This window comes from Flavimobilis sp. BM9, assembly GCF_058313055.1.
In genome coordinates, this window is record NZ_JBZEMO010000004.1 from 1 (window position 1) to 57671 (window position 57671).

Annotated in this window: 45 protein-coding genes, 1 tRNA gene and 1 riboswitch (1 of these 47 running past the window's edge); of the genes, 27 read left to right on the plus strand and 19 right to left on the minus strand. The window is 71.2% G+C overall.

The features are described from left to right. Positions 1-110 precede the first annotated feature (110 nt). The 3 genes from AC4F3Q_RS07875 to AC4F3Q_RS07885 all read left to right on the plus strand — a co-directional run bounded on the left by AC4F3Q_RS07875 (position 111) and on the right by AC4F3Q_RS07885 (position 6096). Complete coding sequence (locus tag AC4F3Q_RS07875) at positions 111-2120, plus strand: bifunctional copper resistance protein CopD/cytochrome c oxidase assembly protein (protein ID WP_491039480.1); 2010 nt, start codon at positions 111-113, stop codon at positions 2118-2120. Positions 2121-2668: 548 nt separating this feature from the next. Continuing rightward, positions 2669-4351: a carboxypeptidase regulatory-like domain-containing protein gene (locus tag AC4F3Q_RS07880; protein ID WP_491039481.1), complete on the plus strand. Its 1683-nt coding sequence runs from the start codon at positions 2669-2671 to the stop codon at positions 4349-4351. Positions 4352-4431: 80 nt separating this feature from the next. Further along, the gene (locus tag AC4F3Q_RS07885; RefSeq protein ID WP_491039482.1) at positions 4432-6096 is read left to right on the plus strand and encodes an MSCRAMM family protein; all 1665 of its coding nucleotides are present in this window, start codon (positions 4432-4434) and stop codon (positions 6094-6096) included. Between the two features lie 74 nt (positions 6097-6170). On the opposite strand, the gene AC4F3Q_RS07890 is transcribed toward AC4F3Q_RS07885, so the two are convergent. From AC4F3Q_RS07890 to AC4F3Q_RS07910, 5 genes are all read right to left on the minus strand, one after another. Then, complete coding sequence (locus AC4F3Q_RS07890; RefSeq protein ID WP_491039771.1) at positions 6171-6923, minus strand: heme ABC transporter ATP-binding protein; 753 nt, start codon at positions 6921-6923, stop codon at positions 6171-6173. 95 nt (positions 6924-7018) lie between these two features. After that, positions 7019-8140, minus strand: a complete 1122-nt coding sequence (locus tag AC4F3Q_RS07895; protein ID WP_491039483.1) for a FecCD family ABC transporter permease — start codon at positions 8138-8140, stop codon at positions 7019-7021. Continuing rightward, a complete protein-coding gene (locus AC4F3Q_RS07900; protein WP_491039484.1) occupies positions 8137-9171 on the minus strand; it encodes a heme/hemin ABC transporter substrate-binding protein in 1035 nt (344 codons plus the stop codon). Before AC4F3Q_RS07900 ends, AC4F3Q_RS07895 begins: the two co-directional genes overlap by 4 nt. Beyond that, the gene (locus tag AC4F3Q_RS07905; protein ID WP_491039485.1) at positions 9164-10009 is read right to left on the minus strand and encodes a hypothetical protein; all 846 of its coding nucleotides are present in this window, start codon (positions 10007-10009) and stop codon (positions 9164-9166) included. Before AC4F3Q_RS07905 ends, AC4F3Q_RS07900 begins: the two co-directional genes overlap by 8 nt. An 86-nt stretch (positions 10010-10095) precedes the next feature. Next, a complete protein-coding gene (locus tag AC4F3Q_RS07910; RefSeq protein WP_491039486.1) occupies positions 10096-10776 on the minus strand; it encodes a biliverdin-producing heme oxygenase in 681 nt (226 codons plus the stop codon). Positions 10777-10943: 167 nt separating this feature from the next. Here AC4F3Q_RS07910 and AC4F3Q_RS07915 point away from each other — a divergent pair, with 167 nt between their 5' ends. After that, a complete protein-coding gene (locus tag AC4F3Q_RS07915) occupies positions 10944-11516 on the plus strand; it encodes a DinB family protein (RefSeq protein ID WP_491039487.1) in 573 nt (190 codons plus the stop codon). A gap of 54 nt (positions 11517-11570) precedes the next feature. On the opposite strand, the gene AC4F3Q_RS07920 is transcribed toward AC4F3Q_RS07915, so the two are convergent. Next, positions 11571-12266, minus strand: coding sequence for a TetR/AcrR family transcriptional regulator (locus AC4F3Q_RS07920; protein ID WP_491039488.1), 696 nt, complete (start codon positions 12264-12266; stop codon positions 11571-11573). 523 nt (positions 12267-12789) lie between these two features. Here AC4F3Q_RS07920 and AC4F3Q_RS07925 point away from each other — a divergent pair. Together AC4F3Q_RS07925 and AC4F3Q_RS07930 are read left to right on the plus strand one after the other, a co-directional pair. Further along, a complete protein-coding gene (locus tag AC4F3Q_RS07925) occupies positions 12790-13905 on the plus strand; it encodes a pirin family protein (RefSeq protein ID WP_491039489.1) in 1116 nt (371 codons plus the stop codon). A gap of 103 nt (positions 13906-14008) precedes the next feature. Beyond that, the gene (locus tag AC4F3Q_RS07930; protein WP_491039490.1) at positions 14009-15142 is read left to right on the plus strand and encodes an acyltransferase family protein; all 1134 of its coding nucleotides are present in this window, start codon (positions 14009-14011) and stop codon (positions 15140-15142) included. Here AC4F3Q_RS07930 and AC4F3Q_RS07935 read toward each other — a convergent pair. Next, on the minus strand, positions 15121-15612 hold the full coding sequence (locus AC4F3Q_RS07935; RefSeq protein ID WP_491039491.1) for a DUF4395 domain-containing protein: 492 nt from the start codon (positions 15610-15612) through the stop codon (positions 15121-15123). The two genes, AC4F3Q_RS07930 and AC4F3Q_RS07935, sit on opposite strands and share 22 nt — an antisense overlap. A 133-nt stretch (positions 15613-15745) precedes the next feature. Between AC4F3Q_RS07935 and AC4F3Q_RS07940 the strand changes: the two genes are divergently transcribed. Then, on the plus strand, positions 15746-16357 hold the full coding sequence (locus tag AC4F3Q_RS07940; protein WP_491039492.1) for a class I SAM-dependent methyltransferase: 612 nt from the start codon (positions 15746-15748) through the stop codon (positions 16355-16357). Here the strand turns inward: AC4F3Q_RS07940 and AC4F3Q_RS07945 are convergent. Then, the gene (locus tag AC4F3Q_RS07945) at positions 16309-17346 is read right to left on the minus strand and encodes a LacI family DNA-binding transcriptional regulator (RefSeq protein WP_491039493.1); all 1038 of its coding nucleotides are present in this window, start codon (positions 17344-17346) and stop codon (positions 16309-16311) included. The genes AC4F3Q_RS07940 and AC4F3Q_RS07945 overlap by 49 nt on opposite strands. 138 nt (positions 17347-17484) lie before the next feature. Here AC4F3Q_RS07945 and AC4F3Q_RS07950 point away from each other — a divergent pair, with 138 nt between their 5' ends. From AC4F3Q_RS07950 to AC4F3Q_RS07970, 5 genes are all read left to right on the plus strand, one after another. Further along, complete coding sequence (locus AC4F3Q_RS07950) at positions 17485-18795, plus strand: extracellular solute-binding protein (RefSeq protein ID WP_491039494.1); 1311 nt, start codon at positions 17485-17487, stop codon at positions 18793-18795. A gap of 9 nt (positions 18796-18804) precedes the next feature. Further along, positions 18805-19824 (plus strand): carbohydrate ABC transporter permease, encoded by a 1020-nt coding sequence (locus tag AC4F3Q_RS07955; RefSeq protein WP_168448204.1) that lies wholly within the window; start codon positions 18805-18807, stop codon positions 19822-19824. Next, entirely contained in the window at positions 19824-20717 is an 894-nt protein-coding gene (locus AC4F3Q_RS07960) for a carbohydrate ABC transporter permease (protein WP_491039495.1), read from the plus strand. The genes AC4F3Q_RS07955 and AC4F3Q_RS07960 overlap by 1 nt, the downstream gene beginning before the upstream one ends. Before the next feature lie 146 nt (positions 20718-20863). After that, on the plus strand, positions 20864-23236 hold the full coding sequence (locus AC4F3Q_RS07965; RefSeq protein ID WP_491039772.1) for a beta-xylosidase/alpha-l-arabinosidase: 2373 nt from the start codon (positions 20864-20866) through the stop codon (positions 23234-23236). After that, positions 23233-24801 carry a glycoside hydrolase family 43 protein gene (locus tag AC4F3Q_RS07970; protein ID WP_491039496.1) on the plus strand — a complete coding sequence of 523 codons (1569 nt, stop codon included), beginning with the start codon at positions 23233-23235 and terminating at the stop codon, positions 24799-24801. Before AC4F3Q_RS07965 ends, AC4F3Q_RS07970 begins: the two co-directional genes overlap by 4 nt. A gap of 101 nt (positions 24802-24902) precedes the next feature. On the opposite strand, the gene AC4F3Q_RS07975 is transcribed toward AC4F3Q_RS07970, so the two are convergent. After that, positions 24903-24973: transfer RNA gene (locus AC4F3Q_RS07975), tRNA-Gly, on the minus strand. A 178-nt stretch (positions 24974-25151) separates the two neighbouring features. Between AC4F3Q_RS07975 and AC4F3Q_RS07980 the strand changes: the two genes are divergently transcribed. Then, positions 25152-25496 (plus strand): TM2 domain-containing protein, encoded by a 345-nt coding sequence (locus AC4F3Q_RS07980; RefSeq protein ID WP_168448219.1) that lies wholly within the window; start codon positions 25152-25154, stop codon positions 25494-25496. Between the two features lie 106 nt (positions 25497-25602). On the opposite strand, the gene AC4F3Q_RS07985 is transcribed toward AC4F3Q_RS07980, so the two are convergent. Continuing rightward, positions 25603-26607, minus strand: coding sequence for an aldose epimerase family protein (locus tag AC4F3Q_RS07985; RefSeq protein WP_491039497.1), 1005 nt, complete (start codon positions 26605-26607; stop codon positions 25603-25605). After that, a complete protein-coding gene (locus tag AC4F3Q_RS07990; RefSeq protein WP_491039498.1) occupies positions 26604-29072 on the minus strand; it encodes a glycoside hydrolase family 94 protein in 2469 nt (822 codons plus the stop codon). Before AC4F3Q_RS07990 ends, AC4F3Q_RS07985 begins: the two co-directional genes overlap by 4 nt. Positions 29073-29237: 165 nt before the next feature. Between AC4F3Q_RS07990 and dcd the strand changes: the two genes are divergently transcribed. The 8 genes from dcd (at position 29238) to mnhG (ending at position 37726) form a co-directional block, all read left to right on the plus strand. Then, positions 29238-29813, plus strand: coding sequence for a dCTP deaminase (gene dcd, locus AC4F3Q_RS07995; protein ID WP_491039499.1), 576 nt, complete (start codon positions 29238-29240; stop codon positions 29811-29813). Positions 29814-29816: 3 nt separating this feature from the next. Next, a complete protein-coding gene (locus AC4F3Q_RS08000; RefSeq protein WP_491039500.1) occupies positions 29817-30848 on the plus strand; it encodes a hypothetical protein in 1032 nt (343 codons plus the stop codon). A 208-nt stretch (positions 30849-31056) separates the two neighbouring features. Beyond that, positions 31057-34035, plus strand: coding sequence for a Na+/H+ antiporter subunit A (locus AC4F3Q_RS08005; RefSeq protein ID WP_491039773.1), 2979 nt, complete (start codon positions 31057-31059; stop codon positions 34033-34035). Continuing rightward, positions 34032-34544: a Na(+)/H(+) antiporter subunit C gene (locus AC4F3Q_RS08010; RefSeq protein ID WP_491039501.1), complete on the plus strand. Its 513-nt coding sequence runs from the start codon at positions 34032-34034 to the stop codon at positions 34542-34544. The genes AC4F3Q_RS08005 and AC4F3Q_RS08010 overlap by 4 nt, the downstream gene beginning before the upstream one ends. Then, on the plus strand, positions 34541-36109 hold the full coding sequence (locus AC4F3Q_RS08015) for a Na+/H+ antiporter subunit D (protein ID WP_491039502.1): 1569 nt from the start codon (positions 34541-34543) through the stop codon (positions 36107-36109). Before AC4F3Q_RS08010 ends, AC4F3Q_RS08015 begins: the two co-directional genes overlap by 4 nt. Beyond that, on the plus strand, positions 36106-36735 hold the full coding sequence (locus AC4F3Q_RS08020; RefSeq protein WP_491039503.1) for a Na+/H+ antiporter subunit E: 630 nt from the start codon (positions 36106-36108) through the stop codon (positions 36733-36735). The genes AC4F3Q_RS08015 and AC4F3Q_RS08020 overlap by 4 nt, the downstream gene beginning before the upstream one ends. Beyond that, positions 36732-37223 carry an MrpF/PhaF family protein gene (locus AC4F3Q_RS08025; protein ID WP_491039504.1) on the plus strand — a complete coding sequence of 164 codons (492 nt, stop codon included), beginning with the start codon at positions 36732-36734 and terminating at the stop codon, positions 37221-37223. The genes AC4F3Q_RS08020 and AC4F3Q_RS08025 overlap by 4 nt, the downstream gene beginning before the upstream one ends. After that, positions 37220-37726 carry a monovalent cation/H(+) antiporter subunit G gene (mnhG, locus tag AC4F3Q_RS08030; RefSeq protein WP_491039505.1) on the plus strand — a complete coding sequence of 169 codons (507 nt, stop codon included), beginning with the start codon at positions 37220-37222 and terminating at the stop codon, positions 37724-37726. Before AC4F3Q_RS08025 ends, mnhG begins: the two co-directional genes overlap by 4 nt. 25 nt (positions 37727-37751) lie before the next feature. Here mnhG and AC4F3Q_RS08035 read toward each other — a convergent pair whose 3' ends face one another. Beyond that, positions 37752-38720: an alpha/beta hydrolase gene (locus AC4F3Q_RS08035; protein ID WP_491039506.1), complete on the minus strand. Its 969-nt coding sequence runs from the start codon at positions 38718-38720 to the stop codon at positions 37752-37754. 147 nt (positions 38721-38867) lie between these two features. Between AC4F3Q_RS08035 and clpB the strand changes: the two genes are divergently transcribed. Next, on the plus strand, positions 38868-41492 hold the full coding sequence (clpB, locus tag AC4F3Q_RS08040; protein ID WP_491039507.1) for an ATP-dependent chaperone ClpB: 2625 nt from the start codon (positions 38868-38870) through the stop codon (positions 41490-41492). Between the two features lie 75 nt (positions 41493-41567). Here the strand turns inward: clpB and chrA are convergent, their stop codons facing one another. Together chrA and AC4F3Q_RS08050 are read right to left on the minus strand one after the other, a co-directional pair. Further along, positions 41568-42755 (minus strand): chromate efflux transporter, encoded by a 1188-nt coding sequence (gene chrA / locus AC4F3Q_RS08045; protein ID WP_491039508.1) that lies wholly within the window; start codon positions 42753-42755, stop codon positions 41568-41570. 170 nt (positions 42756-42925) lie between these two features. Beyond that, entirely contained in the window at positions 42926-43954 is a 1029-nt protein-coding gene (locus tag AC4F3Q_RS08050; protein ID WP_491039509.1) for a LacI family DNA-binding transcriptional regulator, read from the minus strand. A 152-nt stretch (positions 43955-44106) separates the two neighbouring features. Between AC4F3Q_RS08050 and AC4F3Q_RS08055 the strand changes: the two genes are divergently transcribed. From AC4F3Q_RS08055 to AC4F3Q_RS08075, 5 genes are all read left to right on the plus strand, one after another. Then, entirely contained in the window at positions 44107-46158 is a 2052-nt protein-coding gene (locus tag AC4F3Q_RS08055) for a beta-galactosidase (protein WP_491039510.1), read from the plus strand. Further along, positions 46155-47096, plus strand: a complete 942-nt coding sequence (locus tag AC4F3Q_RS08060; protein WP_168448232.1) for a carbohydrate ABC transporter permease — start codon at positions 46155-46157, stop codon at positions 47094-47096. Before AC4F3Q_RS08055 ends, AC4F3Q_RS08060 begins: the two co-directional genes overlap by 4 nt. Beyond that, a complete protein-coding gene (locus tag AC4F3Q_RS08065; RefSeq protein ID WP_491039511.1) occupies positions 47093-47980 on the plus strand; it encodes a carbohydrate ABC transporter permease in 888 nt (295 codons plus the stop codon). The genes AC4F3Q_RS08060 and AC4F3Q_RS08065 overlap by 4 nt, the downstream gene beginning before the upstream one ends. Positions 47981-48090: 110 nt before the next feature. Next, positions 48091-49437, plus strand: a complete 1347-nt coding sequence (locus AC4F3Q_RS08070; RefSeq protein WP_168448233.1) for an ABC transporter substrate-binding protein — start codon at positions 48091-48093, stop codon at positions 49435-49437. A 2-nt stretch (positions 49438-49439) separates the two neighbouring features. Next, positions 49440-51623 carry an alpha-galactosidase gene (locus tag AC4F3Q_RS08075; RefSeq protein ID WP_491039512.1) on the plus strand — a complete coding sequence of 728 codons (2184 nt, stop codon included), beginning with the start codon at positions 49440-49442 and terminating at the stop codon, positions 51621-51623. Positions 51624-51724: 101 nt separating this feature from the next. Here the strand turns inward: AC4F3Q_RS08075 and AC4F3Q_RS08080 are convergent, their stop codons facing one another. The 5 genes from AC4F3Q_RS08080 to AC4F3Q_RS08100 form a co-directional block, all read right to left on the minus strand. After that, positions 51725-52966 carry a phospholipase D-like domain-containing protein gene (locus AC4F3Q_RS08080; protein WP_491039513.1) on the minus strand — a complete coding sequence of 414 codons (1242 nt, stop codon included), beginning with the start codon at positions 52964-52966 and terminating at the stop codon, positions 51725-51727. 111 nt (positions 52967-53077) lie between these two features. Beyond that, entirely contained in the window at positions 53078-54967 is a 1890-nt protein-coding gene (locus tag AC4F3Q_RS08085) for a methyl-accepting chemotaxis protein (RefSeq protein WP_491039514.1), read from the minus strand. A 160-nt stretch (positions 54968-55127) separates the two neighbouring features. Beyond that, the gene (locus AC4F3Q_RS08090; RefSeq protein ID WP_491039515.1) at positions 55128-56006 is read right to left on the minus strand and encodes a C40 family peptidase; all 879 of its coding nucleotides are present in this window, start codon (positions 56004-56006) and stop codon (positions 55128-55130) included. Next, positions 56005-56189, minus strand: a riboswitch (cyclic di-AMP (ydaO/yuaA leader). Its footprint overlaps the gene before it by 2 nt. A 242-nt stretch (positions 56190-56431) precedes the next feature. Then, the gene (locus tag AC4F3Q_RS08095; RefSeq protein ID WP_491039516.1) at positions 56432-57181 is read right to left on the minus strand and encodes a hypothetical protein; all 750 of its coding nucleotides are present in this window, start codon (positions 57179-57181) and stop codon (positions 56432-56434) included. A 176-nt stretch (positions 57182-57357) separates the two neighbouring features. Then, positions 57358-57671: the 3' portion of an exodeoxyribonuclease III gene (locus AC4F3Q_RS08100; RefSeq protein WP_491039517.1), read on the minus strand. 493 nt of this gene lie beyond the right edge of the window; 314 of the gene's 807 nt are visible here — the last part of the coding sequence; its start codon lies off the right edge, out of view; it ends in the stop codon at positions 57358-57360.

Genomic DNA, 57671 nt, shown 5'->3' on the forward strand with positions numbered 1-57671 from the left:
GGAGACGGGGTGGGAGAGTAGGACGCCGCCGGACAACCATTCACCAAAGGCCCACCCCGATCGGGGTGGGCCTTTGGCGTACCCAGACAACCCCGGCCTAGGCTGAACAGGTGCAGCAGACACAAGCCCCCGCCCCCACGGCACACGAGCCACAGCGCACCCGCTACGCGATCAGCATCGGCGCCGCGGTCGCCACCGGGCTGCTGCTTGTCCTGCTCGCCGGAAGCACCACCGGAGTCTTCGACCCCGCGGTCATCGCCGACCCAGGCGCACTCGTCCGCTGGTCCCTTCCTCTCGTCAGCGTCACCGGGGAGCTCGCCGCCGCGCTCACCATCGGTGCCCTCGTCGCAGTCGTGTTCCTCCTCGGCGACGACGCCGACCGCAGCCGCGCACTCCTGGCCGCGGCCGCTGGCGGCAGCCTGTGGGCCCTCACCTCCGTCGCCGACACCCTCCTCACGTTCACCGACGTGCTAGGCGGACAACCTTCCGACGGGGCCTACGGGGCCCAGCTCGCATCCTTCCTCACCGGAGTGCCGCTCGGGCGCGTGCTCCTCGCGATCACCCTCATCGCCGGCGCCGTAGCCATTCTGGCGATCATCGTGCGCACCCCCACCGGGGCCGCATGGACGCTTGCCCTCGCCGCGACCGCCCTGGCGCTCCGGTCCCTCACCGGCCACTCCGCCGGCGCATCCGGTCACAACATCGCCGTGTCCGCGATGTTCCTCCACCTCGTGGGGGCCGCCACGTGGGTCGGTGTGATGCTCGCACTCGCCGCCGTACGCGCAGCAGGCGGCCTGCGCGGCCCCGCCCTGGCCGACGCGATCAGCCGGTTCTCACCGGTAGCCGCCTGGTGCCTCGTCATCGTCGGCTACTCCGGTGTCGCGAGCGCCGTCGTCCGCCTCGGCGGCTTCAGCGACCTCGGGACAAGCTATGGACGGCTCGTCATCGTCAAGGTCCTGCTGATCGCCGGGATCGGGGTCCTCGGTCTCCTGCACCGCAGGGCGCTGCTCGCCCGGAGTGTCGCAGGCACGCTCGCTCGCGAGGGCCTCACGTTCTGGCGGCTCGTGACGGTCGAGCTCGTGCTCATGGGCGCCGTCGTCGGCGTGGCCTCCGCGCTCGGATCCTCGAGCCCTCCCGTGCCCGACGAGCCCCGCGCAGGCCTCACGCCCGCCGAGGTCATCACCGGCGAACCGCTGCCGCCAGAGCAGACCTCCGCGACCTGGTTCACCCAGTGGCGCTGGGACGTGCTCATGACGCTGCTGATCGGCGCAGCGCTCGTCGTCTACATCCGGTGGGTCCTGCGCCTGCGCCGTCGCGGCGACCGCTGGCCCTGGGGGCGCACCGCTGCATGGTCGACCGGCATGGTCGTCATGCTCTGGGTGACCTCAGGCGGCGCGGCCGTCTACGGGCATGTCCTCTTCAGTGCGCACATGGTGCAGCACATGGTCATGGCCATGGTCGTCCCGTTGTTCCTCACCCTCTCCGCGCCCGTGACGCTGGCCCTTCGAGCGCTGCCCAAGCGGCACGACGGCTCCCGGGGCCCCCGCGAGTGGCTCCTCGTCCTCGTCCAGTCACGCTGGGGCGCGTTCTTTGCGAACCCCCTCGTCGCCGCGACCAACTTCGCCGGCTCGATGATCCTGTTCTACTTCACCGACCTGTTCGAGTGGTCGCTGACGACGCACGTCGGGCACATCGCGATGATCGTGCACTTCACGCTCGCCGGATACCTCTTCGCCAATGCGCTCATCGGCGTCGACCCAGGTCCCCAGCGTCCCGGATACCCGATGCGCCTGCTCCTGCTCTTCGCGACCATGGCGTTCCACGCGTTCTTCGGCGTCACGCTCGTGACGAGCGAGGTGCTGCTGGTGCCCGAGTGGTTCGGCCTGCTCGGCCGCACCTGGGGTGACTCGGCGATCGCGGACCAGCAGGTCGGTGGTTCGATCGCGTGGGGGATCGGGGAGATCCCCACGATGGTCCTCGCGGTCGTCGTCGCCGTGCGCTGGGCCAAGGATGACGAGCGCGCCGCCCGTCGGCGCGACCGTCGCATCGAGACACGCGGGGACGTGGAGCTCGACGACTACAACGCGATGCTCGCGAAGCTGGCCGAGCGAGACCGCTGAGCACCGGATCGCGGATGACGTCGTGAGCAGCACCCGCGATGCCACCGGATGGCCCAGGCAGGGCGGTCACCGGGTGGCGTGAGCGCGACTCATAGTGAGGCGCGACCTACTCAGGTACCGAGAGGATCCCCGAGACTACGCCAGTCAGGACGTCGAGGTCCGTCACGAACTCGCGTGCCAGAACGTCCTCCGCAGGCGACGCGCCCTCCGACGCTGGGGCCGTCGAGTCCATGGGTACCTCACTCTCATGATGGCGTCCCTGACGGGACCAGGGACGCGGGAGAGTCTCTCAAGGCGCACGGCGGAGTCCAAGGTGCCGTCACCCTGGGCGAGGCGGCGACCATCCTGGCGCTCACCCCAGCGAGTGCGAACCGTTCGCGCTCAGGCGCATCGGCGACACGCTGTTGGCCCGACGTCGAGCAACCCTCGACGTCTCGACGCACGGCGAGGGTAGGCGGGACCGGCACGCTCGGCTACCATCGCCATGGGGCAGGTGGTAGGGCGAGAACGGACTCGTGCGGGCGGCCCTCTGACAGGGGAGAGGCTCGATGAGACGGACAATTCTTGCAGGGGCTGCTGCGATCGCTGTGGCTGCAGCCGGTCTCGTGGCGGCACCCGCCGGTGCCGCGGACGTGACACCGCTCGAGGTCGTCGTGACCAACAGGGGCGGCGGTCCTCTGGATGGCGCCAAGGTCGCCGTCCGCCAAGGTGGGGCAGTCGTCGCCTCTGGGGAGTCCGACGCGCGTGGGCGGCTCACGACGAACCTCCCGACCGGCACGTACCAGGTCACGGTGACCTTCGCCGACGGGTGCGTAGCCATCGCGCCTGGTGTGTCCGACGTCGTGCTCACGGCAGGCTCGACGCAGCGCCTCAACCTCGCCCTCGACGGCCCCAGCGTGGTGTCCGGGCGTGTGACCTCCAAGCAGGTGCCCGCTCCCGGTGCTCCGATCTACATGGGGTCCTCCGACCAGTTCGAGGTGGCGAAGGCGGATGCGGACGGGTGGTATTCCTTCACCCTGTGCGACGACTCCGAGGAGTTCGACGGAGGCGTGCTGTCGGCCGACTGGGGCACGGGCTCGAACTCCCCGCTCACCTACAGCGGCCCGACCGGCCGCAGTGCAGACGCAACTCCGGTGAGTTACGAGCGCGACAGCTGGGCCGAGCGAGACTTCGAGCTGTACTCGTCGCTCGGCGAGATCAAGGGCAAGGTCGTCGACTCGAAGGGCAGGCCCGTCGCGGGCGTCTGGGTCGAGGCCAAGGCCACCGACCGGGATGCGTTCGGCGTCAGCACCGGGAAGACGGCGGCTGACGGCACCTACCGGATCCCCGGACTCCCGCACGGTAGCTACAAGGTCAAGTCGCGCAAGGGTGCAGCCGAGCGCTCCGTCGCGGTCAAGGTGACGACCGGCAGGACGGGCACCGCGAACATCAAGCTGCCTCCGGGCACCATCCCGGGGAAGATCAGCGCCAAGATCTCCGTCCCCAAGCAGATCGAGGAGCACGTTCAGACCGGTGTGACCGTGAAGGACTCGAAGGGGCGAACCGTCGGCGACTACGGACAGTTCCACAACGGCAAGACCACCGTGAGCTACCTCGCGCCAGGCCGCTACCGCGTCTACCTGGACGGAACCGGCATCTCCAAGCAGGTCAAGGTCACCAAGGGGAAGACGACTCGTATCTCGTTCAAACGACCCGTGGGCACCAAGATCACCGGCACGGTCCGCTGGGCCAACGGCAAGGCATTCGCGAAGCGCTCCCTCATCGCCTACGACTCCCGCGGCACAGTGCTCGCCACGGTGAAGACCAACGCGCGCGGCGAGTACACCATCCGTGGTGCGATGCCCGGCAAGTACCGGATCAGAGCCTGGCACGCCGAGAGCGACCTGGGTCGAGGCGCGACCGTCACGGTGAAGAAGGGCAAGAACGCGAAGGCGAGCTGGCGCTTCGTCAAGACCGGCACGATCACCGGCACGGTGCTCAACTCGCAAGGTTCGCCGGCGAGAGGTGTGGAGGTTGCCGCCTACGACTCTCGAGGCCACGAGGTCTCGATCAGCCTCGGACACACGGACGACCAGGGGCGCTACTCCCTCAAGGTGAAGCCGGGCAAGCTCACGCTGCGAACCGTCGACCCGACGGATGGCGGCATCGGCTACTTCCACGGCAAGGGCAAGGTCACCGCCAAGAAGGGCACAACGGTCGCGGCCCCGACGATCACGGTCAAGGGACCCTGATCCAGGACAAGGATGCTTGAGGCGTGTGAAGGGCGTGGAGCCACAGCTCCCCGCCTCGAAGGAAGACTAGGGGGAAGCTGATGAGACGGAAGATCCTGGCGGCTCTGGCCATCGTGGCCGTGGTACTGACCGGGGTGGCTGCCGCACCTGCAGGGGCGGCAGACGTGGCGCCTCTCGAGGTCGTCGTGACCAATCGTGGCGGCGGCCCGCTCAAGGGCGCCGAGGTGACGGTCACGCGCGGTCGTGAGGTTGTCGCCACAGAGGTCGCGGACGCTCACGGAAGCGTCAAGGTGCCCTTGGCCGCAGGCGACTACACAGTGAGGGCCACGTTCGACTCGGTGTGCGTCACGACCTCGCCGGCCGCGGCGAGCGTCCAGCACGTCGCGGGCGTCGCGAGCCGTGCTGCCCTGACGATCGACGGCGTCAGCGTGATCACCGGGCGCCTCACCGCAGACGGAGCTCCGGCCGTCGGTGCCCTGGTGAGCGCCTCAGGCGCTGGGAAGTATCGAGACCTCGGTGCGGTCGACTCGGACGGCCGGTTCGCCTTCGAGGCGTGCCCGGGCGAGCCGTACCAGGTGTGGGGGGAGAGGCCCGCCACGAGCGCCGGGTACTTCACGACCTACCTGGGCGGCGTGACCCGGGAAGCCGACGCGGCAACCGTCTCGGTCCCGGCCGACAGCGTCGCGACCGTGGACATCCCGATGTTCACCCAGGTCGGATCCATCAGCGTGAAGGTCGTCGACGCCAAGGGCACACCTCAGCCGGACACGCGGATCACGGTGCACGGGGTCGACCGGAACTTCTACCTCCGCAAGCGCACCGACAGGAACGGTAACGTCCGTCTCGACGGCATGCTGCGCGGGACCTACACGGTCGGCAGATACAAGACCGTCACGGTGACCCCGAAGAAGACCAGCAACGTCACGATCAACGTGGATGAGAAGTGGGGCACGGTCAAGGTCACGGTCAAGGCCCCCGCGAAGCTGTCCAAGAAGGTCAGCCTCGACGCCACGGTGAAAGACTCGAAGGGCGTGACGGTCGGTACGTACCACCCGTCGAAGCGGGGGACCACGAACATCTCCGACCTGCCTGCGGGCAAGTACCGCGTGATCCTCGGCGGCACGAACATCTCGAAGAAGATCACGGTCAAGCGCGGGAAGACGACGAGGGTCTCCTTCACTCGGCCTCTCGGGACCACGATCACGGGCACGGTCCGCAAGGCGAACGGAAAGCCCTTCAAGGGCAAGGTCCGCGTCTCCGACGGATATGGCACCTACCTCGGGGCCGTCACCACGACGTCGAAGGGCAGGTACACGCTCAAGGGGGCCGTCAAGGGGCGGTACGTCGTCAGCGCGACAGGCAAGGACCGCACGGGTAAGACCCGCGCTGTGACGGTCAAGAAGGGGAAGACAGCCAAGGTCGATCTCCGCTTCGCCAAGACCGTGACACTCGCGGGCAAGGTCGTCACCGACACCGGGATGCCTGCCGCAGAGGTCGGAGTCACGCTCGTCGACAGCTGGGGTCAGTGGTCGTGGAACGTCGCCACCACGGACGTGAACGGCCGCTACGAGATCAAGGTCGTCCCAGGGAAGTACACGATCCACCTCAAGGACGCGAGCGAGCAATGGGCGTGGGACGACGAGTGGCTCGGAGGTGGCTACTTCCACGCGACGTCGAAGTCGCCGGTGACCGTGAAGGCGGGCAAGACGACGGCTGCGCCGACAATCACGGTCAGAACGAGATGACCTCGGCCGGCCGGGCGTCGGCCCACTGACGTCGCGGAGGGCGGGGAGCCGCAGCTCCCCGCCCTCCCGTCATGTCAGCGACGCGGCAGGATGATCGGAGCGCCCCCGCGCGGGTGCTCGAGCACCTCGACCGGGTGCTCGTAGACCTCCGAGAGCAGCTCCGGCGTCAGGACCTCGCCCGGGATGCCGTCGCCGACGACCCGGCCGCCCGCGAGGATCGTCACCCGGTCGGCGTACGCCGCCGCGAGACCGATGTCGTGCACGACGACGACCACCGCGCCGCCAGCACGGGCGTGCGTGCGAGCGAGCGTGAGGACCAGCTCCTGGTGCCGCAGGTCGAGGGCCGCCGTCGGCTCGTCGAGCAGCAAGAGCTGCGTGCGCTGTGCGAGCACGCGAGCGAGCGCCGCACGCGCCCGCTCGCCCCCCGACAACGTCGTGAAGCTGCGCGTCGCGAGGTGCGCGACGTCCGTCGCCTCGAGCGACGCGGCGACGATCGCGTCGTCGTCCTCCTCGAGGGGGGTCGCGCGCCACGGTGAGCGACCCATCTCGACGACCTCGCGGACCGTGAAGGGGAAGGACACCGCCACGTCCTGCGTGAGGACGGCGCGCCGCAGGGCGAGGTCCGTCGTCGACCACGAGGAGAGGGGAACGCCGTGGACCATGACATGGCCCGACGACGGCCTGCGGTCGCCCGTCAGCACACCCAGCAACGTCGACTTGCCCGCGCCGTTCGGACCCACGAGCGCACGCACCTCGCCCGCCCGCACCGCCAGGCTCGCACCGTCGAGGATCGACGAGCCGCCCAGCGTCAGGTGAGCGTCGCGCACCTCGGCGAGAACCTCCCCGACCGGGAGACGCTCAGGCAGCCGCGGACGGCGCGGCCGCAGCCAGACGGTGTCGAGGAACGTCCCGACGACGCCGCTCACGCCCAGCCCCCCTGCGACGTACGCGTGCGACGCAGGAGCCAGAAGAAGAACGGACCCCCGACGAGCGACGTGAGCATGCCCAGCGGCAGCTCCGCGTGCGCGATCGCGGTCCGCGCCACCAGGTCCGCGACGACGAGGACGAGCGCGCCGCCGAGCGCCGAGCCCGGCACGAGAAAGCGGTGCCCAGGACCCGCGACCATCCGCACCACGTGCGGGACGACGAGTCCGACGAACGCGATGATGCCCGTGAACGCCACGCCCGCAGACGTCAGCAGAGCGACGATGAGGATCACGACCTGCCGCAGCCGCTCGACATCGACCCCAAGGTGACGGGCCGCGCGCTCACCGAGAGACAGCAGGTCCAGCTTGCGGCGCAGCATCATCGCCGCGACGAGCCCGATCGCCACCATGGGAGCGACGATCGCGACCGAGCGCCACGTCGCACCGTTGAGAGACCCCAGCTGCCAGAACACGATCTGCTCGCGCGCCGACGGCGACGCGATGAACACGAGGAACGCGAGCACCCCTGACGTGAACGCGTTGATCGCGACACCCGTCAGGACAAGGGTGACGACCTCTGTCCGCCCGTTCGCCCGCGCGAGCGCATACACGACGAGCGTCGTGACGAGCCCGCCGACGAACGCCGCCGCAGCAACAGCCAGCGACCCGGAGAGCGCACCGCCCGCCATCGGGAGCACGATCACCGTGCACGCACCGACCGCAGCACCCGACGAGATGCCGATGACGCCAGGCTCCGCGAGCGGGTTGCTGAACACGCCCTGCATGAGCGCGCCCGCGCAGCCGAGCGCTGCGCCGACGAGGACGCCGAGGGTGATCCGCGGGAACCGCGCGACCCACAAGGTGTTCTCGCCCTGCGGGTGCGCGGGGAGCGTCCCCAGGTCGAGACCGAGACGATGGAGCACCGAGCCGAGCACCTCGGCCGGAGTGACCGGCGTCTGGCCTGACACGGCAGAGACGAGGGCGGCCGCGACGAGCGCGACGACGAGGCCCACGAGGAGCACGATCCCGCGCGCAGGACGGGTCGGCTCGATCAGCGCTGCGGGAGCGTCGACGCCGGAGCCGGTCGTGTCTGCGGCGGGAGCCGGGCGGACGCTCATCGGTACAGCGCGTTCGCGAGGTGGGTGATCGTGCCCGCGGTCGACGGCCCGAAGGACAACAGCTGCGTGTCAGGCGCGTCGATCACGCGCCGGGTCGCGGCCGCGGGCGTCTGGCCGATGCCCGGGATCCCGAGCAGCGCGTCGACACCACCGACGGACTCGAGGCCCGCGCTCATGACGAGCAGGACGTCCGGTGCGGCGTTGATCATCCCCTCGCTCGTGATGGGCGTAAAGCTGCGGTCCAGGCCGATCGCCGTGCCAGCATCCTCCGCGCCGACCGCCTCGATCATCGCGTCGGCACCCGAGCCGGGCCCGCCCAGCAGGTAGACGCCTGCCGTGCCGCGCACGTAGAGGAACGCGACGCGCGGCCCCGACCCGTCCGCCGGGGCGAGCGCGCGTGCCTCGGCGATCTCGGCGTCGGTCCTCGCGATCAGCTCCTCGCCCGCGGCGGGGACGCCGAGCGCGGCCGCCACGGCGCGGATGTGGTCGTCGATGCCCGCAAGAGTGCGCTCCGGGTCGAGGAAGACCACCGGGATGCCGGCGGCCCGCAGCTGGTCGAAGACCTCGGGCGGGCCGATCGAGGTGTCGGTGAGCACCACGGTGGGGTCGAGCGCGAGAATCGACTCGACGTTCAGCGCGTGGCTCGAGCCCGTGACGACCGGCAGGTGCTCGGCCTCCTCGAAGCCGCTCGCGACGTCCCGCCCGATGACGTTGCCGCCCATGCCGAGGGAGAAGACGATCTCGGCGAACGTGCCGTACAGGTCGACGGCGAGGATGCGGCTCGCGTCGGTGACGGTGACCTCGACGCCGTCGGCAGACGTGACGGTCGCCGGGAGCGTGGGGGTCGGGGTCGCCAGCGGGCGCACCGGGTCGGCGAGCGCCTCGATCGTGCGTGGTCCCGTCGGGCCCGAGGTGGTACCTGTCTGCTCGCTCGCTGGGGTCGCGCCGGCGGCGCCGCAACCCGCGGCGAGCGCGCAGACCGCGATCGCGGCGAGGGCCGCGCGCAGCCGCGCCGTCGTGCGCTCACGCATCGCGGTCCCCGTCGTCCACGGGCGGTGCATCGCCGGGAGTCGCTGCGGTGCGCCGTCGCGCGAGGAGGAACGCGATGCCGCCGAGGACGACGACCGCGCCGACCCCGCCCCACACGAGCGGAGCACCGCCAGCGGCGCTGTCGGCGGACGTGGCGCTCGAGGTCGCGGGGACCGGGGACGCGGACGACACCGCGGGACCTTCGGTCGTCGGCGGTGCGGTCTCGGCGGCGTCGGCCGTCCCTGCCGGCGCCGTCGTCGCGTCGGTCGGCTCAGCGGCGCCGGGCGCGGCGAACGTCAGCGGGATGCGCACGTCGGCCGAGCGGTTGTCGATCCGCGTGTGGTCGGCGAAGGTCGCGAGGACGCAGCCGTCCGGCGCGGCCGCCTCGTCGAGGCAGTCGGTCAGGTTGTCCTGCGCGACGACCGTCGTCGTCAGCTCGAACGACCCTTCGGGGCCGAACGGCTGCGCGAGGTCCTTGCCGTACGACGGCGGGTTCGAGGAGAACCAGCCGCTCGATCCGGTCGTGCCCGCCATGTCGACGCCCCCGAGGCACGGCGTCGGCCGCTTCTCTGGGCCGTTGTCGACGCAGACGGCGACGTAGATGCCGATGGACTCGTCGAAGCCCTCGCCGGTGACGGTGACCTCGGCGCCGGTCGGGTCGAGGCCGGTCGCGCGGGTCACCGTGACATTCTGGCCCTCCGGTCCCTCGCCCGACACGGGGCCATCGGCGCCGTGGGCTCCCGGTGCGACGGCGAGGAGGCCGAGCGTCGCGACCGCGGTCACGAGGGCGCGGCGGAGCGGCAGCCGGAGGCCGGCTGCGGGCACGGGGGTGCTGAGCATCGAAGGGGTTTCCTCGTCGGCGCGGAGAGAGGCAGGTTGCGGCGAAGTAAGGATAGCCTTTGTCGCACGCCGACGGGGTGGCCGTCTCAGAGGTGAATGTCACCCAGCTGGGCGAAGAGCGCCTGGTTGAGACGGAACGCTTCCTGTGCCTCCGCGACGACCGCTGCGCGACCCTCGTCGTCGAACCGGATCGCGTCGAGCCGCTCGCGATAGACGTCCTTGAAGACCTTCGCCTTCTCGATGCCCTCGAAGCGGTAGAAGGAGACCCCTGCATCGCCGAGGCCGTAGTGGCGCTGCAACATCGTGCGGATGATCTGGCCGCCGGAGAGGTCACCGAGGTAGCGGGTGTAGGCGTGCGCGGCGTACCGGGGGAGGGAGTCGATCGCGTCGAGGCGGGCGACGTACTGCGCGGTCGCTGGCAGGACGGTGATCTTCTCGGTCCAGTCGGCACCGAAGAGGTGCTCGAGGTCCTGCTCGATCTGCGGTGTGCGCTCGAGCTCGGCGAACACGATCTCGGCTGCCGCACCCTCGGGGGTCGCGGCGATGCGGGCGCTCGCGGCTTCGAGGGCGCCGTAGATCGCGAGCTGTTGCGCTGCCAGGTCGGCGTAGGCGGCCTTGCCGCGCTCGCCGAAGCCGCCGGACATGAGGGTCTCGATGAAGCCCATCGTCTCGGCCTCGCGGTGGACTTGGCGGGTGCCCTCGCGCAGCAGGGCCGAGAGGGTGGCGCGGTCCGTCGCGGTCGTGACGGTGGGAGCGGTGGCGGTCACTGAGGGTCTCCAGTGCGGTCGTCGAGGCCGGCGCGGCCGTTCGGGTGTGCTGACGGAACGTCATGACACACTGACACCTCACCATACGTAGTTAGGTATGCCTACCCTTGTTCACACGGTGAGACGGACCCTGGCGCTCGCCCAGTCGCACGTGGTTACGCTCGACCATGGACACGACACCCGACACGCCCGCGGAGCCCTACGTCGCCGCAGTCGAACCCGACGTGAAGGACTGGACCTGGGTGCTGCGCGAGACGTGCCCCGAGTGCGGCTTCACCGCCGCAGACGTCGACCCGCGCACCGTGCCAGACCTCGTCCCCGCACAGATCGCGTTCTGGCGTCGAGTCCTCGTCGACCCGCGCGTCACCGAGCGGCCCGCGCCCGACGTGTGGTCACCCCTCGAGTACGCCTGCCACGTGCGCGACGTCTACGACATCTTCGGCACCCGCGTCGAGCTCATCCGCGACGAGGACGACCCGACGTTCCGCAACTGGGACCAGGACGAGGCCGCCATCGCCGGCCGCTACCGTGAGCAGCGCCCGCTCGTCGTCGCCGACGAGCTCACCGAGAGCGCCGCCGCCCTCGCCGCCATCGTTCAGTCGCTCCCCGAGGACGCGTGGGACCGGCGCGGCGAGCGGTCGAACGGCTCGCCCTTCACGACGGCGACGCTCCTGCAGTACTTCCTGCACGACGTCGTGCACCACGTCCACGACGTCCGGCAGCAGCTCGGGGACGTCTGACGGACGCAGCCCGGCCCCGGCTGTGCGGTCGGGGCCGTCTCGGCGAGAGCGCCGTCAGTGGTGGAAGGGGCAGCCGGCCGGGCCGGTCGGCGCAGGGCGCATGGTCGCCCCCGACAGGGCCGGCTCGTCGTCCACGGCGACCCCAGAGCTCGCAGACGCAGGCGGGACACCGATCGCGCGGAGCACGAACTCCTCCGTCGCGCGCGTCGCGACCGCACGGGACGCGTCGTCGTGCCCGAGCGTGCGGCCTGACAGGCAGGCGTTCACGAGCGCGACCGTGACGCTGAGGTCCTGCGGCGGGAACGCGCGACGCTCGATGCCGGTGCCGATGATCCGCTTGAGGATGCCCTCGACCATGTCGGCGTGCTCCCGGAGCTGGTGCTGCGTCCCGCGGGAGACGACCGTGCGCAGGTCCGGCCCGGGCGCGAGGTGGAACACGCGCTTGAGGCGCATCTGCGCGCGGACGTACGTGCGCAGCTGGTCGACAGGGTCGTCGACGTTCTCGAGCTCACGCTCGAGGCTCGCGACGTACTGCTCGGTCTCATGGTTGATGAACCCGACGAGCAGCGACTCCTTGTCGGGGAAGTGGTTGTAGACGGCCGTGCGCCCGATCTTGGCCGCCTGGGCGATCTGCGCGAGCGTGATCGAGTCGAAGCCGCGGTCGTCCATGAGGGTGGCAAGGGCGGTGAACAGCTTGTTGCGGGTCTGTTCGCGGTGCTCAGCGAGCGAGCCACCGATGATCTTGGGCATGGTGACATTCTGCCACCACTGTGTCATCACATGTGCCATCCGGGCTGTGGCGGTCCACACCCTCGGACGGGCATCCACAGTGTGAACACCTGGCGTCGAGTTATCCACAGATCTGCTCCACAGGGGTGTGCACCCCGCGAGATATCCAGGGTCCCGCCTGTGGACAGGGCTGTGGGTTGCGCACACCCCAAATGACAAGGGGATGAAGCCTTGCCGACGGCACCCGAGAGGAATAGGAAAGGAGAGAACTGCACCCCCAGGTCTTCCGGAAAACGGACGGGTCGGCGCGCCACGCGCCACGATCGACGACAGCCCACCCGAGCCCGGAAGGCCGACCGCAGCACCGGCACCGAAGGCGGACACGCCGCGGAGCCATGTGCACGACCACTCGTCGAACGGCCCCAGGCCGAGGTCGTGCGGTCCGACGGAGCCCCGCGAACCGCGGGGCTCCGTCCTTGCAGACGCGCGGCACGAGCGCCCACGATCCTCGCCACGACGCCCCCGCAGGCCTAGGCTCAGGCCCGTGAGCGACGTCGACCGCGGGCCCGGGAGCGAGGAACCCGCACCTGTGGCACCCGCTCCGCCCGTCCCGCGCCGCAGGTCGGCACGACCCGGCCTCACCGACGGAAGCCCGAGCCGCCCGGGCAGCCGCGCCGTGCGACCACCCGCACCCGAGCCGGTCACCGACCACGCCCCGCCCGAGCTGCTCACGCCTGCGGGAGCGGGCCGTGCGCGCACGCTCCCCGGACCGCGCAGGCGCGTCGGGCCCTGGTGCTTCGTCGAGCACCTCGCCGCCGAGGAGCGGACGGACCAGCGCCCGGCGCTCGACGTCCCGGTCCACCCCCACACCGGGCTCCAGCTCGTCACGTGGATCTTCTCCGGAGCGATCGAGCACCGGACCTCCGCGGCGCCGAACGCCGTCGTCCGGGCCGGCGAGCTGTCGCTCCTCACCGCAGGCCGCGGCGCCTCGCACGGGCTCGCCGACGCCCCCGACGACGCGAGCGGCGACGGCTCCCGAACCCCGCTCCGCGCCGCTCGCCTCGCGTCGCTCCTCCCGCCGGGCACCCTCGACATCCCCGCGCGCCTCGAGCACCACACCGACCTGCCGACGCTCGCCGAGGGCGGAGTCCGGCTCACCGTCGCGATCGGAACCGCCTGCGGGATCACCTCGCCCGCGACGACGCACCGGCCCCTCGTGTGCGCCCAGCTCGAGCTCGCCGCCGGCTCGCACATCGCCCTGCCCCTCGACCCCACCTTCGAGCACGGACTCCTCGTCGACGACGGCGCCGTCACGGTCGACGACGCGCACGCGACCGTCGCGGAGCTCGTCGTCCTGCCCGCAGGCCGCACCTACGTGCGCCTCACCGCAGGCGACGCGCCCACCCGGCTCCTCATCCTCGGCGGACCGCCCGCAGGCGACGAGACCGTGCTGTGGTGGGGGCTCGCCGCACCCGACCACGAGGGCATCGCGACCGCCCGCGCCGACTGGGCAGCGCAACGCACCCGCCGCGCCCACGGCGCGGACCCGACCGCGAGGTTCGGCCGGGTCGACGACGGCGCCGCGCCCGCCACCGCCCCCGACCTCGCAGGCATCCGCCTCCGGGTGCCCGGCCCGCGCGGCCCACGCCCCCGCGACTGAGACGCCCCAGGGCCCTGGCACCGGCCGCGCGCCCGAGGGACGGCCGTCCCCGGAGGCCGCGTAACGCCGGGACAACGCGGCCCCCCGCTGCCAGAGTGTCTCTGTGACCACCACTCCCGCGACGCGTGACCGGTTCGCCGACCTCATGCGCACCGCCGCTCTCGGCGCCGTCATCCTCGGGCACTGGACCATGGCGGCCGTCCGCCCCGACGACGACGAGGTGCTCCGCGTCGGCAACGTCCTGAGCGACGCCCCGTGGCTGTGGCCCGTGACGTGGGTGCTCGTCCTGATCCCCCTGTTCTTCTTCGTCGGCGGGTTCTCGAACGCGACGAGCCTCGCCCGGGCGCGTGCCCGCGGGCGCACCGACCGGGCCTGGGTCCGCGGACGTGTGGTCGGTCTGCTGCGTCCCGTCGCGCCGTTCGTGCTCGTCGTCCTCGCCGTCGTCGCGGCAGCCCTGGCCCTCGGTGCGCCGCGCACGCTCACGCTGACCGTCGCCGTCGTCGTGCTCATGCCCATGTGGTTCGTCGCGGTCTACACCGTCCTCGCCATGCTGACGCCGACGATGCTGCGGCTCGACGAGCGCTTCGGCATGCGCGTCCCGGTGGTGATGGCGCTCGGCGCGATCGCCGTCGATGCCGTGCGCATCCTCACCGACGTGCCGCTCACCGGGTACGCCAACTACGTGCTCGTGTGGGGCCTCGCTCAGCAGCTCGGCTTCGCGTACCGCGACGGGCGCCTGCTGCGGCTCCCGCGGCGCACCGTCGTCGTGTGGTTCGTCCTCGCGCTCGCGGCCATGGCCGCCGCTGCGGCCTCACCGTGGTGGGCCGAGTCGATGGTCGGGACCGCGGGGCAGCGGTCACCCATGAACCCGCCGAGCACCCTGGCGATGCTGCACGTCCTCGTGCAGGTGGCGGGCGTGCTCCTGCTGCGACCCGTCATCGTGGGGCGTCTCGATGGGCCGCGCCTCGCGCCCGTCCTCGACCGGGCTGCCGCGCTGTCGATGCGCGCGTTCCTGTGGCACCTGCCCGTCGTCGTCGTGCTCACGGGGGCGTGGGTCGCGGCCGGGCTGACGCTGCCAGAGCCCGGGAGCGCGACCTGGTGGTGGACGCGCCTGCCGTACCTCGCGGTGCTCGCGGCAGCGCTCTGGCTCGTCCTCGCCGCGGGTGACCGCCTCCGCGGCTCACGCGCGCGCGGCCGGGCCGCGGCACCCGAGGCTCAGGCGGCGGACGCCGGCTGACGCAGGCGGATGTCGTTGCACGCCTCGCACACCGACTCAGGGATGAGGCCGACCGACTGCAGGCGGCCGAAGATCCAGCACCCGAGGCAGAACGCGAGCGCGGACTCGAGCGTCGCGGCGACGACGACGAGGCCGACGAGCACCCAGGCGACCGTCGGGGCTCCCGACGCGTACGCGACGAGCGCACCGACCGTGAGCGTCGCGCCGATCCCCTGCGCGAAGCGCTTGGGCGGGCCGGGGACGAGGCGCGGGGCCCCGAGCCGGGGTGCGATCACGCGCTGCGCGAGCCACCCGAGGACCGACAGACGCGGTCCCGCGAGCACGCGGCCGAGGAACCCGGCCGCGAGGACCGCGAGCACGATCCACGACTGCGTCACGAGCGTCGTGACCGCAAGCACGACGACGCCGGCCGCGACGGTGCGCGCCGCGAGCTCGTTGACCGGGTTGGGGAAGGAGAAGAAGGACCGCATGGGGCGAAGTGTGCGGCCCGGACGCGGCTCTGGCAAAGCCGGAGGACCTGTGTCCCAGCGTTCGGGCGCCGCCCGTGCGACGCTGGCTGCGGACGCGCGCCGTCGAGCGGCGCGCACGGACGAGGAGGACCTAGTGAGCCAGCGGACCCCGAGCCGGTGGGAGCAGATCGTCGCGGCCAACCCGGACCACTCGGCGTGGTACGTCGAACGGTTCCGCGCGATGGCAGCGCGAGGCGACGACCTGCACGGCGAGTCGCGTCTCGTCGACGCGATGGTGCCGCGCGGCTCGCGCATCCTCGACGCCGGCTCCGGCCCCGGGCGCGTCGGCGGCGAGCTGGCACGTCGCGGGCACACGGTCGTCGGCGTCGACGTCGACCCGGTGCTGATCGAGGCCGCACGCGCGGACCACCCGGACGCGACCTGGGTGGTCGACGACATCTGCGAGATGGACCTCCCGGCGCACGGGATCGACGAGGGGTTCGACGTCGTCGTCTCGGCGGGCAACGTCATGACGTTCCTCGCGGAGGGCACGCACGCGGCCGCGCTCGAGCGGATGAGGGCGCACCTGCGCCCGCGCGGACGCGTCGTCGTCGGCTTCGGGGCTGGGCGGGGCTACGAGGTGCGGGAGCTGCTCGCGGACGCGCGCGTGGCCGGTCTCGTGCCGGACCTCATGCTCGCGACGTGGGACCTGCGCCCCTACGAGTCGGACAGCGACTTCGTCGTCGCGGTGCTGCGCGCCGACTGAGGTCCCGTCGTCCCGCGGAGCACGAGCGACGTGGGCATCCGGACGTGCGTCGAGTCGAGGGCGCGGCCGCGGATGAGATCGACGAGGAGGTTGACGGCCGTCGCGCCCATCTGCTGGATGGGTTGGCGGATCGTCGTCAGCGGCGGGTTGCTGCGCGCTGCCTCGGGGATGTCGTCGAAGCCGATGACGGACAGGTCCCCCGGGATGTCGAGGCCCAGGTCCCGCGCGACCTCCATCGCGGCGAGCGCCGAGAGGTCGTTGGCCGCGAAGATCGCGGTCGGACGGTCGGCGAGCGTGAGCAGCTCGCGGGCGGGGCCGCGCGACGTCTCGACCCGGTAGTCGCCGGAGCGCACGAGCGACGGGTCCACCGTGATGCCCGCAGCGGTGAGCGCCTGGCGGTAGCCCTCCTCGCGGAGGCGGGACGACTCGAGGTCGTCACGACCGCTGAGGAAAGCGATGCGTCGGTGGCCGAGGCTGATCAGGTGCTCGGTCGCGGTCGCGGCGCCCGCGAGGTTGTCCGAGTCGACGGTCGGGATGCCGCCGGGGCCCGTGTGCGGGTCGATCGCGACGACCGGGATCGCCGCGTCCGCGTTGAGGACGGTCGGGGTGACGAGGATCGCGCCGTCGATGAGCGTGCCGCTCAGGCGGCTGAGATAGCGCTGCTCCCAGCCGACGCCGCCGCTGTGCTGACCTCCCGTGTAGGCGAGCAGCTCGTAGCCGGTGCCGGCGAGGACGCTCGAGGCGCCCTTGAGGATCTCGGTGCTGAAGGGCTCGAACTCGGCGACGAGGATCCCGATCACGTTGGTCTTGTGCGATCGCAGGCTGCGCGCGACGAGGCTCGACTCGTACCCAAGGTCCTCGATGACCTCCTTGACGCGCGCGGTCGTGCTCTGGGCGACGCCGTACCTGCTGTTGATCACCTTCGAGACGGTCGCGACCGAGACGCCAGCCGTCCGGGCGACGTCGGTGATCGTGACCCGCTGTGCCATGGGGCGACAGTACCGTATGTAAAACGTTATCGATAACGATTGACGGGATCATTCCGGACGTGCAAGTCTCGTGTCGACGCCCGCGGCCAACGATGGTCGGAGCGGCGATCAGTGCAACTCGACGGAGAGGACGAACTGATGCGTGCACACAAGCTCTTGGGCGCAACGGCCGCGGTCGCCGCGCTCGCGCTCGGGCTCACTGCCTGCGGAGGCAGCGACAACCCGGACAGCACGACCGGCGGAGGCGGAAGCGGTGGCGGCGACGTCACGCTGACCTTCTGGCACAACTCGACCACCGGTCCCGGCAAGGAGTACTGGGACAAGATGGCCGCCGACTTCACGGCAGCCAACCCCGGCATCAAGGTCGAGGTCCAGGCGATCCAGAACGAGGACATGGACGGCAAGCTCCAGACCGCCCTCAACTCAGGCGACGCACCCGACGTCTTCATGGCGCGCGGTGGCGGCAAGCTCGCCGACATCGTCGAGGCGGGCCAGGTCCTCGACATCACCAGCCTGATCGACGAGAGCGTCAAGACCGGTGTGGGTCCGGCGTTCGACGCGTTCACCGTCGACGGCAAGGTCTACGGCATGCCGACCGCGATCCTGCCGGGTGGCATGTACTACAGCAAGGACCTGTTCGAGCAGGCTGGCATCTCTGCGACCCCCACGAACTTCACCGAGCTCGCGGCCGCAGACGAGAAGCTCAAGGCGATCGACGTCGCCCCGATCGCGCTCGGCGGCAAGGCTGCCTGGCCGGCGGCGCACTGGTACTACTTCTTCGCGCTGCGCTCCTGCTCCAAGGAGGTCATGGACAGCCTCCCGGCCACGAAGGACTTCAGCGACCCGTGCTGGCTCGCAGCTGCGACCGCACTGAACGACTTCGCCAAGACCCAGCCGTTCAACGAGGGCTTCCTCACCACCGAGGCGCAGGGCAGCGCCGGCTCCTCGGCCGGCATGATCGCCAACCACCTCGCGGGCATGGAGCTCATGGGCGCGTGGAACCCCGGCGTCATCGCCGACCTGACCCCCGACAAGAAGCCGCTCGCGGACCTGGGCTGGTTCCCGTTCCCGGCGGTCGACGGCGGCAAGGGTGACCCGGCCGCCATGATGGGTGGCGTCGACGGCTACAGCTGCTCCGCCAAGGCTCCGGCCGAGGCCTGCGGCAAGTTCCTCAACTTCTTCATGTCGAAGGAGAACCAGGAGGCGTACGCCACCGCGTTCGTGACGCTCCCGGCGAACCAGGAGGCGCAGGGCGTCATCACCGACCCGGCTCTGAAGGACGTCCTCGCGTCCTACAACAAGGCGCCGTACGTCACCGTCTGGCTCGACACCCTGCTCGGCCAGAACGTCGGCAACGCGCTCAACGCGGGTGTCGTCGAGATGCTCGCGGGCAGCGGTTCGCCCGAGGGCGTCATCAAGTCCGTGACCGACGCGCTGGCCAAGGAGTAGTCAACAACCATGAGTGACACCTTGGGCGACAACACGCTCACCACGTCACCGCCCGAGGGTCGCTCGGCGGGCGGGGACGGTGCCCCCAAGGCACCGTCCCCGGCCCGCAGGCGCCGGGCCGGAGGTGCGGACTGGGCCAAGCGGCTGGAGATCGCTCTCCTCGCCGGCCCCGCCATCATCATGTTCCTGGCGTTCGTCATCTTCCCCGTGCTGATGGCGGCGTACTACGGGTTCTTCAAGTGGAAGGGCTTCGGTCCGCCCACAGACTTCGTGGGCCTGCAGAACTACCTGACGATCTTCCAGGACGCGAAGTTCCAGGACGCCCTGATGCACAACGGCTTCATCCTCGTGATGTCGCTCGTGATCCAGGGCCCGGCTGCGATCGCCCTCGCGCTGCTGCTCAACCAGCGCATGCGGGGCCGCTCCCTCGTCCGCGTCCTGATCTTCGTGCCGTACGTGATCTCCGAGGTCATCGTCGGCACGGGCTGGGGCCTGATGCTCAAGACGACGGGCGCGGTGAACCACTTCCTCGAACGGATCGGTCTACCCGACTGGACGGTCGAGTGGCTATCCGATCCCAAGGTCGCCATCTGGACACTGATGGTGATCATCTCCTGGAAGTACATCGGCTTCGCCGTGATCCTCTTCCTCGCGGGCCTGCAGTCGATCCCCGAGGAGCTGTACGAGGCCGCCGCGATCGACGGCGCGTCCTACTGGAAGATGCAGCGGAGCATCACCCTGCCGCTGCTCGGCCCGACGATCCGCATCTGGGCGTTCTTGTCGATCATCGGCTCGCTCCAGCTCTTCGACCTCGTCTTCATCATCTGGGGCCAGTACGTGGCCACGACCGCTGGCACCTCGACGATGGCGACCTACATGGTCGGCGAGGGGCGCCTGGCCGGGAACTACGGCTACGGCAACGCGGTCGCGGTCGTCCTGTTCGTCATCTCGCTCACGATCGCCTTGATCTACCAGCGCTTCGTGCTCCGTCGTGACACCGCCGGTGCGCTCACGGAAGGGAAGAAGTGATGTCCGCCAGCGTCACCACCGCGCCCCCGCTCCCCGCGAGCCGGCCCGCGCGCACGAAGAAGCAGAAGGGCGCGCGCCTGCACCGCAGCGGCCCCATGACCTACCTGATCGCGTTCCTCTTCGTGATGATCTGCATCGGACCGGTCTTCTACATCATCATCGGTGGCTTCCGGTCCAACTCGGAGATCACGACCGACCCGTCGGGCTTCCCCACGAAGTGGCACTGGGAGAACTACTCCAGCGTCCTCGAGAACGAGATCTTCTGGCGGCAGATGGGCAACTCGACCATCTCCGCGGTGGCCACCACGATCGGCGTCGTGATCCTCGGCGTCATGGCGAGCTACGTCATCGCCCGCTACAAGTTCCGGGGCGCCACGGCGATGTACTCGCTGTTCGCGGCAGGCCTCATGTTCCCGATGACGGTCGCGATCACCCCGCTGTACATCCTCGTGCGCAGCCTCGGCCTGATGGACACCCTCGCGGGCATCATCCTGCCGCAGATCGCGTTCGCGCTCCCGACGACGATCATCATCCTGGTGCCGTTCCTCCGGGCGATCCCGAACGAGCTCGAGGAGGCCGCGGCGATCGACGGCGCAGGCCGGCTCGGGTTCTTCTTCCGGATGGTCGTCCCGCTGTCGCTGCCGGGAGTGGTCACGGTCGGCATCCTCGCGTTCGTCGCGGCCTGGAACAGCTACATGCTCCCGCTGTTCATCCTCAGCAACGAGATGTCGTACACGCTCCCGCTCGGGGTGCAGTCGTTCGCGTCGCAGTACGCGGTCGACACGGCGCGCGTGCTCGCGTTCACCTCGCTGTCGATGATCCCTGCGCTCATCTTCTTCTCCCTCTTCGAGCGCCGGATCGTCGGCGGGCTCACGGGAGCCGTGAAGGGCTGACCGGATCGTGATCGTCGTCGCGCCCGGCCGGGGGGCGGGCGCGACGGCCAGCAGTCTCCTGCTCCTCTGCGCGTAAGGAAGTACCACCAGTGTTCGACGTCGTCCCTGCCGTCCCGGCGCTCGGCTCTGCCGACCAGGACGTCCCGATGCCCACCGTGTCCGACCGGGTCGCCGCCCTCGCGGCGCAGATGACCCTCGAGGAGAAGCTGGCCCAGCTCGTGGGCTACTGGCTCGACCAGAACGGCACCGTCGCCCCGATGCAGTCCGAGATGACGGCCGGCCAGGCGGACGGGGGGCTCCTCCCGGAGATCACCAAGCACGGTCTGGGCCACTACACCCGCGTGTACGGCACCCGGCCGGTCGACCCGGTCGAGCGGGCACGATGGCTGTGGGACGAGCAGCGGCGGCTGCGTCGCGAGACGCGGCTCGGCATCCCGGCGATCGTCCACGAGGAGTGCCTGACCGGGCTCGCCGCGTGGCAGGCGGCGACCTACCCGACGCCGCTCGCGTGGGGTGCGTCGTTCGACGCCGAGCTCGTCGAGGAGATGGCGACGCAGATCGGCGGGTCGATGCGCACCCTCGGCGTCCACATGGGGCTCGCGCCCGTCCTCGACGTGATCCGCGACCCGCGCTGGGGCCGGGTCGACGAGTGCATCGGCGAGGACCCGTACCTCGTCGGCGTCGTCGGCACCGCGTTCGTCAAGGGGCTCGAGTCGACGGGCGTCATCGCGACGCTCAAGCACTTCGTCGGGTACTCGGCGTCGGAGGCGGGCCGCAACCACGGACCGGTGAGCATGGGGCCGCGCGAGATCGCGGACGTGTACCTGCCGCCGTTCGAGATGGCGGTGCGCGACGGCGGAGCGCGCGCGGTCATGAACTCGTACTCGACGATCGACGGCATCCCCGTCGCGGCCGACGGCAAGCTGCTCACGGAGCTGCTGCGTGACCGCTGGGGCTTCGACGGCACGGTCGTCGCGGACTACTTCGCGGTCGCGTTCCTCGAGGTCATGCAGAAGGTCGCGGAGGACCGCGGCGAGGCCGCCGCGCTCGCGCTCGAGGCCGGCATCGACGTCGAGCTGCCGACCGGTGACGCCTACCTCGAGCCGCTCGCCGAGCGCGTGCGCACGGGGCAGCTCGACGAGCGCTTCGTCGACCGCGCGCTCCTGCGCGTGCTCGCTCAGAAGGAAGACCTCGGCCTGCTCGAGCCGGACGCGTTCGAGGACGAGCCGCCCACCTCGGTCGATCTCGACCCGGCGGAGCACCGTGCGCTCGCGCGCAGGCTCGCGGTGGAGTCGCTCGTGCTCCTCACGAACGACGGCACCCTCCCGCTGCGGTCCGCCCCCGCGCGGATCGCGGTCGTCGGCCCGAACGCCGACCGGTCGGCGGCGCTCATGGGCTGCTACTCGTTCGTCAACCACGTGCTCGCGCACCACCCGGGCACGCCTGACGGGATCGAGCTGCCGACCGTCGCCGACGCGCTCGCGGAGGCGTTCCCGCAGGCCGACGTCGTGCGGGCGGAGGGCTGCCCGGTCGAGGGTGACGACCGCTCGGGCTTCGCGGCCGCCCGCGAGGCGGTGCAGGGAGCCGACGTGGCGGTCGTCGTCGTCGGTGACCAGGCCGGCCTGTTCGGCCGGGGCACTGTCGGCGAGGGCAACGACGCGCAGTCGCTCGCCCTCCCGGGCGTGCAGCGCGAGCTCGTCGAGGACCTCGTCGCGACGGGCACGCCGGTCGTCCTCGTGGTCATCACGGGCCGCCCCTACGAGCTCGGCTGGGCGCTCGACGGCGAGGGCCCGCGCCCTGCCGCGGTGCTGCAGGCCTTCTTCCCCGGGGAGGAGGGCGGCCGCGCGGTCGCCGACGTCCTCACGGGCGCGGCCACCCCGTCCGGGCGCCTGCCCGTGTCCCTGCCGCGCACCGCAGGGGCGCAGCCGTACCGCTACCTGCAGCCCGTGCTCGGCGGGCCGTCCGACGTGACGTCGACGGACCCGACGCCTGTGCGCCCGTTCGGGTTCGGCCTGTCCTACACGACGTTCGCGACGACGGACCTCGAGGTCGACGCCGAGGCGCCGACCGACGGCGTCATCACCGTGGGCGTCACGGTCGAGAACACCGGCGACGTCGCGGGTGCGACGGTCGTCCAGCTCTACGGGCACGACGTCGTGGCGTCCTTGCCGCGCCCGGTCGCGCAGCTCCTCGCGTTCACGCGCGTCGCGCTCGAGGCGGGGGAGCGCAGACGTGTCACGATGCGCGTGCCGGCTGCCCGCTTCGCGTTCACGGGCCGTGACATGCGTCGCGGCGTCGAGCCGGGGACCGTCGAGGTGTGGGTCGCCGACCATGCCGGGGCGTCCGCACCGAAGGCGCTCGAGGACACGACGGGCGGCGCGATCGTGTCGTCCGCCGTCAACCGCAGGCACGAGGTGCCGGGCTCCGCGACCGAGCGCGCGACCGTCCGGCTGACGGGCTCGTTCCACGAGCTCACCGCCGACGACGCCCGCATCGTCGACGTCGAGGTGACCCGATGACGGTCGTCCACAACCCCGTCCTGCCGGGCTGCTACCCGGACCCGTCGATCTGCCGCGTCGGTGAGGACTTCTACCTGGTCACATCGACGTTCGAGTACCTGCCCGGCCTGCCGGTCATGCGCAGCCGCGACCTGGTGCGCTGGGAGCAGGTCGGCGCCGCCGTGACCGACCAGATCGACTACTCGGACGTGCCGTCGTCGGGCGCGCTGTATGCGCCGACGATCCGCCACCACGACGGCGTGTTCTACGTCGTGTGCACGTTCGTCGACCCGACCGACGACGCGCGCGGCGGCAACTTCCTCGTCACCGCGACCGACCCGGCCGGGCCGTGGTCCGACCCGGTGTGGCTCGACGTGGGCGGCATCGACCCGTCGATCTTCTTCGACGACGACGGCCGCGTCTGGATGCACGGCACGCGTCTCGTCGAGAAGGACCCGGAGTGGTTCCACCAGACGGAGGTGTGGATCCGTGAGTACTCGTTGACCGAGCAGAGGCTCGTCGGGCCCGAGCACGTCGTGTGGAACGGCGCCGTGAAGGGCGTGGTGTGGGCCGAGGGCCCGCACCTGTACAAGAAGGACGGCACGTACTATCTCGTGGCTGCCGAGGGCGGCACCGAGTTCCACCACGCCGTGTCCGTCGCGCGCGCGGAGAGCGTCACGGGTCCGTACACCGGCAACAAGGGCAACCCGATCCTCACGCACCGGCACCTCGGCCGCGGGAGCGAGCTCGTCGGCGTCGGCCACGCCGACCTCGTCGAGGCCGCGGACGGCTCCTGGTGGGCCGTGTGCCTCGGCATGCGTACGTACGGCGGCTACCACTACAACCTCGGCCGCGAGTGCTTCCTCGTGCCCGTCGTCTGGGAGGACGGCTGGCCCGTCCTCGCGCCCGGGCAGGGCCGCGTCCCGGAGCAGGTCGAGGTGCCGTTCGCCTTGGAGGGCCCGCTCGGCGTCGTGCAGGGCACGACGTCAGGCGTCGTCGCCCCGGGCGACCCGCGCTGGTGCGGTGTCCGTGCCTTGCCGCAGGACGTCGCGGCGCCCGACGGCGACCGCTGGACCCTGCCCGTGCGGCCGGAGCCGTTGACCGGCACGGGTGTGCCCGCGTTCCTCGGCGTGCGCCAGCAGCACCGCGACGTCGACATCACCGTGCAGGTCCGCGCCGAGCTCCCCGAGGGGGAGGAGGTCGGGATCGCCGTGCGGCAGTCGGAGAACGACCACGTCCGGCTCGGCCTCACGCGTCGCGCCGTCGGCCCGTGGATCGCGACCGTCATGCACCGTCGCCAGGGGAGCGACGAGGTGCTCGGCAGCGTGGACGTCGACCTGGTCGACGGCGCTGAGGTGGGTCTCCGCCTGCGCGCGCGTGGGCAGGACTATGCGTTCGAGGTGACGCGGCCCGGGGCCGACGGCGAGGTCGCGACGCTGCCTGTCGCGGTCGCGGACGGCCGCACGCTCGACTCCGTGGCCACGGGGGGCTTCCTCGGGCTGTGGGTGGGTGTCTACGCGACGTCGGAGGGACGGGCGACGCAGTCGCAGGCGACGGTCGGCCCGCTGACGTACGAACCGCGGTAGACGCCCGTCGTCTCGCCGACCCTCCTCCTCGGCGAGACGAAGAATGCGCGGTATCGGTCGCTGCGAGCGACCGATACCGCGCATTCTTGGTGGTGCTACCGAGCGGATGACGGGAATCGAACCCGCGCTATCAGCTTGGGAAGCTGAAGTTCTACCATTGAACTACATCCGCGTGACCCGCTCGTTCGACCGGGTGCACAGACGATCATACCCGGTCTGCCGGCCCGTGTCTGATACGCCGCTGACATGGGCGTCCGCGACGCGCTACGTTGTCTCCGCGCGCCCGCACAGGAGGCGCACGCCCGGGCCGCACGTCGTGGCCGCGGCGCCACGAACGAGACGAGGTGGACATGTCCGAGCACACGCCCAACCCTGAGCAGCAGCAGCCCTACCAGCAGCAGCCGTATCAGCAGCAGCCGTACCAGCAGTACCCCCAGCAGCCCTACCAGCAGCCCTACTCCGACCCGAACGCGAAGTCGCGGATCGTCGCCGGCCTGCTCGGCATCTTCCTCGGCAGCATCGGCATCCACCGGTTCTACCTGGGCTACACGAAGATCGGCGTCATCCAGATCATCGCGAGCGTCCTGACCTTCGGTCTCGCGGGCATCTGGGGCTTCGTCGAGGGCATCCTCTACCTGGTCTCGAAGGAAGGCACGTACTCCGTCGACGCCGAGGGTCGCCCGCTCACGAGCTGACCCCGCGCACGCACGTACAGAGGCGCCCGTCCCCCCAAGGGGACGGGCGCCTCTGTACGTGCGTCGGGATGCGTGCGTCAGGCTGCGGCGTCGTGACGCCGCAGCGTCACACCGAGATCGAGAACGTGCCCGTGCGGGACTCGCCCGGCTCGAGGACGAACACGCCGCTGCCCGGCACGCCGCGGTCGGCGAGCGCGAAGCCGCCGTTCGCGTTGGTCGCGGGCTCGACCGCGAAGTACGTCCGGCGGACCGGGACGTAGACGACCCAGTGCGCGTAGACGTCGTCGGCGTGGATGCTCACCTCGACGTCGGACCCGTCAGCGCGAGCGCCCGGGTAGACGATGCGTGCGGGCGCGCCGTCGACGCGGCCCGTGAGGCAGTCGTCGACGAAACGGTCGCCGAGAGGTCGCAGCGTCCGGAAGTCCGCACGAGCCGGTATCTCGCCCGCCTCCTCGGTCGCGATCGCGTCGACCAGCCGGTAACCACGCGTCACCGGGACCTCGAGCAGCGCGTCCTCCCTGCCCGGGACGAGGTGCCGCACGAAGTACGGGTGATGCCCGAACCCCGCAGGGAACGGCTCCGCGTCGACGTTCTCGACCGTCGTCGTCACGCTCAGGCCCTGCTCGTCGAGCGCGTACGTGATCTCCGCGCAGAACGCCCACGGGAAGCCGACGCCGACCGCACGACGCGAGTCGAAGACCATCCGCACCGACACGTCCGTGCGCTCGACGACGTCGAACGCGAACGGCAGGACCGCGCCGTGCATCGCGGTGCCGTCGGGCGACGTGCGCGGCAGGCGCCACGTGCGCCCGCCCCATGTCAGCCGCGCCCCCGCGACGCGGTTGGACCACGGCACGAGCGGGAAGCTCGCGCACGACGTCGGGCTGTCCAGCTTGCTCGAGCCCGTCGGGCGCACGAGGTCCCGCCACACGCCGTCGACCAGGACCTGGGCGTACGCGAGAGACGCCGCAGCACCGGGGACGATCCCGGCCCGCCACGTCGCCGTCGCGAGCGGCACGACGCGCGGGTCGTCCGCGAGGACCGGGGCAGAGCCCTCAGCGCTCGCGGACGAACCCTCGACGGGACGCAGGGCCGCGTCCGTCACGCTCACAGGACGACGTCGACCTTCACGGTCGAGCCAGCCGGCGCGTACGGCACGTGGTTGCCCTCGACCGCCACGCCGTCGACCGTCAGGCGGCCGCGGGCGCCCGGGGCGCCCGAGTTCGTCACCGAGATCTCGTACGTCGCGCCGCGCGCGACACGCGTCACGGTGTACGACGGGACGTCCGGGCCGATCTGCGGGTCGACGACGAGACCGTCATAGTCGGGGCGCACACCGAGCAGGTACTGCGAGACCGCGACGAAGTTCCACGCCGCCGTGCCGGTCAGCCAGGAGTTCTTGGCCTCACCGTGACGCACGGCCTGCTTGCCCGCGATCATCTGCGCGTACACGTACGGCTCGAGGCGGTGCGTGTCGGAGATGTCCTCGCGGTACGCCGGGGTGATGCGCTTGTAGTAGTCGAACGCCTGAGCGCCGCGACCGAGGACCGTCTCGCCGATGATGACCCACGGGTTGTTGTGGCAGAAGATGCCACCGTTCTCCTTGTAGCCCGGCGGGTAGGTCGAGACCTCGCCCATGTTGACCTGGTAGGTCGTGTACGCGGGGAACTGCAGCACCATGCCGTGGTCGGTCGCGAGCATCTCGTTGACCGAGTCGAGCGCCTTGACCGCGGGAGCGTCCGTGTCGTCCGGGCCCGAGCCGACACCGATGCCGGCCATGACCGCGAAGCCCTGCGGCTCGATCCAGATCTTGCCCTCGGCGTGCTCGTCGGTGCCGATCTTGTCGCCGTAGTAGTCGTACGCGCGCAGGAACCACTGGCCGTCCCAGCCGTGCGTGAGCACCGCCTGGCGCATGTCCTCGACCGCCTTGCGGGCGTTCGCAGCGACGTCAGCGAGGCCGCGACGCTCCGCGAGCTCGGCGTACTCCTCGCCGTACAGGACGAACTGCGCAGCGATGAAGACGGACTCGGCGACGCCGCCCGCCTGGTTCTCCGTTGTCTGGAACGACTCGCCAGGCGTCGTGGAGAAGCAGTTGAGGTTGAGGCAGTCGTTCCAGTCCGCACGCCCGATGAGCGGCAGGCCGTGCGGGCCGAGGTTGTTCGTCGTGAAGTCGAACGAGCGCGTGAGGTGCTCGAACAGCGAGTCCGCGAGGGAGTCGTCGTTGTCGAACGGGACCTGCTCGTCGAGGATCGAGAAGTCGCCCGTCTCCTTGATGTACGCGGCCACGCCCGCGACGAGCCACATCGGGTCGTCGTTGAAGCCCGAGCCGATGTCGTTGTTCCCGCGCTTCGTCAGCGGCTGGTACTGGTGGTACGCCGAGCCGTCGGGGAACTGGGTCGCAGCGATGTCGAGGATGCGCTCGCGGGCACGCTCGGGGATCAGGTGGACGAAGCCCAGGAGGTCCTGGTTGGAGTCGCGGAAGCCCATGCCGCGGCCGATGCCCGTCTCGAAGAAGGACGCCGAGCGGGACATGTTGAACGTGACCATGCACTGGTACTGGTTCCAGATGTTGACCATCCGGTCGAGCTTCTCGTCGTCGCTCTTGACCGAGTAGGTCGACAGGAGGTTGGTCCAGTGCTCCTTGAGGGCGGCGAACGCGGCGTCGACCTGCTCGGTCGTCGCGAAGCGCGACAGGAGGGCGTGCGCGCGCTCCTTGTTGATGACCTGGTGGGCGTCGTCGGCCCACTTCTCCTCGTCGGGGTTCTCGATGTAGCCGAGGACGACGACGTAGGTGCGGGACTCGCCGGGCTCGAGCGTGACGTCGAGCTGGTGGGAGCCGATCGGGTACCAGCCCGACGCGACCGAGTCCGCCGACCGGCCGGCGCGCGGGACCGCGGCCTCGCCGAGACCGTTGTACGCGCCGACGAACGTGTCGCGGTCGGTGTCGAAGCCCGAGGCCTTCGCGTTCACGCCGAAGACGGCGTAGTGGTCGCGGCGCTCGCGGTACTCGGTGCGGTGGTAGATCGCGGAGCCGTTCGGGGCGTCCTGCTCGACCTCGACCTCACCGATGTTGAGGTTGCGCTGGTAGTTCGTCTGGTCGTCCTGCGCGTTCCAGAGGCAGAACTCGACGAAGGTGAACGCGGAGAAGCTCTTGGGGGCGTCCGAGGTGTTCGTGAACGTGATGCGCTGGACCTCGGCGTTCTCGCCGAGCGGCACGAACAGCAGGGTCTCGACGGAGAGGCCGTTCCGCTCGCCGGTGATGGACGTGTAGCCCATGCCGTGGCGCGTCTCGAAGTGGTCAAGGTCAGCCTTGACGGGGAGCCAGGACGGGGTCCAGACGTCGCCGCCGTCGTTCACGTAGAGGTAGCGGCCGCCTGCGTCGGCGGGGATGTTGTTGTAGCGGTAGCGCGTCAGGCGGCGCATCTTCGCGTCACGGTAGAACGAGTAGCCGCCTGCCTGGTGCGAGACCAGGGAGAAGAACTGCTCCGACCCGAGGTAGTTGATCCAGGGGTAGGGGGTGTGCGGCGTCGTGATGACGTACTCGCGGGCGGCATCGTCGAAGTGGCCGTAACGCATGGGACTGAGCCTCTCGGGGGGTGGGGGTCGCCGACCGGCAGCATTGCCGTGGGAGCGCTTCCATATGAGCTGTACCCCGATCGTAGCCGATTCGGGAGCGCTTGCGAAGAGGTCCGCGGAGACCCTCCGTGCGACCGCCCGGAGGCCTGGCGGTACGGTATCCACGTGCTGCTCTCCGACCGCGACATCCGTGCCGAGATCGACTCCGCGAGGGTCGTGCTCGACCCCTACGAACCGACCATGATCCAGCCGTCGAGCATCGACGTGCGGCTCGACCGGTTCTTCCGGCTCTTCGACAACCACAAGTACGCGGTCATCGACCCCGCCACCGACCAGCCCGACCTCACGCGGCTCGTCGAGGTCGACGCCGGTGAGCCGTTCGTGCTGCACCCGGGCGAGTTCGTCCTCGGCTCGACGTACGAGCAGGTCACGTTGCCCGACAACATCGCCGCGCGCCTCGAGGGCAAGTCCTCGCTCGGCCGCCTCGGCCTGCTCACGCACTCGACCGCAGGCTTCATCGACCCCGGCTTCTCGGGTCACGTCACGCTCGAGCTGTCGAACGTCGCGACGCTCCCGATCACCCTGTGGCCCGGCATGAAGATCGGTCAGCTCTGCTTCTTCCGCCTCTCCTCGCCCGCCGAGAACCCGTACGGCTCGCCCGTCTACGGGTCGCGCTACCAGGGGCAGCGAGGGCCGACGCCGTCCCGCTCGGCCCAGGGCTTCCACCGCACGCAGGTCTGACACGTGGCACGCGAGCAGTACCCGGACACCCCGCGCGAGGAGCTGCGCCCCGCGTCGGGCCGTCAGCGCTTCTCCCGCCACGCGCTCGTCGTCGGGCCCGAGGTCGACGTCGAGGAGATCGAGTGCCTCGCGCTCAGCCGCTTCCCCGGCGCGCGCTGGCTCGTCACGGCTGACGACGTCGCCGCCGGCGTGCTGCGCCTCAACCGTCACACGCACCTCGCCGGGCCGTACGCGCCCGGCGGCCCGCTGCGCGGCGAGGACCGCGCGGGCGTCTACGACGTCGCGTGCCCGCGCGAGCGCGGCGACGCCCCGCACGCCGAGCAGTCCGACCGTGACGGCCTCGCCCGTACCTTCCCGGACGGTCTGCCCGTGCGCGAGGAGGAACGCGTCGTGCAGTGGCTCGTCGCAGCCGCGCGACGGCTGCACGGCTCGGTCGTGGTCGACGTCGACGGCACGCAGCGCGTGCTCACCCCGGACCCCGGGGCGCGCATCGACCTGACCGTCTACTCCGACGTGTGGCTCGCACCCGAGGCAGCCCTCGCCGTCGTGCGCGACGTCGACCGCCGCGCGACGTGGGCGCCCGGCGGTGTCCCGTGGGCGGGGCCGCCCGCGAAGAGCATCGTGGCGACGCTGCCGCACGTCCCCCAGCTCGAGGACGATGTCCGCGAGTTCGTCCACCAGCGCGCGGAGGACGCCGACATCGAGGCGCTCACCTCGGACGAGGCGCCGACCGGTTATGCGATCCACCTCGACCTGCACGACGACGGGCTCGTTGCGATCGAGATCGGCGGCGAGGAGTCGTTGCCGACCTCGCTGCGCGGACTGCCCTGGGCCGACGGCGGCGCCGTCGCCTACCGCGTGCGCTGGTACCCGGTCGACGACGACCTCGAGGAGGAGCGGCCCCCGCTCGCCCACCGGGTCGCGCGCGGCCGGGCGACGCCGCGCCTCGGCGCGGTCACGGCGGCGCTGCACAGGGCGGTCGGCGGCGAGATCGTCGATGAAGCCGAGTTCCTGGTCGCACCCGAGGACCTCTGACCCGCGCGACGTGCTGATCGTCACGCTTCCGGCGGTCATGCCACGGTCAGGTCTTGGTAAGATCTAGAGCAATCCCGTGCACTTCCGAGGGGGTTCGGAAGGGCGTCGCGTGCCGTGAGGTGCGCTGTCCTCGCACGGGGCCGACCGACACCGCCCCGCCGACTGGACGGACCCGGACGTGCCGCAGCTTCTCGCCATCCATCTCGTGATGGCGATCGGCGCGCCCTTCCTCGTCCGGTTCCTCGGCCGCAAGGCGTTCCTCGCCCTCGCCCTCGCGCCGGCCACCGCCGTCGCCTACGCCCTCTCGCACACCGCAGGCGTCATGCGTGGCGAGCACCCGACCGTCGTCCACGAGTGGATCCCGGTCCTCGACATCGAGCTCGCGTTCCGCATGGACACGCTCGCCTGGCTCATGCTGCTCCTCGTCGGCGGCGTCGGCGCGCTCGTCCTCGTCTACTGCTCCGCGTACTTCTCCTCGAGCGCCCAGGGTCTCGGCCGTTTCTCCGGCGTGCTGACCGCCTTCGCGGGCGCGATGGTCGGGCTCGTCACGGCCGACGACATGCTCCTGCTGTTCATCTTCTGGGAGCTCACGACCGTCTTCTCCTACCTGCTCATCGGGCACTACGCGGACCGCAAGGCGTCGCGCCGTGCCGCGATGCAGGCGATCGTCGTCACGACGTTCGGCGGCCTGGCGATGCTCGGTGGGATCGTGGTCCTCGGCACCGCCGCCGGGACGTTCCGCCTCTCCGAGGTCGTCGCGAACCCGCCCGCCGGGACCGCTGTGACCGTCGCGATCGTGTGCGTCCTCGTGGGGGCCGCGACCAAGTCCGCGCTGCTGCCGTTCCACTTCTGGCTGCCGGGCGCGATGGCCGCACCCACGCCGGTCTCCGCGTACCTGCACGCCGCGGCGATGGTCAAGGCCGGTGTGTACCTGGTCGCCCGGTTCGCGCCCGCGTTCTCCGAACTGCCTGTCTGGCAGGGGATCGTCATGGTGCTCGGCGCCGGCACCCTGCTCCTCGGCGGCTACCGCGCCCTGCGGCAGCACGACCTCAAGCTCGTCCTCGCGTACGGAACCGTCTCCCAGCTGGGGATGATCATCCTGCTCGTGGGGCTCGGCACCCGCTCCGCAGCGCTCGCCGGGCTCGCGATGATCGGCGCGCACGCGATGTTCAAGGCGGCGCTGTTCCTCGTCACGGGCGTCGTCGACGCCGCGACGGGCACGCGCGACCTGCGACGCCTGACCGGCGTGGGGCGGGCGCTCCCCGAGACCGCCGTCGCCGGCGGCCTCGCGATCGCCTCGATGATCGGCCTGCCGCCCCTCGCGGGCTACGTCGCGAAGGAGGCGGCGCTCGAAGCCCTGCTGCACGACGGCGCGGGCACGGGCCCGGCGTGGGTGTCGACCGTGCTCGTCGTCGCGGTCGTGGTCGGCTCGATGCTCACGTTCGCGTACGGCCTCCGGTTCTTCTGGGGCGCCTTCTGCTCCAAGGCCCCCGCCGAGCCGGTCCCCGCGCGCACCGACCCTGCGACGGGCGAGTGCATCGAGGCTCCCGACCTGAGCCAGGTGCCGCCTTCCGAGGTGCACCGGCAGTCTCCGCTGCTGTGGGGGCCGCCGCTCGTGCTCGCGGTCCTCGGCCTCGCTGCCGCGCTCGTCCCGAGGCTCGGGGAGAACCTGCTGTCCCCGCACGCCGAGCTCTACCCGTCCGGCGAGCCCGGGCACCTCACGCTGTGGGGCGGGTTCGGTCCTGCGTTCTTCTCGACCGTCGCGATCGTCGGCGTCGGCGTGCTGCTCTTCTGGCGCCGCCGCGGCGTCGAGCGCCTCCAGGCGCGGATGCCGCACGTCCCCGAGGCCGAGCGCACGTACCGGCGCTTCATGCGGCGGCTCGACGAGGTCGCCGCCGACATCACCGCGCTCACGCAGCGTGGCTCGCTGCCGTTCTACCTCGGCGGGATCCTCCTCACCGTCGTCGTGCTGCCGGGCGGTGCGATGATCCGCACGCTCGTCGACGGCACCGCCACGACGACCGTGCGTGCGTGGGACACGCCCGCCCAGGTCGTCGTCGGCACCGTGATCGTCGTGGCCGCCGTCCTCGCCGCGCGCGCACGCCGCCGCCTCAAGGCGGTCCTGCTCGTGGGCCTGACCGGCTACGGCACCGCGGTGATGTTCATGTTCCAGGGCGCCCCCGACCTCGCGCTCACGCAGGTCCTCGTCGAGACGATCTCGCTCGTCGTGTTCGTGCTCGTCCTGCGGCGCCTGCCCGCGTACTTCTCCGACCGGCCGCTCGCGGGCGCGCGCTGGATACGCCTGTCGCTCGGCATCGCCGTCGGGCTCGTGGTCGCGGGCATCGCGCTGACCGTGCCCGGCGCGCGCACGGCCGAGCCGGTGACGACCCTCTTCCCCGACGAGGTCTACACGTACGGCGGCGGCAAGAACATCGTCAACGTCGTCCTCGTCGACACCCGCGCCTGGGACACCATGGGCGAGATCTCCGTGCTTCTCGTCGCCGCGACCGGCGTCGCGAGCCTCGTGTTCCTGCGGCGCCGCTCGGGCGAGATCCTCCGCGCCCGCTCGGTCCAGGTGCCCGACGCCGCAGCGGTGAGCAAGCGCGTGGGCGCGACGCTCGGCGGGCTGCCGACCCCGACGCTGCGCGGTCACACCGCCGAAGGCATCGCCGAGCGCGCCCAGCGGTCGCGCGTGTGGCTCACCGCGGGCCGCACTCTCGCGCCCCAGCGCAGGTCGGTCATCTTCGAGGTCGCGACCCGGCTCTTGTTCCACTCGCTGATCATCTTCTCGATGTTCCTGCTGTTCTCCGGGCACAACGCGCCCGGTGGCGGCTTCGCCGCAGGCCTCGTCACCGGCATCGCGATCATCATCCGGTACCTCGCGGGCGGTCGCTACGAGCTCGGTGAGGCGGCGCCCGTCCACCCGGGCCTCGTGCTCGGAGCCGGACTGTTCCTGAGCGTCGGCGTCGGGCTCCTGCCCGTCTTCTTCGGCGGGATGCCCCTGCAGAGCGCGATCCTCCAGACCACCCTCCCGCTGCTCGGTGACGTCAAGCTCGTCACCTCGCTCTTCTTCGACATCGGGGTGTTCCTCGTGGTCCTCGGCCTCGTCCTCGACGTCGTCCGTTCCCTCGGCGCCGAGATCGACCGGCACTCCGACGCCGATGCACGAGAGGAGGCCGCACGATGATCGACACGACCCCGAACGTCGTCCTCGTCGTCGTCATCGGCGTGCTCTTCGCCGCGGGCGTCTACCTGGTCCTGGAGCGCAGCCTCTCGCGCGTCCTGCTCGGCACGCTGCTCATGGGCAACGGCGCCAACCTGCTGTTCATGGTCGCTGGCGGCCGCGCCGGCGGCGCGCCCCTGATCGGCACGACCGCGCCCGAGGACATGACCGACCCGCTCCCGCAGGCGATGGTGCTGACCGCGATCGTCATCTCGCTCGGCATGATCGGCTTCGTCATGTCGATGGCCTACCGGTCCTGGCAGATCAACGGTCACGACGAGGTCCAGGACGACCTCGAGGACCGCCGCGTCGCGCGCAAGGCCGCGATGAACGCGCCCGCCTACGAGGACACTGACAGCGAGGACTCCGGCCAGTCGCTCGACGACGAGGCCGCCGACCAGCGCGACGAGACGGTCCACGACGAGCTCGGGATCGTGCCCGTCGTGCCGCACGGGACGGAGGACGCCCGATGACCCTCGAGCTCCTCGTGCCGCTGCCCGTCATGCTCCCGCTCCTCGGGGCCGGCCTCAACCTCGCCGTGTGGCGCCGCACGCGCGTCCAGCGCATCGTCACGATCACCGTGCTCGCGCTCATGCTCACGGTCGGGGCGATCCTCCTGGTCGCCGCAGACGACGGACCGCTCGTCATCGACCTCGGCGGCTGGGCCGCACCCGTGGGGATCAACCTCGTCGCTGACCGGCTCTCGGCCCTCATGATCACCGTGTCGAGCGCGGTGCTCCTGTGCGTCTTCGTCTACTCGGTCGCCCAAGGTGTCGCCGACGGCGACGACGAGGCGCCTCTCGCGATCTACCACCCGACGTACCTCGTCCTCGCGGCGGGCGTCTCGAACGCGTTCCTCACGGGCGACCTGTTCAACCTGTACGTCGGCTTCGAGATCCTGCTCGCGGCGTCGTACGTGCTGCTCACCCTCGGCGGCACGGGGGCGCGCATCCGCGCCGGCACGATCTACGTCGTCGTCGCGCTCGTCTCGTCGCTGCTGTTCCTCGTCGCGCTCGCGATGATCTACGCGGCGACCGGCACCGTGAACATGGCTCAGCTCGCCGAACGCATGGGCGACGTCGACCCCGGCACGCGCCTCGTGCTCGAGCTGCTGCTGCTCCTCGCGTTCGGCATCAAGGCGGCGATCTTCCCGCTGTCCGCATGGCTGCCGGACTCCTACCCGACGGCGCCCGCGCCCGTCACCGCAGTGTTCGCGGGCCTGCTGACGAAGGTCGGTGTCTACGCGATCATCCGCACGCAGACGCTGCTCTTCCCCGACGGCGCGACGAACGACCTGCTCATGTGGGCGGCGCTCCTCACGATGCTCGTGGGGATCCTCGGCGCGGTCGCGCAGGACGACATCAAGCGACTGCTGTCGTTCACCCTCGTCAGCCACATCGGCTACATGATCTTCGGCATCGCGCTCGGGTCGCAGAGCGGCCTCACGGCGACCGTCTTCTACGTCGCGCACCACATCACCGTCCAGACGACGCTGTTCCTCGTCGTCGGGCTCATGGAACGCGTCGGCGGGACGACGTCGCTCGCGCGCCTGGGCGGCCTCGCCAAGGTCGCACCGCTCCTCGCGATCGTGTTCTTCGTCCCCGCGATGAACCTCGCCGGCATCCCGCCCATGTCCGGGTTCCTCGGCAAGGTGGGCCTGCTGCAAGGCGGTGTCGAGCAGGGCACGGGGCTCGCGTACACGCTCGTCGTCGGCGGGATCGTCACGTCGCTCCTGACGCTGTACGCGCTCGTCAAGGCGTGGAACAAGGCGTTCTGGCAGACGCCGCCGCAGGAGGTCTCCCCGCAGCGCCTGCCCGCGGGCATGGTCGGCTCGACGATCGCGCTCGCGACCCTCGGCCTCTCGCTGACGTTCGTCGCCGGGCCGCTCTTCAGCTACGCCGACCGCGCCGCCGTCACGCTGCTGGACCGGACGACCTACATCGACGCGGTCCTCGTGGACGACGGCCGCGGGCGCGGGCAGTCGCCCGACGTCGCCGAGGACAAGGACGGCGCGCCCGAGGAGGTGACGGCACCGTGACCCTGCACCCCCGCCGTCGCGCATGGTTCGGGCAGTGGCCGACGATCCTCTGGCTCGCCGTCGCCTGGACCATGCTCTGGGGCGACCTCACGTGGGCGAACATCCTGGGCGGCCTCGCTCTCGGCGTCGTCGTGACCCTCGTGTTCCCGCTGCCCGCGATCGGCTTCCACGTGCGCGTGCGTCCGGTCTCGCTGCTCTGGCTCGTCGCGCACTTCCTGTGGGACCTCGTGCGGGCGTCCTTCCAGGTCGCGTTCCAGGCGCTGCACGTGACGCGCGTCCCCCGGGGCGCCGTGATCGGCGTGCGGCTGCGCAACCCCGCCGACCTGTACCTCACGGTGACTGCCGAGCTCAGCACGCTCGTCCCCGGATCGCTCGTCGTCGAGGCGCACCGTCTCACGGGCATGCTCTACCTGCACGTGCTCGACCTCGAGGCCTACGGCGGCGAGGAGAAGGTGCGCGCCGACGTGCTCGCCCTCGAGGAGCGCGTCCTGTACGCGCTCGCCTCGGACGAGGAGCTCGAGAACGCGGGCCTGCCGGTCGGGCCCTGGTGGGGCCCTGCGGCGCGCGCTCAGGCGACCGCGACGCGTCCGTCCGTCGTCCGACCCGTGAAGGGGGAGACGCCATGATCTACGTCCTCGCAGTGTCCGCAGCGCTGCTCGCGGCGGCCGCCGTGCTCACGCTCGTGCGGATCGAGCGCGGCCCGTCGATGCTCGACCGCACGATCGCCCTCGACACGTTCACCGCGACCCTGGTGGGCGCCGTCGCGCTCGAGGCAGCCTGGAACCGGCGGACCGACACGCTGCCGATCCTGCTCGTGATCGCGATGGTGGGGTTCGTGGGCTCGGTGACGATCGCGCGGTTCGCCGCCGTCGAGCCCGAGGAGGAGCGGCGCATCAAGACCCGTGAAGAGGTCGCCGCCGAGGACGCCGCACGGCGCCTCGCGGAGGAGGCCGAGGAGAGCGCGATCGAACGTGCGGCCGAACGTGCGGCCGAGCTCGAGGCGGCTGAGGGGGCGACGGGCGACGCGACGATCGGCCACGCCGACACCATCTTGTCGTCCGGCGAGGACACCGCCGAGAGCGAGCCCGCCCCTGACGACGGAGGTGCGCGATGACCTGGGACGGCGTCTTCGACGTGCTCTCGGCCGTCTGCCTGCTCGCCGGAGCGTTCCTGTCGTTCGCAGCAGGCGTCGGCGTGCTGCGCTTCCCCGACCTGCTCGCGCGCATGCACGCCGCGACGAAGCCGCAGGTGCTCGGGCTGATCCTCGTCCTGCTCGGCCTCGAGCTGCGGCTGCGGACGTGGGACGTGCTGCTCGTCGTCGTGCTCGTGACGCTCTTCCAGATGCTCACCGCGCCCGTGTCCGCGCACATGGTGGGCCGCGCCGGATACCGCACGGGCAAGGTCCGCACGGACCTGCTCGTGCTCGACGAGCTGACGAGCGACCTCGACGAGGCGCGCACGCTCGCACGCGAGCACGAGCTCGCGCAGCTCGCGGCGGAGCGCGCCGCGCACGCGGGCGACGACGTCGCGTCACCCGGCCCCGTACACGACGCCCCGGCGGGCGCCGGGGACGGCGCCCTGCCGGGCGACGGGTCGCAGGAGGACCCGCGGCCGTGAGCCGGTGCGCCCAGACGCCCCCGGGTCAGCTCGCGGGCACGCGCGTGTCGAGCCAGTCGAGGACGGTCGTCAGGTAGGTGGTCCGGGCGGGCTCGGGCGAGAGCGCGAGGTCGTGGGCGCCGTCGGCGATCTGCTCGATCGTGACGTCGGCGCCGAGCTTCGGCGCTCGCGCGAGGATCTGCTCGACGGACAGGACGGAGTCCGTCGTCACGAGCCGGTCGTGCTCCCTCTTGTGGTCGCCCGTCTCGGTCGACGTGCACACGAGCACGGGGCAGTCGATCGACAGGCCGCGTGCGACGCGGTCCTGGTACCGCCTCACCGAGGCGAGCCACCCGGCGCGCACGGGGAATCCCTCGTGCGGCTTCCACGTGAGCTCGTAGTCCCACTCGCCGCCCGAGCCCGAGTGCAGGGCCCGCCCGTAGTGCGGTGCGAGGTGCCCGACGACGGTGCGCGGGGCGACGTGCGAGAGCGCCTTGATCGCGGCGGTGCCGACCGTGCGGTTGAACGCGTTCTCGTTGAGGTCGAGCCAGGGGCTGTTCAGGACGAGGGCGTCGAGGACGCCGGGGCGCGCGTTGGCCCACATCGCGCCGATCAGACCGCCGGTCGAGTGGCCGAGGACGACGAGGTGCCCGTGGTGCTCCTCGCCCGTGATGATGTGCACCGCCTCGTCGATCTCGGGGGCGTGCTCGACGAGGTCCCGCACGAGGTTGGGTGACTGGCCCTCGCGCAGGGAGCGTCCGTACTTGCGCAGGTCGAGGGCGTAGAAGTCCCAGCCGCGCGCTGCGAAGGCGGCGGCGAGGTGCGGGTGGAAGAAGTAGTCGACGAAGCCGTGCAGGTAGAGGACGGCCCGATGGTGCCGTGGGCCGTCGGCTGAGCGCACGAGGGTCGCTTCGACGGGCCCTTCCTCGTCGGCGCCGAGATGGATCGTCCGTGCGCGCCACTCGTCGCCGAGGACGTCAGGCGACCAGGGATCGCGTGCAGGTGGTGTGTTCACGGGTTCTCCTCGCAGGCGACGGTGCCGGTCTTCTCGATCCTGCCAGGAAGGTCGCCCGACGGATAGCGAAGTGAACTTGAGCGGAATAGACTCAACTTCAGGGTGGTTCTCACAGTCATCAGAGTTTTCGCTGGTCAAGGAGAAACGATGGACGCGAAGTTCACGACGCTGGCGCAGGACGCGCTCAGCGAGGCGATCCAGACGGCGACCGCCGCAGGCAATCCTGAGGTCGAGCCGATCCACATCCTGGCGGGCCTCGTCGGTCAGGCCGACGGCGTCGCGCCTCAGCTCCTCGTCGCCGCCGGTGTCGACGCGGCCGTCGTCGGCAGGGACGTGCGCAAGGCCCTCGTCGAGCTCCCGTCCGCGACGGGTGGCGGCGTCGCCCAGCCTGCCCTCGCTGACGCCACCAAGCGCCTCATCAACGCAGCGCGCACCGAGATGCAGGCCCTCGGAGACGAGTACGTCTCGACCGAGCACCTCCTCATCGCCGCCGCCGAGGTCGCCTCCTCCGCGGCGACGCTCCTGCTGCGCGCAGGCGCGACGCCCGACGCGCTGCGCGCCGCCCTGCCCGCCGTCCGCGGCAACACCAAGGTCACGACGCCCAACCCGGAGGGCACGTACAAGTCGCTCGAGAAGTACGGCGTCGACCTGACGGCCGCCGCGAAGGAGGGCAAGCTCGACCCGGTCATCGGCCGCGACAGCGAGATCCGCCGCGTCGTCCAGGTCCTCTCGCGCCGCACCAAGAACAACCCCGTGCTCATCGGCGAGCCCGGCGTCGGCAAGACGGCGGTCGTCGAGGGCCTCGCACAGCGCATCGTCGCTGGCGACGTGCCCGAGTCGCTGCGCGGCAAGCGCATCGTGTCGCTCGACCTGCCCGCGATGGTCGCGGGCGCCAAGTACCGCGGCGACTTCGAGGAGCGCCTCAAGGCCGTGCTCTCCGAGATCAAGGAGTCCGACGGCGAGATCGTCACGTTCATCGACGAGCTGCACACCGTCGTCGGCGCGGGCGCCGGCGGCGAGGGCGCGATGGACGCGGGCAACATGCTCAAGCCCATGCTCGCCCGCGGCGAGCTGCGCCTCGTCGGCGCGACGACCCTCGACGAGTTCCGCGAGCACATCGAGAAGGACCCGGCGCTCGAGCGCCGCTTCCAGCAGGTGTACGTCGGCGAGCCGTCCGTCGAGGACACGGTCGCGATCCTGCGCGGGCTGAAGTCCCGCTACGAGGCGCACCACCGCGTGACGATCTCCGACGGCGCGCTCGTCGCAGCCGCCACGCTCTCCGACCGCTTCATCAGCGGCCGCCAGCTCCCCGACAAGGCGATCGACCTCGTCGACGAGGCCGCGAGCCGCCTGCGCATGGAGATGGACTCGTCGCCGGTCGAGATCGACACGCTGCGCCGCGTCGTCACGCGCCTCGAGATGGAGGTCATGGCGCTCGAGCAGTCGGACGACGAGGTCGACACTGCGCGCGCCGACGACCTGCGGGCGCAGCTCGCCGACCGGCGCGAAGAGCTCGCGGCGCTCAACGCGCGCTGGGAGACGGAGAAGGGCGGCCTCAACCGGGTCGGCGACCTGCACAAGAAGCTCGACGAGCTGCGCTCCGACGCGGACCGTGCCGAGCGTGAGGGCGACCTCGCGACGGCGTCGCGCATCCGGTACGGCGAGATCCCCGAGCTCGAGCGCGAGATCGCGGAGGCCGAGCAGGCGCAGCGCGCCGCGGTCCCGGACCCCGACGCAGGCCAGGAGGTCGAGCTCGCGCAGGAACGGCCGCCGAAGCTCGTGGGCGACAAGGTCGACGCGGCCGAGATCGCTGAGGTCGTGTCCGCGTGGACGGGCATCCCCGCAGGGCGGCTGCTTCAGGGCGAGAGCCAGAAGCTCCTGTCGATGGAGCAGACGATCGGCGCGCGCCTCATCGGGCAGACGGCCGCCGTCGCGTCCGTGTCCGACGCGGTGCGCCGCTCGCGCGCCGGCATCAACGACCCGGACCGTCCGATCGGCTCGTTCCTCTTCCTCGGCCCGACCGGCGTCGGCAAGACGGAGCTCGCGAAGTCCCTCGCGGACTTCCTGTTCGACGACGAGCGGGCCATGGTCCGCATCGACATGTCGGAGTACGGCGAGAAGCACTCGGTCGCGCGCCTCGTCGGCGCGCCTCCCGGCTACGTCGGCTACGAGTCGGGCGGGCAGCTCACCGAGGCGGTGCGGCGCCGGCCGTACTCGGTCGTGCTGCTCGACGAGGTCGAGAAGGCGCACCCGGAGGTCTTCGACATCCTGCTGCAGGTGCTCGATGACGGTCGGCTGACCGACGGTCAGGGCCGCACGGTCGACTTCCGCAACACGATCCTCGTGATGACGTCGAACCTCGGCTCGCAGATGCTCGTCGACCCGCTCGTCGCCGAGGGCGACAAGCGTGAGGCGGTCATGTCAGCGGTGCGCACGCACTTCAAGCCCGAGCTGCTCAACCGTCTCGACGACGTCATCGTGTTCGACCCGCTGACCATCACCGAGCTGAGTCAGATCGTCGACATCCAGGTGCGGGCGCTCGCGGCCCGGCTCGCGGAACGCCGCCTGACGCTCGACGTGACAGACGCGGCTCGCGAGTGGCTCGCGCTCGAGGGCTTCGACCCGGCGTACGGCGCGCGGCCGCTGCGCCGCCTCGTGCAGCGCGAGATCGGCGACCGGCTCGCGCGGGCGCTGCTCTCCGGCGCGATCGGCGACGGCGACGCGGTGCGCGTCGACCGCGGCCCGGAGGGGCTCACGGTGGCGCGGGCCTGACGGTCGGCAGCACTCGGTGTCGGGGCGTCGCGCCACGGGCGCGGCGTCCCGACGTCTGTCTGGGCTGCCGTCCGCTCAGCGGGCGAAGAGCGCTCCGGCGACGGCGCCCGCGAGGACGACCGTCCACGGCGGTGCCTTGGCGACCGTCAGGAGCGCGAGGCAGACGGCGGCGATGACGCCCGGGACGACGCCGGTGATGGTCGAGGTGAGGATCGGGTCCCACAGCGCGGCCGCGAGGATCCCGACGACGGCCGCGCTCGCCCCGGCGACGGCGGCGCGGACGCCGGTCCGGCGTCGCAGGCTCTCCCAGTACGGGAGCGCGGCGAGCAGCAGCAGGATGCCGGGCAGGAAGACCGCGACGAGGGCGACGAGCGCCGTCCAGGGGGCGGCGGCGCCCGGGCCCATGTCGTACCCGAGGAACGCGGCGAACGTGAAGAGGGGACCCGGGACTGCCTGGGCTGCGGCGTAGCCGGCGAGCACGTCCCCGGTCGGGACGGCGTTCGCGACCGCAGGCTCGGCCTGGAGGAGCGGCAGGACGACGTGCCCGCCGCCGAGGACGAGCGCGCCGGCGCGGTAGAACGCGTCGGCGACGGCGGTCCACACGCTCGGGGCGAGCCGTGCGAGGACGGGCAGCCCGACGAGCAGGGTGACGAAGAGGCCGAACGACGCGAGCCCGACGCGACGGGTCACGACCTGGAGCGCGTGCGCCTCTGCGCGGCCCGGCAGGTCATGACAGACGACGACGCCGGCCGCGACACCGAGCCCGATCGCTGCGAGCTGCCCCACGTTGCCCGTGAGGGTCAGCGCGAGGGCTGCCGCGCCGCACGCGATCAGGATGCGCCGCACGTCGGGCGTCAGGGTGCGCGCCATGCCCCACACGGCGTGCGCGACGACGGCGACCGCGACCGACTTGAGCCCGACCATGACGCCGTGGGCGACGGCCCCGTCGAGCGACACGGCTCCGGCGGCGAGCAGCACGAGCAGGAGCGCGGACGGGAGGGTGAACGCGAGCCATGCTGCGGCGGCACCCAGCGGGCCGCCGCGAACGAGCCCGAGGGCGAACCCGACCTGGCTCGATGTCGGGCCGGGGAGCACCTGGCAGAGGGCGACCAGCTCGCCGTACCGCTCCTCGCTGACCCAGCGGCGGCGCGTGACGAGCTCGTCGCGGAAGTAGCCCAGGTGTGCGACGGGTCCGCCGAACGACGTGACGCCGAGCCGCGCGAAGGTGCGCAGCACCTCGCCGGGGTGTCGTCCAGGGCGCACGTGTCCTCGTCTCCGTCGGGGCTGACCTGGTCCTAGTCAACCAGGGGCCCCAGTGGTGCCGAGGTCGTGGGCCGGAGCGCGAGGTCGTGAGCTCTGACTGCCGAACTCGCGACAGAAGTCACGACCTCGGGGCGATGGAGGTCATGAGCGCGGCGGCGCCACCGCGGCGCTCAGGCCGAGTCGCGCCAGACGATCGGGGAGTCGAGCAAGACACCGTCGCGCGGCACGTCCTTCCCGTCGAGCTGGGCGACGACGAGCTCGGCGGCGCGCTCGCCGACGCCCGCGGCGGGCTGGTGCACGGTCGACAGGGCCGGGAAGCAGCGCTCTGCCCAGGAGGAGTCGTCGAACCCGACGACACCGACGTCGTCGGGCACCGTGCGGCCCGAGCGGCGCAGCGCCGCGAGGACGCCCGCAGCGACCGCGTCCGACGCCGCGAAGATGCCGTCGAGGTCAGGCGCGCGCTCGAGGAGCTCGAGGGTCGCGCGGAGGCCCGCGGTGTACTCGTAGAGCGGGATGGGGGCGACGAGGTTCGGGTCGAACGCGTCGCCGAGCGCGGCCTGGAAGCCCGCGAGGCGGTCTGCGCCGGAGTCGCGGTCGAGCGCGGCGGCGACCATGCCGACACGCGTGCGACCGGTCTCGACGAGGCGCCGCGTGATGTCGCGTGCGGCGGTGAAGTTGTCGATGCCGACCCAGGGGAGCGGCACGGTCGTCTGGGGGTGCCCGACGAACGCGGCGGGCACGCCGAGACGGACGATGGCGTCGGTGATCGGGTCGTCGGCGCGTGCGGAGACGATGATGACGCCGTCGACGAAGCCGCCGGACAGGTAGCGGGTGACGCGCTCGGTGTCGCGTGCGGAGTCGGTGACGAGGCTGACCATCTGCAGGTCGGCGGCCGACAGGACGTTGTTGGCGCCGAGCATGATCGCGCCGATGTTGGGGTCCTCGAGGAAGAGGGCGTGCGGCTCGTGGACGATGAAGCCGACGGCGCGCGAGCGTTGCATGACGAGGTTGCGGGCGGCCGTGTTGGGGACGTACCCGACGGTGCGGATGGCGGCCTCGATCGCGGCGCGTGCCTGCTCGGAGACGTAGCCGCCGTTGAGGACGCGGCTGACCGTGCCGCGGGAGACGCCGGCGGTGCGGGCGACGTCGTGCACCGTTGCACGACGCCGAGAAGGTTGCGGTTCGGTCACGACGCCCATCGTAGGGGTGGTGCCGGGTTGACGGTCCCGCCGACACGCTCTTAGTGTGTGCACGTTCACACATTCCTCGACGCCGAGATGTGCGAGCGGATGTGTGCACGTGCACACATCGCCGGACCGCAGCGTAGCCGCCCGACAGACAGGACGAACCAATGTCGTTCCCACGCACCCGAGGCACTGCCGCCCTCACCGGGGGAGGCATCGTGCTGGGCTGCGACTACAACCCCGAGCAGTGGGACCGGGCCACCTGGCACGAGGACGCCGCGCTCATGGCCGAGGCCGGGGTCGACCTCGTCGCGATCAACATCTTCGGCTGGTCCCGCCTCGAGCCCCGCCCGGGCGAGTACGACTGGACCGACCTCGACGAGGTCCTCGACCTCCTCCACGACCACGGCATCCGCGTCAACCTCGGCACCGGCACCGCCTCACCGCCGCCGTGGCTCTCGACCCGCCACCCCGAGACCCTCCCCGTCGCCGCCGACGGCACCCGCCGCTTCCCCGGCGGACGCCAGGGCTACTGCCCCAGCTCCCCGGTGTTCCGCGAGCTCTCCCTCCAGCTCGTCGAGCAGGTCGCGACCCGCTACGGCAACCACCCCGCCGTCGCGCTCTGGCACGTCTCCAACGAGCTCGGCTGCCACAACGCCCTGTGCTGGTGCGACGTCTCCGCCGACGCGTTCCGCGCCTGGCTCCGTGAGCGGTACACGACGGTCGACGCGCTCAACGCCGCCTGGGGCACGAGCTTCTGGTCCCAGCGCTACGCCTCCTGGGACGAGGTCGGCACGCCCCGCGCCACGATCTCCTTCCGCAACCCGGGCCAGACGCTCGACTTCCACCGCTTCAGCTCCGACACGGCCCGCGAGCAGCTCCGCGCCGAGGCCGCCGTCCTCCGCCGCCTCTCGAGCGCCCCCGTGACCACGAACTTCATGGTCACCGCGCACATCCGCAACCTCGACTACTGGACCTGGACCGACGACGTCGACCTCGTCGCCAACGACCACTACCTCGACCACCGCCTCGCCGACCCCGTCTCCGAGCGCGCGCTCGCCGCCGACCTCACCCGCGGCCTCGCCGGCGGCGACCCGTGGCTCCTCATGGAGACCGCGCCCGGCGCGGTCAACTGGCAGCCGGTCAACCTCGCGCACGAGGCCGGTGGCCTCACCCGCGCCGCGCTCACGCACGTCGCCCGCGGCGCCGACGGCATCTGCTTCTTCCAGTGGCGCGCCAGCCGGCAGGGCTCCGAGAAGTTCCACTCCGCGATGCTGCCGCACGCCGGCACGGACTCCGACGGATGGCGGCAGATCCTCACCCTCTCCGCCGACCTGGACTCCCTCGAGGAGGTCGTCGGCTCCCGCGTCGAGGCCGACGTCGCGCTCGTCTTCAGCTGGGAGTCGTGGTGGGCCGCCGACGGCGAGACCCGCCCCAGCCAGGCGACCGACTACCTCACCCAGGTGCACGACGCCTACCGCGCGCTCTACGACGAAGGCGTGAGCGTCGACGTCGTCGCCCCGGGCGCGGACCTCAGCGGCTACCGCCTCGTCGTCGTCCCCGGCCTCTACCTCGTGCGCGACGCGCACGCCGCGCGCCTCGACGAGTTCGTCCGCAACGGCGGGCGCGCCCTCGTCACCTGGTTCTCCGGGATCGTCGACGAGGACGACCGCGTCCGCCTCGGCGGCTACCCCGGAGCGTTCCGCGACCTCCTCGGGGTGCGCTCCGACGAGATGAAGCCCGTCCGCCCCGGCCAGGACCTGCAGCTGTCCGACGGCGGCACCGCACGCCTGTGGACCGAGAGCGTCCGCACGACGACCGCGACCGCCGTCGTCACCCACGTCGACGGCCCTTCCGCCGGCGCCCCCGCGCTCACCCGCAACGACCACGGCGACGGCGTCGCCTGGTACCTCGCGACCGCACCCGACGACGCGACCTATCGCAGCGTCGTGCGCCGCCTCGTCGACGACGCGGGCGTCACCCGCGCGACCGACGTGCTCGACGACGCCCACGACGCACGCGTCGAGGTGGTCCACCGCACCCGCGGCGACCACCGCTGGACGTTCGTCGTCAACCACGGCACCGAAGCCGTCACCTACCGGGGCCACGGCCTCGAGCTGCTCACCCACGAACCCGTCGACGGTGAGCTGACCGTCCCGGCCGGCGCCGCGCGCGTCGTGCGCGTCGCACCGCGACGCGAGAACGAGGAGGACCGATGACCAGCCCCACCGTCACGGCGACCGCCGCGGGCACGCCCCGCGGCGAGGAGCCGACCCGACGCAGACGGGGGAGCGGACGCCACCAGCGCGGCGTCCTGCCGATCTTCCTCGGGCCGTTCGGCCTCCTGTTCGCGCTGTTCTACCTCCTGCCGATCGGGTACGCCGTCTACCAGTCGCTGCTCGTCGTCGAGCGCGAGGGCACGTTCGGCAAGGCGCGCGAGAAGTTCGGAGGCCTCGCCCAGTACGCCCGCGTGCTCGAGGACGACGCGTTCCGCGAGTCCGTCCTGCGCGTCCTGCTCTTCGGCATCGTCCAGGTGCCCGTCATGCTCGGGCTCGCGCTCGTCCTCGCGCTCCTGCTCGACTCCCCGCTCGTGCGCGGCAAGAAGTTCTTCCGGCTCGCGTTCTTCGCGCCGTACGCCGTCCCGGGCGTCGTCGCCGCGATCATGTGGGGCTTCCTCTACTCGCCCAACCTCTCGCCGCTGTCCGAGCTGACGAGCAAGGTCGGGTTCCTCTCCGCCGACCTCGTCCTGTGGTCGATGGCCAACGTCGTCACCTGGGTCTATGTCGGCTACAACATGCTGATCATCTACTCGTCGCTCCTCGCGATCCCGACCGAGGTCTACGAGGCCGCCCGGCTCGACGGAGCCGGCCAGCTCCGCATCGCGTGGTCCGTCAAGATCCCGATGGTGGCCCCGGCGATCGTCCTGACCGCCGTGTTCTCGATCATCGGCACGCTCCAGCTGCTCGCCGAGCCCCAGGTCTTCCGCACCTTCTCCTCGGCCGTGACGAGCACGTACACCCCGAACCTCACCGTCTACTCGACGAGCGCCGTGCCCAACTTCCACCTCGCGGCGGCGTTCTCGGTCGTCCTGGCCCTCGCGACGTTCATCCTGTCCTTCACGTTCCTCAAGCTCACCCAGAGGAGGACCGACGCATGATCGCGCCGCTCTCTGCCGGACCCGAGACGTCCGCGCGCCGCGGAGTCACGGAGAACCCGCTCTCGCGCCTCGCCGCGATGGCCGTCATGGGCCTCGCCACGATCTACTTCCTGTTCCCGATCTGGTGGCTGTTCGTCTCCTCGACGAAGGACCGCGGCCAGTTCACCAGCACCAACCCGATGTGGTTCGCGGACTGGGCGCTGTGGGACAACATCAAGGCAGTCCTCACGTACCGTGACGGCGTCTACCTCCAGTGGATCGTCAACTCGCTCATGTACACGATCGGTGGCGCGCTCATCGGCACCGTCCTCGCGGGGATGTGCGGCTACGCGCTCGCCAAGTACCGCTTCCGAGGCCGTGAGGCGCTGTTCAACATCGTGCTCGGCGGCGTGCTCGTCCCCGCGACCGCGCTCGCCCTCCCGCTCTTCCTCATCTTCAGCCGCGTCGAGCTCACCAACACGTTCTGGGCGGTGTTCCTGCCGAGCCTCGTGAGCCCGTTCGGCGTCTACCTGTCGCGGATCTACTCCGCGTCGTCCGTCCCCGACGAGCTGCTCGAGGCCGCACGCCTCGACGGCTCGGGCGAGGTCCGCACGTTCTTCACGATGTCGGTGCGGCTCATGGTGCCCGCGCTCGTCACCGTGTTCCTGTTCCAGTTCGTCGCGATCTGGAACAACTTCTTCCTGCCGCTGATCATGCTGCGGGACGAGTCGCTCTTCCCCGTCACCCTGGGCATCTACACGTGGAACACCCAGGTCAACCAGATCCCCGAGCTGCGCGGATACGTGCTCATCGGGGCCCTCCTGTCCGTCGTCCCGCTCATCGCGCTGTTCCTGCTGCTCCAGCGGTTCTGGCGCAACGGCCTGGGCGCCGGCTCCATCAAGTAGGTCCGCACCTCCCCGTACGTTCCCGCAGCCGGCGGTCAGCCCGACCGTCCGGCAGGCACACGACCCGTCGCCCGGCGCCCTGCCGGACGGCCACAGAGAGGAACCAGACGATGTACCCCAGCAAGCGAGCGGTCAAGGTCGCCCTGCTCACCGCTGTCACGCTCGCCTCGAGCGCCGCCCTCGTGGCGTGCTCGGACGACGCGGAGACGCCGACGACGACGCCCGACGCCTCGGCGTGCGCCCCCTCGGAGGGCAAGGTCGACCTGACCTTCACCTCGTGGATCCCGGGCATCGAGGACGTCGTGGCCATCTGGAACAAGGCGAACCCGGACATCCAGGTGACGGTGCAGACCGGCCCGAACGGCAACTCCGGCACGTACACGAACTTCTTCAACCAGCTCAAGGCTGGCAACGCACCCGACCTCGGCCAGATCGAGTACGACGCGCTGCCGAACTTCCGCGTCCAGGACGGTCTCGTGGACCTCGGCGCGTGCGACTTCGTCAACGACGCCAAGTCGGACTTCGTCGAGTGGACCTGGAACCAGGTCAGCTTCGGCGAGGAGGGGTCGGCGTACGCCGTCCCGCAGGACGCCGGCCCCATGGCGCTCTTCTACCGCAAGGACCTGTTCGAGAAGAACAACATCCCCGTCCCGACGACGTGGGCCGAGTACGCCGAGGCGGCCGTCAAGGTCCGCGAGGCCGGCGCGCACATCACGAACTTCTCGCAGGGCGACATCAACCAGTTCGCGGGCTTCGTGTGGCAGGCGGGCGGCTCGTGGTTCTCGAACGACGAGTCCGGCTGGACGGTCGACCTGACGAGCGACGCGTCGAAGAAGGTGGCCGAGTACTGGCAGGACCTGATCGACCGCGACCTCGTCTCGAGCAACCCGGCGTGGACGAGCGAGTGGGACAACGCCTACAACAAGGGCGACAACTGGACCTGGGTCTCGGCGGTGTGGGGCGCGAACTCGATCGCGTCGGGTGCGCCTGACACGTCGGGCAAGTGGGCTGTCGCCCCGATGCCGCAGTGGGAGGCCGGCCAGAAGGTCGCGGGCAACTGGGGCGGGTCGTCGACCGCGGTCCTCAAGGGCTCGAAGCACGTCTACGAGGCGGCGAAGTTCGCCCTGTGGCTCAACACCGACCCGGAAGCGCTCACCGCGCTCAACAAGGCGGCGAACCTCTACCCGGCGGCCAAGGAGGGCCTGAACCTCCCGGTCCTCAAGGAGGGGGTCGAGTTCTATGGTGGTCAGGCGATCTACGACGTCTTCGCCGAGGCGTCCGGCCAGGTCGCGTCCGACTTCACGTGGGGACCGACCATGACCCAGACGTACGCGGACGTCTCCGACGGCTTCAAGGGCGCCGTCTCCGGCTCGGGCACGCTGCTCGACGCCCTGACCTCCGCGCAGGCCTCGACCGTCTCGACGCTCAAGTCGCAGTCGATCCCGGTCAAGGAGTGACGTTGTCCCTTCGTCACCTCCGGGCCGCGGGCTCGAGCCTCGTGCTCGACGCCCGCGGTCCGGGCGCGCCGACGGTCCTGCACTGGGGCACCGACCTCGGTGACCTGAGCCCGCAGGACCTCGGCACGCTCGCGCACGTCCTCGTCCCGGCGGTCCCGCCGTCGTCGCTCGACGTGCCGCTGCGCTTCTCCCTCTTGCCGTCCGCGCGCGACGGCTGGACCGGTCGTCCCGGCCTGTCCGGCGCGTGGGCGGACGGCAGGCCCCTGCCGACCGACCTCACGCTCGTCGCGGCACCTGCGCCCGGCACCCGGGCGGGTGCGCAGCTGACCGACGCCGCCGGTGACGGTGAGCAGGCCGAGTACGTCCTGCGCGACGGCGCAGGCACGGTCGAGGTGCGCGGCGTCGTCGTCATGTCGCCCGAGGGGGTCGTCCTCGTGCGGCACGACGTGCGCAACCTGCGCGACGTACCGCTGCACCTCGCGTCGCTCGACGCCGTCGTCCCCGTGCCGGCGCGCGCCGAGGAGGTACTCGACTTCACCGGCCTGTGGGCGTCCGAGCGGCGCCCCCAGCGGGCGCGCCCCGGCCAGGGCGTGTGGAGCCGCGAGACGCGGCACGGCCGTCCCGGCCACGACGACCCGTTCCTCATGGTCGTCGGCACCCCAGACTTCGGCTTCCGCCGCGGCGAGGTGTGGTCCGCGCACCTCGCGTGGAGCGGCGACAAGCGGCTGTGGACGGAGTCGTCCGCGCTCGGCGTACGTTCGCTCGGTGCGGGCGAGCTCCTCGCCCCGGGCGAGGTCGTCCTCGCGCCCGGCGACTCGTACGCCGCGCCCGAGCTCCTGCTCGCCTGGTCCGGCGAAGGCCTTGACGGGCTCTCCGCGCGCTTCCACCCGTGGCAGCGGCGCGTCGCCCCCGTGCCGCGCCCGCGCCCCGTGGTGCTGAACGTGTGGGAGGCCGTCTACTTCGACCACGACGCCGACCGGCTCGACCGTCTCGCGCAGGTCGCCGCCGAGGTCGGGGTCGAGCGCTTCGTGCTCGACGACGGCTGGTTCCTCGGCCGCCGCGACGACACCGCAGGCCTCGGCGACTGGGTCGTCGACCCGGACGTGTGGCCGGGCGGGCTGCACCCGCTCGTGCGGTCCGTCGTCGGGCGCGGCATGGAGCTCGGCCTGTGGGTCGAGCCCGAGATGGTCAACCCCGACTCCGACCTCGCCCGGGCGCACCCCGACTGGCTGCTCGGCGGCCCCGGCACCCCGACGTGGCGCAACCAGCGGGTGCTCGACCTCGCGAACCCGGACGCGTACGCGCACGTCCGCGACCAGCTCGTCGCCGTCCTCGACGAGTACCCGGTCCGCTACCTCAAGTGGGACCAGAACGCGGACCTGCTCGCGCACGGCGCCCACGCGCAGACCCTCGCGACGTACCGGCTCATGGACGAGCTGCGGGCGTTCCGCCCAGGGCTCGAGATCGAGTCCTGCTCGTCCGGCGGCGGCCGTGTCGACCTCGGCGTGCTGCGCCGCGCCGGCCGTGTCTGGGTGTCAGACACGAACGACCCGCTCGACCGGCAGCGCATCCAGCGGTGGACCGGCGTCCTCGTCCCGCCCGAGCACCTGGGCGGTCACGTCGGCGACCGGCGCGCCCACATCACGGGCCGTGCTGCGTCCCTCGGGTTCCGGCTCGCGACCGCGTTCTTCGGCAGCGCCGGGATCGAGCGCGACCTGACGCGGTCCGACGCCGCCGAGCGTGCGGTCGTCGCGGCCTGGGTCGCGGAGCACAAGGCCCGCCGGGAGCTGCTGCACTCGGGCGTCGTCGTGCACGGCGACACCCCCGACGGCGAGCCTCAGGTCCACGGCGTCGTCGCGCCCGACGGCGGTGCAGGAGTGTTCGCGGTCGTGCGCCTCGGCGACAGCTCGAGCGCGCTGCCCGCGCCCGTGCGGCTCGTCGGCCTCGACCCGGAGCGTCGGTACCGCGTGCGCGTCCTGCCGCTCGGCGTCGTCGACGGGATCGACGACGTGACGCTCAAGGACGTCCTTCCCGGGGCCGTCGCCGACGCGCCGCCGCCGTGGCTCGCCGCAGCAGCGCTCCCGGAGGGGGCGGAGCTCCCGGGGCGCGTGCTCGCCGAGGTGGGGCTCGCCAACCTCCTGCTCCAGCCGGAGCAGGCCCTCGTCCTCACGGCCGACGCAGTCTGAGGCCGCCCCTCTGGGGACGAGGAACGCGCGAGGGGCGGACAGGAACCCTGTCCGCCCCTCGCGTGCGTGCGCTCAGCGGTTCGGCGTCCGCTTCGGCAGCGTCATGACCAGTTGCTGTCGAACCGTGCCGCGAACGCGTCGTGGACGGGCTTGCCGATGAGCCGAATCACCAGTTCATCGTTCTTCAGCCCGCGCGGGGTCAAGTTCTGGGAACCTGTGAACGTGAAGTAGCGGAAGTCCCCTGACGTTGAGGTGCGCGCCTTGACGATGATGGTCTTCTCATGGCTCGTCGAATCCTTTACCGGGATCTTGGCATCGGAGAACATCTTCGCCACGTTCGAAGTGAGCTCGTCCTTCTGGCCGAGCCGGATCCTCACGTCGCACCCGTGCTTCTTCAGCGTGACGAGTTGGTCCGCGATCGTTGTGCGGGTGATCACGACCTGGTCCACTCGGATCGTGCAGCCCTTCATCTTGCTGGTGTTGGCCAGGTCGTAACTCTTCAGAGCGGAGAGGATGTCATCCGTTGACGTGGGCGAGGGATAGACCGTGGCCGAGGACGCATCGGCGACGGTGACCTTGAGGTCGGCAGCCTTCTTGTTGTACATCGGCTTCCAGACGTTGTTTGCCAGCCCCTTGAAGAGTTCCTCGTCACCGTAGATCGTGACAGAGCTGTTTGCCATCTCAGCGCCGCTGGTTCTGTTGAGGTTCGCAGTGGAGATCCAGACCACCCAGTCCTGGAGCCTTCCGGTGGAGTCCTTGGCCTTGCCGAGGAGAGCGAACTTTGTGTGCATCGTGAGGCTATCGTTCCCGCCCGTGCTGCAAGAGCTGTTCAGTTCGCCTTCCTCACCGGTGCCGCACCACTTCATGGTCTTGTGGCGAGCAAGCATCTCGCCGAGTCCTTCGGTCTTCGAGACCTTCTCGGCGTTCGCCATCACGGAGATCTTCTCGCTGCGCTCGGCCTTCGTGTCGTACTTGTTGAGCGCGTTCTGGAAGGCGATGAAGGGTGCGAAAGTAGAGCTGGCGGAAGTGTTGTGGATCGTCGTCCTGATCGTGGATCCCTTAGGCACGCTGTTGACGAGTCGTGCGTAGTGGTTGACGATGCGCCAATCGGGTGCGGCAGGGGAACCGCTGGAGAAGTAGACCTCGGTTCTTGTCGTAGTGGAACCAGAGGTCTTGGTCGTGACAGCGTCAGGGAGCGGCCAAGAGTCGAGCGACGCGACAGTTGTCGTGGTTTCGCTGGTGCTCGGCGTGGCTGCGGGTGCGATCGTGGCGGCAGAAAGTGCGAGCGTGCTCGTCAGCGCCGTGGCCGCGATCGCGGATGTCAGTCTTCGTGTGATCTGCATAACAGCGGACGGTAGCGGTGGCGGTGTGCACGGGCAACAGGACTGGGGCCGCGAGTGCGCTCTGGTCGACGGACGCCAGCGCGGCCCCAGCTCCCGCCGGTGCAGATGCGCTCAGTACGTGAAGGCTGCGACCTGCTGGCGGAGCTCCTCGGAGAGCCGGGCCAGGTCGTCGACGGCGGTGCCGACGAGGTCGACGACCTCGGTCGTCGTGGTCGCCGCGGTCGCGACACCCGTGATCGACACGGCGATGTCGCCCGAGCCGGACGCGGCCTCGGCGGCGGCGCGCGACATCTCCGTGGTCGTCGCCGTCTGCTCCTCGACCGCCGACGCGATCGTGAGCTGGTAGCCGTTGATCGTCGCGATGACCTCGGAGATCTCGGCGATCGCCGCGACGGCGCTCGCCGTGTCCGCCTGGATCGACTCGATGCGGTTCGCGATGTCCTCGGTCGCGCGTGCCGTCTCCTGGGCGAGGTCCTTGACCTCGGACGCGACGACGGCGAAGCCCTTGCCAGCCTCGCCGGCGCGTGCGGCCTCGATCGTCGCGTTGAGCGCGAGGAGGTTCGTCTGACCGGCGATGTGCGTGATCGTCCGGACGACCTCGCCGATGGCCTGGCTCGACTCGCCGAGGCGTGTGACGGTCTCGGTCGTGGCCTGCGCCTTGTCGGTCGCCTGCGTCGCGACGCCCGCGGCCTCCTGCGCGTTGCGCGCGATCTCGCGGATCGACGCGCCCATCTCCTCGGCGCCCGCGGCCATCGCCTCGATGTTGCGCGTGACCTGCTCGGCGGCGGCCGCGACGACCTGCGCCTGCTCGGACGTCGAGTCGGCGCCGTCGGACAGGCGTACGCGCGACGACGCGAGCTCCTGCGACGCGTCGGAGACGGTCGCGGCGCTCGTCGAGACCTGGGCGAGCGTGCTCGACAGGCTCGTCTGCGCGGACGTGAGGGCTGCGGCCATCCGGCCGATCTCGTCGTTGCCCGCGACGCCGGTCGTGGCCGTGAGGTCGCCCTCGGCGAGCGCCTCGAGCGATCCCTGCATCTGGGAGAGCGGGCGGCGGATCGAGCGGACGAGACGGACCGCGAACAGCACCGAGCCGATGATGCCGACGAGCGCGATCGCGATGAGCACGAGCGTCGTCGCCTGGGCCTGCGCGGACGCGTCGTCGGCGATGTCGGCGGACGCAGCCGCGACCTCGACGTTGATGAGGCTGAGCGTGTCCGTCACCTCGCCGCCTGTCGTCTGGGCGGCACCCGAGGCGAGCGACTGGTAGACGAGCACGTTGTTCGAGACGGCGGAGGGGATCAGCTGCTCGGTGAGGATCGTGCGGTACTTGACCCACACGGCGTTGAGCTCCTCGAGGTGCTCGGAGGGGGCTCCGGTCGTCTCGCGGAACGCGGTGTCGAGGCGGATGAGCGCGTCGTCGGCGGCGACCGCGGAGTCCTTGATCTCGAGCGCGAGCCGCGTGCGGTCGACGGGCATGACGGCGCCGATGTTCAGGCCGCCGGAGCGGGCGACCCAGATCGAGTTGTTGACGTCGAGGAGCGCTTCGTTGAGCGTCGCGGACGACTCGGAGACGTTCGTGGTGCTGCGGTTGAGCGTGCCCATGGCGATGGCGCTGAACGCGGTCACGACGAGCGTCGCGAAGCCCATGACGGCGACGAGGGCGATGATGCGTGCGCCGACCGACCAGGTGCGGCCGCGGAACCGGCCGGTGACCGGGGTCGCTTCGTTCGCGTCGGCGGCGTCGGCGGCGTCGGCGGCGGGTTCTGCGGTGGGCTCCGGGACGGGCGCGACCTCGTCGTCGGCGGGGCGGGGCTTGCGGGGGTGCCTGCGCGGCACGCGGACCTTGGGGACGGCGATGCGCAGGCGTGCCAGCCTGCGGCGCCGACCTGGGTCGGCTGCCGTCGCGGCGGGCTCGTGGTCAGCGCCGACGGCGGTGTCGGTCATGTCGCTCGCGTCGTCCGCCATCGGACGTGCGAGCTGTTCTTCCTGCGGCTCGGCCACGGGACTGCTCCTTGCGCTGGTTGACCCGGGGTGGGTGCGACGAGGAGCCGGCTTCCCTGAGGGATACCGGCTCCTCGTCTCATCGGTCAGCGCGAGCGTGAGTGAAGTAACACTGATGAACGTGACGCGACCGTGACCTGCGCAGTTTGCGTCGCTTTGGTCAGACCCGGATGAATGTCGGGTTCGACTGCCAGATGGATCGCACCTGGATCGTCTTGCCCGGGCGCGGGGCGTCGATCTGCTTGCCGTTGCCGAGGTAGATCGCGACGTGGCCGCGGGTCCAGATGAGGTCGCCGGCACGCGCCTTGGAGCGCGAGACGGTCTTGCCGGAGTGGCGCTGCGCGGCGGACGAGCGCGGGAGCTTCGCGATGCCAGCCTTCTTGTAGACGTAACTGGTGAAGCCGGAGCAGTCGAAGCCGGAGGGGCTGCCGCCGCCGGAGCGGTAGCGGACGCCGACGTACTGCTTGGCGATCTTCGCGATCTGGGCGCCCTCGCTGATGACGCGGACCTTGACGCTGTCACGTCCCGGGGCGACGACCGCAGCGGTCTGGGCCGACGGGCGGAAGACGGCGCGGATCGTGTGCTTCTTGGCGGAGAGCTTGCGCGGCAGCCGGTAGCTGACCGTGCCGCTCGCGCCGACAGCCTTCTTCTTGAGGCGCTTGCCGCCGTCGTAGAACGTCACGGTGCCGCCGGTCGGCGTGGCGCCGGTGCGGACCTTGGCGGTGACCTTGGCGGCCTTCTTGCCCTTGACCCAGGTCTTCTTGCTCGCCTTGAGGTGGACCTTCGCCGTGGTCTTCGTGGCGGTCGACGCCGCGGAGGCGGCGGTGACGGTTGCCGCGGTGGGGGTTGCGGCCTGGGCGCCAGCGGCGGGTGCGAGCGTCACGGTGAGTGCTGCTGCGATCGCGAGGACGCCGGCGCGGACCGCTGTGCGGTGCCGACCGTGCGGGGTGGTGTTCTGGTCGATGGTGCTCGTGCCGTGCGCCTCGTGGAGGCGTGTGGGCATGCCCGTGCGGGCACGCCAAGACGTGCGGATGCTCATTCGAACCTCTCGTCGCCTACGAGGTGAGCTGTCGGGTTCGGGCCGGAGGTCTGGCCCGGCCGGGGGAGCGAGCGCATGCCGTGGTGGCGTGCTGTCGGTCCCGCGCGGCTTCACCCCAAGGTCGTCGTGACGACCGGAGAAGTGGGTCCCCCGCCACTGCCATGGTTTCTGCGGTGCAGCCCCGGTGGCAGTGCTCGGCGTCCGGTGCTGCGTCCCTGCGTCACGCTCGTGACGGCCGCGGGTGCGGCGGTGGGACTTGACGACGGTAGGCGCGTCCGAGCGGGTATGTCACGGGAAGGTCACGGGGATGTGCATTCCCTTCACATCTTCAACCCGTAGTCCGGACTCTTCCTTCACCGTGTTGTGATGCGTGCAACGGGAATACTCTGCTAGGTGACCGCGGTCACGCGGGTGCTCGAGGCCCCTCAGAGCGGGTCCGGCGTCAGGAGGCACAGCCCCTGACGGTCACCCTGACGCCACGAACCTTCCGTCGGGACGAGCGCCACGGCCCGCACACCAGCCGCAGCCTCGGTCTCCGACACGGTGCACGACGACGCGACACGATCGCGCACCGTCTCCGTCCCCGGCCAGCCCTCCTCGCGGAACACGTACTGCGACACCACACGGGCCTCGTGCTCCTCGGCGCACGGCACGACAGTCGTGCGGTCGGCGCTGCCGGACGGCAGCGACCGGACGCACGAGCCGACCGTCAGCTGGCGCACGTGCACCTCCACGGGACCGTCGACGTCGGGCGCCACGCGAGAGGTCGAGCCCTCCAGGCGCGGCACGAGCGAGGGGACGAGGAACGGCAGGAGGACCACGAAAGCCGTGAGCAGCGTCCCCACGAGGAGCGCCGCTGTCGCGAGCACGCGGCCACGCTGCCGCGACTGCCCGGTACGCACGAGCGCGACGACCGCGAGCACGACGCCGACGGGAGGGAGCACGACGGACGCCGGCACGGCGACGATCGCGACGGGGTCGGTCCCTGGCGGGGGCGTCGGCCGCGGGACGAGCGACGCGGCCGCAGACGCCGACCAGGAGCCCGCCGTGTAGGTCTGCTCGCTGAACCCGAGATGCTCCGCGCCGGCGTGCCCACCCGGCCACGCCGGGGTGAGGTGCTCGGCCGCAGACGGCCCCGAGAACGGCACAGGACCTGGCGGCGGGGGAGGCGGCACAGGTCCAGGCAGGGGTGAGGGGGCCGCGGAAGGAGCGGCGAACGGTGCCGGGGCAGGGACGGGCGGAGGGGGCGGGGGCACGGGCGCGGTGCCCGACGGCGCAGGAAGCGGCGGGACGGGAACGCCCGCCCCAGCAGGGCCCGGCGGAGGCGGCGGGACGGGCGGCAGCGCGCCGCTCACGCCGACACCTGCGAGTCGTCGATGTCGAGGATGACGGGCACGTGGTCGGACGCACCCTTCCCCTTGCGCTCGTCCCGGTCGATCGTGACGCCCCTGACGAGCGGCGTCAGCGCGGGCGACGTGTACGCGAAGTCGATGCGCAGGCCCTCGTTCTTCGGGAACCGCAGCTGCTGGTAGTCCCAGTACGTGTACTTGCGCTCGTCCGGGATGAACTCGCGGGACACCTCCGTGTACCCGGCGTCGGCGAACGCCGCGAACGCGGCCCGCTCGGGCGCGGACACGTGCGTCTGACCCTCGAACACCGCCATGT

Excerpts from the sequence above, each read along its gene's own strand:
- AC4F3Q_RS08010 (WP_491039501.1), top strand. The coding sequence starts at position 34,032 with ATGATCGACACGACCCCGAACGTCGTCCTCGTCGTCGTCATCGGCGTG.
- AC4F3Q_RS08070 (WP_168448233.1), top strand. The coding sequence starts at position 48,091 with ATGTACCCCAGCAAGCGAGCGGTCAAGGTCGCCCTGCTCACCGCTGTC.
- AC4F3Q_RS07945 (WP_491039493.1), bottom strand. The coding sequence starts at position 17,346 with ATGGCACAGCGGGTCACGATCACCGACGTCGCCCGGACGGCTGGCGTC.
- AC4F3Q_RS07980 (WP_168448219.1), top strand. The coding sequence starts at position 25,152 with ATGTCCGAGCACACGCCCAACCCTGAGCAGCAGCAGCCCTACCAGCAG.
- AC4F3Q_RS08080 (WP_491039513.1), bottom strand. The coding sequence starts at position 52,966 with ATGCAGATCACACGAAGACTGACATCCGCGATCGCGGCCACGGCGCTG.
- mnhG (WP_491039505.1), top strand. The coding sequence starts at position 37,220 with ATGACCTGGGACGGCGTCTTCGACGTGCTCTCGGCCGTCTGCCTGCTC.
- AC4F3Q_RS08025 (WP_491039504.1), top strand. The coding sequence starts at position 36,732 with ATGATCTACGTCCTCGCAGTGTCCGCAGCGCTGCTCGCGGCGGCCGCC.
- AC4F3Q_RS07960 (WP_491039495.1), top strand. The coding sequence starts at position 19,824 with ATGTCCGCCAGCGTCACCACCGCGCCCCCGCTCCCCGCGAGCCGGCCC.
- AC4F3Q_RS07880 (WP_491039481.1), top strand. The coding sequence starts at position 2,669 with ATGAGACGGACAATTCTTGCAGGGGCTGCTGCGATCGCTGTGGCTGCA.
- AC4F3Q_RS07950 (WP_491039494.1), top strand. The coding sequence starts at position 17,485 with ATGCGTGCACACAAGCTCTTGGGCGCAACGGCCGCGGTCGCCGCGCTC.
- AC4F3Q_RS08055 (WP_491039510.1), top strand. The coding sequence starts at position 44,107 with ATGTCGTTCCCACGCACCCGAGGCACTGCCGCCCTCACCGGGGGAGGC.
- AC4F3Q_RS07955 (WP_168448204.1), top strand. The coding sequence starts at position 18,805 with ATGAGTGACACCTTGGGCGACAACACGCTCACCACGTCACCGCCCGAG.
- AC4F3Q_RS07935 (WP_491039491.1), bottom strand. The coding sequence starts at position 15,612 with ATGCGGTCCTTCTTCTCCTTCCCCAACCCGGTCAACGAGCTCGCGGCG.
- clpB (WP_491039507.1), top strand. The coding sequence starts at position 38,868 with ATGGACGCGAAGTTCACGACGCTGGCGCAGGACGCGCTCAGCGAGGCG.
- AC4F3Q_RS07970 (WP_491039496.1), top strand. The coding sequence starts at position 23,233 with ATGACGGTCGTCCACAACCCCGTCCTGCCGGGCTGCTACCCGGACCCG.
- AC4F3Q_RS07920 (WP_491039488.1), bottom strand. The coding sequence starts at position 12,266 with ATGCCCAAGATCATCGGTGGCTCGCTCGCTGAGCACCGCGAACAGACC.
- AC4F3Q_RS07965 (WP_491039772.1), top strand. The coding sequence starts at position 20,864 with ATGCCCACCGTGTCCGACCGGGTCGCCGCCCTCGCGGCGCAGATGACC.
- AC4F3Q_RS07905 (WP_491039485.1), bottom strand. The coding sequence starts at position 10,009 with ATGCTCAGCACCCCCGTGCCCGCAGCCGGCCTCCGGCTGCCGCTCCGC.
- AC4F3Q_RS08005 (WP_491039773.1), top strand. The coding sequence starts at position 31,057 with ATGGCGATCGGCGCGCCCTTCCTCGTCCGGTTCCTCGGCCGCAAGGCG.
- AC4F3Q_RS08015 (WP_491039502.1), top strand. The coding sequence starts at position 34,541 with ATGACCCTCGAGCTCCTCGTGCCGCTGCCCGTCATGCTCCCGCTCCTC.
- AC4F3Q_RS07895 (WP_491039483.1), bottom strand. The coding sequence starts at position 8,140 with ATGAGCGTCCGCCCGGCTCCCGCCGCAGACACGACCGGCTCCGGCGTC.
- AC4F3Q_RS08065 (WP_491039511.1), top strand. The coding sequence starts at position 47,093 with ATGATCGCGCCGCTCTCTGCCGGACCCGAGACGTCCGCGCGCCGCGGA.
- AC4F3Q_RS07900 (WP_491039484.1), bottom strand. The coding sequence starts at position 9,171 with ATGCGTGAGCGCACGACGGCGCGGCTGCGCGCGGCCCTCGCCGCGATC.
- AC4F3Q_RS07990 (WP_491039498.1), bottom strand. The coding sequence starts at position 29,072 with ATGCGTTACGGCCACTTCGACGATGCCGCCCGCGAGTACGTCATCACG.
- AC4F3Q_RS08090 (WP_491039515.1), bottom strand. The coding sequence starts at position 56,006 with ATGAGCATCCGCACGTCTTGGCGTGCCCGCACGGGCATGCCCACACGC.
- AC4F3Q_RS07885 (WP_491039482.1), top strand. The coding sequence starts at position 4,432 with ATGAGACGGAAGATCCTGGCGGCTCTGGCCATCGTGGCCGTGGTACTG.
- AC4F3Q_RS07915 (WP_491039487.1), top strand. The coding sequence starts at position 10,944 with ATGGACACGACACCCGACACGCCCGCGGAGCCCTACGTCGCCGCAGTC.
- AC4F3Q_RS08060 (WP_168448232.1), top strand. The coding sequence starts at position 46,155 with ATGACCAGCCCCACCGTCACGGCGACCGCCGCGGGCACGCCCCGCGGC.
- AC4F3Q_RS08050 (WP_491039509.1), bottom strand. The coding sequence starts at position 43,954 with ATGGGCGTCGTGACCGAACCGCAACCTTCTCGGCGTCGTGCAACGGTG.